The sequence below is a fragment of the Lysobacter sp. Hz25 genome (genome assembly GCF_046097045.1).
GTDB classification, from domain to species: Bacteria; Pseudomonadota; Gammaproteobacteria; order Xanthomonadales; family Xanthomonadaceae; genus Lysobacter; species Lysobacter antibioticus_B.
The window spans coordinates 931,342-986,980 of sequence record NZ_CP175666.1; the positions used below are offsets into that span (position 1 = coordinate 931,342).

Consider the following 55,639-nt stretch of genomic DNA (forward strand, 5'->3'; position numbering starts at 1 on the left):
GGGGCCGGAGGAGGCTGGGATGATGCCATGAAATCGGTTACAGACACGAGACCGCGGACACGCCGAGATAGGTTCGATTCACCCGTCGGCGAACCCCCCCCACGACCATGAAAGCCCCGCCCGGCGGGGCGTCGCGAAGAATCGCGGCGGACCTCGGCGGCGAGCGGTCGCGCGTCGATCCGCGGGTCAGGGCGCGCGCGATGCAGGGCCCGGCGATGGCTCGGCTCGATCCCGGCGAACGCACTCAGCGGGCGCACTCAGTAATACAGCGTCACCAGATGCCGGGCCTCGGCGAAGAACAGCCAGCGCTCGACCAAGGTGCCGAGCAGCAGCGACAAGGCCGCGAGCGGCATCGCGATCGCGGCGACCGCCGGCAGCGCCAGCGCGATCATGCTCAGCACGACCGGCGCGACGGCGAACAAGGCCAGCGCGATCCGGCGCAGCTTGCGCGCGTGTTTGCGCGCCAGCACGTAGCCCATCTCGCGGGTCAGGTAGTTGTCTTCGGTGTGCGGTCGCTCGAACACGTCGAGTTCGCGTTGCGGCAGGCCGACGGCGTCGCCGCGCGTGACCGTAAGCGGGGTGCGGTCGATGTCGCGCCAATACCGGAGCTTGATCGCGGCGGTCACGAACGCGAGCGGAATCAGCGCGAAGCTCGCGAGGCGGGCGATGCCGGAAGCGCCCGGCAAGGCCGCCAGCAGGGCGGCGCCGGCGAGCAGGGCGAACGCGAGATAGGCCGGCACCACCAGCCGATGGCGCCAGGCCGGAATAGGTTTCAGCGAGGCGTAGATCATCGCCGTGCAGACCACGGTGAGCGCAGCGCCGACGAGCAGGGCGATGGCGGCGCCAGCAGGCCAGATCGCGCCGACTCCGGCGTGTGCACTCGGCGCGAACGCCCATGCCAACAAGGCCAGCGCCGGCACATAGGTCGCCACCGCCATGACGCCTTCGCGCGACAGCCACGAGCTGCGCCATTGCGAAAACGCACGCCAGGCGCGCATCGGCTTGCCCAGATGCAGGGTCGAGCTGAGCAGGCCGACGCTGACCAGGATCAGCGCCAGCGCCAGGGCGACGGCGAGCATGCGCGGCGACATCGCGCCCATTGCGGCGCCGCCGCCGAACTGGAGCAGCACGACCGCGCCCAGCCAGGCCATCAGGCCGTAGCCGGCGCCCGACAAGGTGGTGAAGAAGATGACGGAGAACGCGGGATGCATCAGGTACGGCTCCGGAACCGCAGGACGGGCTTCATCGCGACAGCATCCGGTCCAGCCAGCGCAGCGCCGACGGCAATTGCTTGGTGTCCAAGGCTTCCTCGCGCGGCGCGGCTTCGGCCGGTCCGGCGCGGCGCGGACGCGGTGGCAGGTATTTGTTAGTCGGCTGATAGCCCAGTTGCGCCATCAGGTCGACGCCGCCGCGTTCGGCGACGAGCTTGGAGACTTTCGACTCGGGATCGCCGAGGTCGCCGAAATGACGCGCCCGGGTCGGGCAGGCCTGCACGCAGGCCGGCTGGCGTTCGGACTCGTCGAGGTTCTCGTTGTAGATGCGGTCGATGCACAGGGTGCATTTCTTCATCACGCCTTCGACCGGGCTGTACTCGCGCGCGCCGTAGGGGCAGGCCCAGGAACACAGCTTGCAGCCGATGCATTTGTCCTCGTCCACCAGCACGATGCCGTCTTCGGCGCGCTTGTAGCTGGCGCCGGTCGGGCACACGGTTACGCAGGCCGGTTGTTCGCAATGCAGGCACGAACGCGGGAAGTGCAAGGTCATCGCTGGTTGCGGCGCCGCGACTTCGCCGCAGCCGCGGACCGGGTCGGCCAGCGGCATCGCTTCGGCGCGCGCGGGTGCGGCCTCGCTCGCGGCGACCTCGTAACTGTGCACGCGGTTGAACCAGATGCCGGACGGGTCCTTGCCGTAGGGGTGCTCGTCGGTGAGCGGCGCGGCGAAACCGCCGGCATTCCATTCCTTGCAGCTCACCGCGCAGGCATGGCAGCCGACGCAGGTGTCCAGGTCGATGACCAGGCCGAGCTTTTTCTTCGACGGCGGCGGCAGGTCGGTCATCGTTTTTTCTTTCCGGTAGCGAGCAACCACAGGCCCAGCGCGAACACGGTCAAACCGATCGCCACGCTCGGCATCAGCGCGATCAATACCGGCGTGGCCGAAGTCGCGTGCGCGGCGGCGTCCCGGGTCGGGTCCAGCACGCCGAGCCCAAGCAGGACGATCAGGCCGAAGCCGAGCGCGATGCACAGCCAACCGGCGAACAGGCGTGCGGTCCTCATCGGCGATGCTCCCTGCCGGTTTCGACGACGTTCGCGCGGCGAGGCATCGCCGATTCAATCCTGCTCATGCTTGCCTCCCGCGCGGCGAGCGCGAAATTCCGCGCCGTAGCGCAAGGGGCCGGGTTCGGCCTGGGCGAACGCGAGCGGGGCGAGCTGCGGTTCGGATTCGCCGCGCGCGTTCTGCGCCGCATCGGCCTTGCGGATCGACACGCGCAGATCGAACCACGCCGCCTGCCCGGTGACCGGGTCGGCATTGGCGTAGTCGCCCTTCGGGGTGATGTCGGAGATCAGATGATTCATCAGGAAGCCCTTGCGGCTTTCCGGGGCGTCCTTGTCGAGCCGCCAGGCGCCGCGGCGCTTGCCGATCGCGTTCCAGGTCCAGACCGTGTCGGCCTGGACGTTGGCGGCGAAGCGCGCCTGCACGGTGATGCGGCCGTGGTGCGATTCCATGGTGATCCAGTCGGCGTCGGCGATGCCGTGGCGCGCGCCGGTGTCCGGATGCAGATACAGGTAATTGCGCGCGGCGATCTGGCGCAGCCAGGCGTTCTGCGAACCCCAGGCGTGGTACATGAACATCGGCCGCTGGGTCACCGCGCTGAGCGGGAATTTCGCGTCGACCTGATCGACCTGGGCGCCCTCGAAAGGTTCGTACCAGATCGGTAGCGGGTCGAAATAGGTCGCCACGCGTTCGCGGTGCTCCGGCGGCGGTTGCTGCGCGCCATGGCCCTGCGCGGCGAGGCGGAACTTCTGGATCGTCTCCGAATACAGCTGCAGCACGATCGGGTCGGCGTGGCCGATGAAGCCCATCTTCTGCGCCCAGTCCAGATAACCGCGATTGGCCATCTTGTAGTAGCGCGCCGACTCCGGCACATGGCTGCGCCAGAAGCCGCCGTTGTCGATGTAGCGCTGCAACTGCTGCGGGTTCGGCGGGCCCTTGGCTTCGAGTTCGCCGTGTTCGCCGCGCCAGCCGGCGAGCAGGCCGACGCCAGGGGCGCGCTCGTGGCGCACGATGTAGTCGGCGTAGTCGCGGTAACGCGGGCTGCCGTCGTCGTGGACCATGCCGGGCAGGCCGAGGCGCGCGCCGAGTTCCAGCAGCACCGACTGGAAGCCGCGCACGTCGCGGCCTTCGCGCTGTTGCGCGGCGTCGACCACCGGATGGCGGATCGCGTCGCTGGCCGAGTCGGCATCGGAGATCGGCCGGTCGAGCAGGCTGATCGCGTCGAAGCGTTCCAGATAGGTGGTGTCGGGCAGGACCAGATCGGCGTAGGCGGTCATCTCCGAGGCGTAGGCATCGGCATAGATGATGCGCGGGATGCGGTACTCGCCGTCTTCGCCGCGATCGGTCAGCCAGCCGATGGTCTCGCCGGTGTTCATCGCCGAGTTCCAGCTCATGTTGGCCATGAACATCATCAGCGTGTCGATCTTGTACGGGTCGCCGGCCCAGGCGTTGCGGATCACGGTGTGCATCATGCCGTGCGCCGACAACGGATAGGCCCAGGAGAAAGCGTGGTCGATGCGGCGCGGCTGGCCGTTCGCGTCGACCACCAGGTCCTCGGGGCTGTGGACGAAGCCGAGCGGCGCGGCGTCGAGCGCGCCGTTGGGCTGGCGCGTCTTGCCGGGCCGGTTCGGCGGCGGGATCGGTTTCGGGAACGGCGGCTGATAGCGGAACGAGCCCGGCGTATCGACCGCGCCGAGCAACAACTGCAACACGTGCAGCGCGCGGCAGGTATGGAAGCCGTTGCTGTGCGCGCTGATGCCGCGCATGGCGTGCATGCTGACCGGGCGGCCGGTCATTTCGCTGTGCTGGCGGCCGTAGGCATCGGTCCAGGCGATCGGCAGGGTAATGGCGTGTTCGAACGCGGCTTCGGCGAGTTCGCGGGCGATGCGGCGGATGGTCTCGGCGGGGATGCCGCAGCGTTCGCTGACCGCATCGGGCGCGTACTGCGGGTCGAGGTAGCGTTCGGCGACCAGATGGAACACCGGCACCGCGCGACGGCCGTCCGGCAGGCTGTATTCGCCGACCACGGCCGCCGCGATGTCGATCGCGTCGGCGGGGTGGGCGCGGCCTTGGCTCGTGCCGTCAGGCAGACCACGCGCCCAACACAGCGCACGCCCCTCGCCGTCGCGCGCGAACAAGCCGTCGTCGGCGCCGCCGGGATTGCGGATCACCAGCCAGTGCGCGTTGGTGTAACGCACCAGATAGTCCAGGTCGATGCGGTCGGCCTTGAGCAATTCGTGGATCAGGGCGAACGCGAACAGGCCGTCGGTGCCGGGGCGTATGCCGATCCATTCGTCGGCGATCGCGCCGTAGCCGCTGCGCACCGGATTGACCGCGACGATCTTGGCGCCGCTGGCCTTGAGTCTGCCGAGCCCGAGCTTGATCGGGTTGGAGTCGTGGTCTTCGGCCACGCCCCACAACATCAGATAACGCGAATGCTCCCAGTCGGGCTCGCCGAACTCCCAGAACGAACCGCCCAGGGTATAGAGGCCGCCGGCGGCCATGTTGACCGAGCAGAAACCGCCGTGCGCGGCATAGTTGACCGTGCCGAACTGCTGCGCCCACCAACCGGTCAGCGCCTGCGACTGGTCGCGGCCGGTGAAGAAGGCCAGCTCGTCGGGGTTGCGTTCGCGGATCGGTGCGAGCCAGTCGGCGGCGATGCGCAGCGCCTCGTCCCATTCGATCTCGCGGAATTCGCCCTTGCCGCGCTCGCCCACGCGCAACAGCGGCTTGTCGAGCCGCGCCGGCGAGTAGTGCTGCATGATGCCGGCCGACCCCTTGGCGCACAGCACGCCCTGGTTGACCGGGTGATCGGGGTTGCCCTGGATGTAACGGATCCGGCCGTCGCTAAGCCAGACCTTGATGCCGCAACGGCATGCGCACATGTAACAGGTCGTGGTCTTGACCTCGTCGCCGGGCGAGGGCGACAAGTCGATGGCTGGCTCTTGGGGAGCGTGCTTTCGCATGGCGGCATTGTGCCTACCTGGGCGTGTCGCCGCGAGCTTGCGCGAAATCCGGGCTTGTGCGTCGTATCGCCATCGCACTGCAACATTGTGCAGGTCTTGTGATCGGGCTTGGCGCCGCGGCCGTCGGCGGGTCCGCGCTGTCGCAACCGTTGCGACCGCATGGGTGTCTAATGTCACTACTGCGCCGGCGCTCCGATCCAGATACTGCTTCCGACAACGGCTCTCGATGCCGGCGTCGTCGTAACCTCATCCGGTCGAGGGGAGTCGCTGCCGGTGCTGCCGGCCGTCGCCCGCTCGAGCTGTCGACGGCTCGTCCTCGCGCGCAACTGCGCGCAGGCGTTCGCGTCGGCGCGACGAGGCTCGGCGAAGCCGGCCGCGGCCCCGGGCGGTCCGCTGCGGCGACGCTGCGGCCTGCCGGGCGCCGCGGTCAGCCCGGTAAACGCGGCGCCGGGGGCGGCGTTGCGGATATTGCGGGCTCGATCACGTACGATCCCCAAGTTCGATGGTGGCGGCCGGACAGCGGCCGGTGCCATGCTAGTTGCGACCCCACCGAATCCACTAGACATCGCCGACATGGAACGTATCGAACGCATCCACGCACTGCACCGGATTCTCACCGCAGCCCGGTATCCGGTCACAGTCCAGCGCCTCCAAGAGGATCTGGAGTGTTCGCGCGCGACTGTCTACCGCGACCTGGCCTACCTGCGCGACTACCTGATGGCGCCGGTGGTCGGCAACGGCGAGGCCGGTTTCCGCTACGACACCAGCGAAGGCGATCGCTTCGAGCTGCCCGGCCTGTGGCTGAGTTCGGAAGAGCTGCACTCGCTGTTGGCCGCGCAGCAGTTGCTGATGCGCAGCGGTGGCGGCGTGTTGTCGAACGCGCTCGCGCCCTTGCAGCAGCGCATCGAAAAGCTGCTCGACGAACATGCCGGCGGCCGACGCCTGCCGGTCGAGCGCGTGCGGGTGATTCCGCACCGCACCCGGCGCCTCGACGAGACGGCGTTCCGCGCCGTCGCCACCGCGGTGCTCGATCGCAAGCAGCTGACGTTCGAATACCGGGCGCGCTCGACCGACCAGCGCACCCGCCGCAGCGTGTCGCCGCAGCGCCTCACCCATTACCGCGAAAACTGGTACCTCGACGCCTGGGATCACGAGCGCGATGCCTTGCGCAGTTTCTCGGTCGACCGCATCAGCGCGGCCAAGATCGGCGAAGACACCGCGCGCGACGTCGCCGACGACGAGCTCGACCAGCACCTGGCTTCGAGCTACGGCATTTTCTCCGGCGCGCCGAAGGGCTGGGCGACCATCGTCTTCAGCGCCAAGGCCGCGCGCTGGGTCGCCGACGAGCACTGGCATTCGCAGCAGCAGGGCCGTTTCCTGCCCGACGGCCGCTACGAGCTGAAGGTGCCGTACAGCGCCGGACGCGAGCTGCTCATGGACGTGATGCATTACGGCAGCGATGCCGAGATCGTCGAACCGGTGGTGCTGCGCGAACAGGCCAAGTCGATGCTGGAATTGGCGCTGAGCAACTACGGACGCTGATGCCCGGCGCCGACGCACCGCATATTTCCCGCGACGAACCGGTCGCCCTGGTGCTCGGTGCGGGCGGTGCCCGCGGGCTGGCGCAGATCGGCGTGATCGAGGCCTTGCAGGCGCGGTCGATGCGCATCGTCGCGGTCGCCGGCTCGTCCAGCGGCGCCCTGGTCGGCGGCCTGTTCGCCGCCGGCAAGCTCGAGGTCTACCGCGACTGGCTGTACGGCATGAGCCGCACCGCGATGCTGCGCCTGCTCGACCCCGGCCTGGGGCAACCGGGCCTGTTCCGCGGCGAGCGCCTGATGCACGCGCTGCGCGAACTGACCGGCGAGCCGCGCATCGAAGACCTGGAGATCGAGTTCACCGCGGTCGCGGTCGATCTGATCCGCCAGCGCGAAGTCTGGCTGCGCGAAGGCGACCTGTGGGACGCGGTGCGCGCGTCCATCGCCATCCCGGGCGTGTTTCCGCCTTATGAATTGCACGGTCGCGAACTGGTCGACGGCGGCCTGTTGGCGCCCTTGCCGATCGCGGCCACGCGTTTGTCCGATGCGCACCGTTTGATCGCCGTCGACATGCACGGCTGGCCGGAGCGGCCGCCGGGCGCGCTCGCCCAGCAGAACGGCGCCAAGGCGCCGGGCAGCGAGGTCGCGGAGTCGAAGCCGTCGATGCTGATGCGCTGGTTCCGGCGCGGCGCCGACGAGGCCCAGAACGGCGAACAGCCGCCGCACGAACTGGGTTTCAGCGAACTGATGGCGCGTTCGCTCGACATGATGCAGGCCCAGATCGCCCGCGTGCAGCTGGCCCTGGACCCGCCGGAGCTGGTCATCCGGATTCCGCGCGACGCCTGCCAGTTCTACGAATTCTGGCGGGCCAAGGAGCTGATCGCGCTGGGCCGCGAAGAAGCCGAGAAGGCGCTCGACAAGGCCGGTTACTGAGCTTCGGCTCGGGGGTAGGCCGCGCGCCGATGAGCGGCACGGAAGATCGCAGCCTCTGAGACGGGCCGGCGAGATGGTGGGGTCACCGACACTTACGCCCGCTTTCCGGAGCCTGGACATGACCGTCAGCACGCCTTCCGACCGTTCCGCCGATGCCGTCCACGCGGACCTCGACACCGCCCTGCGTTACGCCCTCGCCATCGGCAGCCTGCTGGTGCTGATGCTGCCGGCCGCGCGCGGCAGCCATGGCGCGATCGGCTGGCTGCCGCTGTGGCTGGTGGCGATGCCGGCCGTGGCCTGGTGGGCGCTGCATCGGTTCCGGCTGCCGGCCTGGGGCCAGGCCGAGGACGCCGAGGCGGCCGCGACCCCGCGCCGGCGCCGTCGCGGCGCGGTCCAGGCCCGCCGCCGTGGCCGTCCGGCCGTGATCGCGCGCCCGCTGCCGCGCGCCGCCTGAACCGCCGGCCGGCTCGGCAGCCCGGGCCGCCCCGAACAGCCGCAGGTCCGGTCCACAGGCCCGCCGGCGGCCCTTCAACGCGCCAAACCCGGCAACTCCCTACATGACCTTGGGCAGGGCGGCGGCCACGCGGCCCTGTGCTAGCGTGGCGGCCTTCCTTTGCACCGGATGAGCCATGTCCTCGATGTCGCAGACCTGTCAATCCCTGCTGTTCGCAGCAGGTATCGCCGCCGCCTCGGCCTCTGGTGCCGCACCCGCCAAGGAGGCCGCCATGAACGATTCCTACGCCTGGCTCGAAGAGGTCGAGGGCAAGCGCTCGCTCGAATGGGTCCAGGCGCGCAACGCCAAGACCGAGGCCGAACTCGCCGCGACGCCGCAGTTCAAGCAGCTCGAGTCCGACATCCGCGCGATCCTCGATTCCAACGCCAAGATCCCCGGCGTCGAGAAGATCGGCGCCTATTACTACAACTTCTGGAAGGACGCGCAGCACCAGCGCGGCCTGTGGCGCCGCACCACGCTCGAGGAGTACCGCAAGGACCAGCCGAAGTGGGAGACCGTCATCGACCTCGACGCGCTCAACCGCGAAGAGAACGAGCAGTGGGTCTGGCACGGCGCCGACTGCCTGCGTCCGGACTATCAGCGCTGCCTGGTCGCGCTGTCGCGCGGCGGCTCCGATGCCGACGTCACCCGCGAGTTCGACCTGACCACCAAGGCCTGGGTCAAGGACGGCTTCGTCCGCCCCGAGGCCAAGGGCAGCCTGAACTGGATCGACCGCGACCACGTCTACGTCGCCACCGATTTCGGCCCCGGCTCGATGACCACCTCGGGCTATGCGCGCATGGTCAAGCTGTGGAAGCGCGGCACGCCGATGGCCTCGGCCAGCCTGGTCTACGAGGGCAAGCCGACCGACATGATGATCGGCGCCATGCACGACCACACCCCGGGCTTCGAGCGCGACTTCGTCCAGCGCACGCTCGCGTTCTATAACGACGAGCTGTACCTGCGCGGCGCCGACGGCAAGCTGAGCAAGATCGACCTGCCGAACTCGGCCAACAAGTACGTCCACCGCGAATGGCTGATCGCCGAGCTGCGCGATCCCTATGAAGCCGGCGGCAAGAAGTACCCCTCCGGCAGCCTGATCGCGATCAAGTTCGACGACTTCCAGGCCGGCAAGCGCGACTTCACCACCTTGTTCGCGCCGACCGAGACCACTTCGTTGGCGAACGCGGTGTGGACCCGCAATCACCTGATCCTCAACGTGCTCGACGACGTCAAGTACAAGCTCAGCGTGCTGACCCCGGGCGAGGGCGAGTGGAAGCGCGAGGCCTTCGCCGGCGCGCCGACCTTCGGCACGGTCATGGTCGGCGCGGTCGACTCCGACGAAAGCGACGCGGTCTGGCTCAGCGCCAGCGACTACCTGACCCCCAGCACTCTGGCGATGGGCGAAGTCGGCAAGAACGCCAAGGCACCGGACGTGCTGAAGACCATGCCGACCTTCTTCGACGCGTCCAAGAACACGATCGAGCAGCACTTCGCCAAGAGCAAGGACGGCACCCGCGTGCCGTACTTCCTGGTGCGGCCGAAGGACCTCAAGCTCGACGGCAGCGCGCCGACCCTGCTGTACGGCTACGGCGGCTTCGAAATCTCGCTGACCCCGAGCTATTCCGGCGGCATCGGCAAGGGCTGGCTGGAGAAGGGCGGCGTGTATGCGGTCGCCAACATCCGCGGCGGCGGCGAGTACGGCCCGCGCTGGCACCAGGCCGCGCTCAAGGCCAACCGCCACAAGGCCTATGAGGATTTCGCCGCGGTCGGCCAGGACCTGATCGCGCGCAAGATCACCAGCACCCCGCACCTGGGCGTGCAGGGCGGCAGCAACGGCGGCCTGCTCACCGGCAACATGCTGACCCAATACCCGGACCTGTTCGGTGCGGTGGTGGTGCAGGTGCCGCTGCTCGACATGAAGCGCTACAGCCACCTGCTGGCCGGCGCCTCGTGGATGGCCGAGTACGGCGATCCGGACACCGCCGACTGGTCGTTCATCCAGGGCTTCTCGCCGTACCACCTGTTCGACGCCAAGCGCGAGTACCCGCCGGTGATCTTCATGACCTCGACCAAGGACGACCGAGTCCATCCGGGCCATGCGCGCAAGATGGCGGCGAAGATGCTCGATGCCGGCAAGAACGTGCGCTACTACGAGAACATCGAAGGCGGCCACGGCGGCGCGGCCAACAACGCCCAGCAGGCGCACATGAACGCGCTGGCCTTCACCTTCCTGTGGGAACAGCTGGCCAAGTGACGGGCCGGCCGGCCGACGCGTGAACCGACGGGCGCCCAGGCGCCCGTCGTCGTCTGCGCCCCGGCTCTGCCCGAATGGCTGGCTGAATCCTCACCGCCCGCGGTTGCGCATCCCGATATCGGACCCAATATGAAACCGACCTTTCTCACGCTTGCGGCGACGCTCCTGATGACCACGACCCTTTCCGCCACCGCAGCCGGCCTGCCCACGCCGCCCGACGCCGCCAAGAAGCCGCACGAGGTCAAGGCCCCGCACGGCGCCCAGCGCAGCGACGAGTACTACTGGCTGCGCGACGACAAGCGCAAGAACCCCGAGATGCTGGCCTATCTCAAGGCCGAGAACGCCTACGTCGATGCGGCCATGGCGCCGCTCAAGCCGCTCGAGGACACGCTGTACAACGAGATCGTCGGCCGCATCAAGCAGGACGACAGCTCGGTGCCGTACCGCGAGCGCGGCTACTGGTACTACACCCGCTTCGAGACCGGCCAGGACTATCCGATCCAGGCCCGCCGCAAGGGCAGTATGGACGGCGCCGAGGAAATCCTGCTCGACGTCAACGCGATGGCCAAGGACAAGCAGTACTTCAACGTCGGCGACTTCGAGGTCAGCCAGGACAACCGGATCCTGGCCTGGGCCGACGACGCCGTCGGCCGCCGCCAGTACAAGATCCGCTTCAAGAACCTGGAGACCGGCGAGATCTATCCCGACGTCATCGACGACGTTTCGCCGAATCTGGTCTGGGCCGACGACAACAAGACCCTGTTCTATGTCGAGAACGACCCCGAGACCTTGCTGACCGTGCGGGTCAAGAAGCATGTGCTCGGCACGCCGGCCTCGGCCGATGTCCTGGTCTACGAAGAAAAAGACGACAGCTTCTACATGGGCATCGGCCGCAGTCGCGACGACGCCTACATCTGCATCAGCCTGCACAGCACCGTGTCGAGCGAGGCGCGCTGCGCGCCGGCCGCCGATCCGAAGGAATTCGTGGTGCTGGCGCCGCGCGAGCGCGACGTCGAATACGACGCCGACCACCTCGACGGCCGCTGGGTGATCCGCACCAACGCGCCCGACGCCGACGGCAAGCCGGCGCCGAACTTCCGCCTGGTGACGGCCGCCGACGATGCCCGCTCGCGCAAGCAATGGCAGGACTGGGTCGCGCACCGCGACGACGTCTTCGTCGAAGGTTTCGAGCTGTTCGACGGCTTCACCGCGGTCGCCGAGCGTTCCAATGCGCTCGAACGCCTGCGCCTGATCGGCAAGGACGGCAAGGAGGAGTTCGTCAAGGCCGACGAGCCCGCGTTCTCGATGGGCCTGGCGACCAATTCCGAACACGACACGGAGTGGCTGCGCTACACCTACACCTCGATGACCACGCCGGCGACGACCTATGAGCTCAACACCCGGACCGGCGAGCGCAAGCTGCTCAAGCAGCAGCCGGTGATCGGCTACGACCCCGACAAGTACGTGACCGAGCGTTTCTGGGCGACCGCGCGCGACGGCGTCAAGGTGCCGGTGTCGCTGGTCTACAAGAAGGGCTTCGAGAAGAACGGCAAGGCGGCGATGTTGCAGTACGCCTACGGCAGCTACGGTTCCTCGACCGACCCGGGCTTCAACAGCACCGTGGTGAGCCTGCTCGACCGCGGCATGGTCTATGCGATCGCCCACATCCGCGGCGGCCAGGAACTGGGCCGCAAGTGGTACGACGACGGCAAACTGTTCAACAAGAAGAACACTTTCACCGACTTCATCGACGTCAGCGCCGAACTGGTCAAGGCCGGCTACGCCGCGCCCGACCGCGTCGCGGCCTACGGCGGCAGCGCCGGCGGCCTGTTGATGGGGGCGATCGCCAACATGGCGCCGCAGCAGTACCGGGTGATCCTGTCGCAGGTGCCGTTCGTCGACGTGGTCACCACCATGCTCGATCCGAGCATCCCGCTGACCACCAACGAGTACGACGAGTGGGGTAATCCGGAGAAGAAGGATTACTACGACTACATGCTCAGCTACTCGCCCTACGACAACCTCAAGGCCCAGGCCTATCCGGCGATGTTCGTCGGCACCGGCCTGTGGGATTCGCAGGTGCAGTACTGGGAGCCGGCCAAGTACGTCGCCCGTCTGCGCGATATCCAGCGGTCCGACAAGAGCGACCGCAAGCAGCCGTTGCTGTTCCGCACCAACATGGAGGCCGGTCACGGCGGCAAGTCGGGCCGTTTCCGCCGCTTCCGCGAACAGTCGGAGATGTACGCGTTCATGCTCGACCAGCTTCAGGTGGGCAGCCGGCAGGCCGACAGCGGGCCCGCGCTGAAGTAAGCGCCCGCGGCTCCCTTTCGACGGCACCGGCGGCGCCCGCCCCGGTGCCGTCGTCGTTTGCATCGGCGGTGCGGATTGAAAGCCAGGGCCCCACCCGCATTTCGACCACAGCCCCAACGACCGCCGCATACTTCCGCCATGCCGTTTCCGCCACCGCCTGCCGACCCCGAGCCGCCGACCGCGCCCGCCGCGGATGCGGATGCGATCGAGGGCAGGGTCCCATCGTCGAAGGCCCGCAAGGTGCGGTTCCGCTGGGCCTGGAAGCTGCTCGCCTACGCCAGCCTGGCTTTGGGCGTGATCGGCATCGTCGTGCCGGGCCTGCCGACCGTGCCGTTCGTGCTGTTGTCGGCATTCGCCGCGGGGCGGGGCTCCGAACGCCTGCATGCCTGGCTGCTCGGCCACCGCCAGTTCGGGCCGATCATCCGCGACTGGGAAAAGCACGGCGCGGTCAGTCGGCGCTCCAAGTGGCTGGCGGTGTCGATGATGTCGGTCTGTGCGGCGATCATGTTCCTGACTTCGCCGAAGCTGTGGATGGCGATGACCGGCACCGCAATCATGACCGTCGTCGCGATCTGGTTGTGGCGGCGGCCCGAACCGCCGCGGGCCTGAGCGCAGCGGCGCCGGCCCCGGCCCGCCTGAACCCGCGCCGCGCCCTGCGGTCCCGGACGGGTTCGTCTCGACGCCGACTGCGGGCTACACTTCGCCCATGAATGCACGCATCGCAACGCCTCTCGTTTTGACCGCGCTGACCCTCGCCCTGACCGCTTGCGGCAACAAGGGCCCGCTGGTCCTGCCGACCGAGCCCGCGCCGCAGGAAGCGCCCGTGGCCAAGCCGGGCGAAGTGCCGGTGACCATTTCCACCGCCAATAATCCGCCGGTCGCGACCGACCCGAACGCCAAGACGTCGCTGCCGACCCTGCCGCCGCTGGACGGCTCGCAGCCGGCCGCCGAAGGCGCGAAGGATGAGGACACGCAAGACAAGGACGGCGACGGCAAGGACGACGCCAAGCCTGCCGAGCCGGTGCCGCAAGGCGATGGCTGAGCCCGCGACCGCCGTGGCCGGGCAGGCCGCGCCGCTGCGCTTCAGCAAGATGCACGGCGCCGGCAACGACTTCGTCGTGCTCGATCTGCGCGGCGGCGCGCCCGAACCCGACGCTGAACTGTGCCGCGCCTTGGCCGACCGCCACTTCGGCGTCGGTTGCGACCAGATCCTGACGGTCGAAGACCCGCTCAGCGAGGGCGCGGTCGCGTCCTACCGGATCTGGAACGCCGACGGTTCGGGCTCGCAGCAATGCGGCAACGGCGCGCGCTGCATCGCCGCCTGGCTGGTCCGCGACGGCGCCGCCGCCCGCGCCCGCGCCGAGGACGGCAGTTTCGCCGTCGACAGCCCGGCCGGCCGCCATGCGGTGTGGGCGCTCGGCGACGGCGGTTACCGCATCGACATGGGGCGCCCCGATTTCGAGCCCGCGCGCATCCCGATGCGCGGCTACACGGCCTACCAGGACCAATACGTGGTCGACATCCACGACACCGTGATCGGTTTCGGCGCGGTGTCGATGGGCAATCCGCATGCGGTGATCGAGGTCGACGACGTCGAGGCCGCGCCGCTCGACAGCATCGCCCCGCTGTTGCAGTCGAGCAATGCGTTTCCGGAATCGGCCAACGTCGGTTTCGCCCAGGTGATCGCCCGCGATCGCATCCGCCTGCGCGTGTACGAGCGCGGCGTCGGCGAGACCCTGGCCTGCGGCAGCGGCGCCTGCGCCGCGGTAGCGGTGTTGATCCGGCGCGGCCTGGTCGACCGCGACGTCGCCGTGCGGCTGCCCGGCGGCGAATTGCGCATCGCCTGGCCCGACGACGCGGCGACGCTGTCGATGGCGGGCCCGGCGGCTTTCGTGTTCGAAGGAGAGTGGAACCGATGACCGACAAGTTCAGCGAGCAAACGAGCGACAAGTTCAGCGCCCACGAAGTCGCCAACTGGCTGCGTCGTCACCCGCGGTTCCTGCAGCAGTTTCCCGACCTGTCGATGAGCCTGGTGGTGCCGCGCGAGGAAGGCTCGGCGGCGTCGCTGGCGAGCTACCAGCTGGAAGTGCTGCGCGACAAGAACCGCGAACTGTCGCGGCGCCTGCAGGAACTGTTCGGCAACGCCCAGGAGAACGAACGCCTAGCGGTGCGCACCCATCAGTTGACCTTGGCGCTGCTGCGCCAGGGCAGCGCCGCCGACACCTTGCGCGCGATGGCGGCGAGTCTGGCCGAGGATTTCAACGGCGACCTGGTGCGCCTGGTCGTGTTCAAACCGGTCGAAGGCCTCGGCGACAGCGACTGGCTGCAGATCATCGCCGAAGGCGATGCGCGTCTGCAGCCGTTCCGCGACGCCCTGAGCGACGGCGAACCGCTGTGCGGCCGCCTGCAGCCCGAGAAACACGTCGTGCTGTACGGCGAGCGCGCCGAGGAAGTGCAGTCGACCGCCTTGTTGCCGCTGCCGGGCACCGGCCTGATCGCGGTCGGCAGCCGCGACGCGAACCGCTTCTTCCCCGGCATGGGCACCTTGTTCCTGCGCATGATGGGCGAGTCGCTGGCGGTCGCGCTCAGGCGTTTCGACTGAGCCGAGCGCGCGGCGCGATCCGCGCCGACACGCCGCAGCGGTTTCGTCATGAGCACGACCAACGCCTTCCTCGATCATCTGCGCGTCGAGCGCCGCATGTCGGCGCACACCCTCGACGCCTATCGACGCGATCTCGACGCCTTGACGCAATGGTGCGAACACCACGGCCGCGGCGATCCGCTGCGGCTGAATGCGGAAGACCTGCGCGCGTTCATCGCCGCCGAGCATCGGCGCGGCCTGACCCCCAAGAGCCTGCAACGCCGTTTGTCGGCATGCCGTAGCTTCTACGCTTGGCAGGTCAAGCAAGGCGTGCTCATGGCCAGTCCGGCGGCGGCGATCCGCGCGCCGAAGTCGCCGCGCAAACTGCCGCAGGTGCTCGACCCGGACGAAGCCAAGGCCTTGGTCGAAGTGCCGACCGATGTGCCGCTGGGTCTGCGCGATCGCGCCGTGCTCGAGTTGTTCTATTCCTCCGGCCTGCGCTTGAGCGAGTTGTGCGCCTTGCGTTGGCGCGATCTCGATCTCGACGACGGCCTGGTGACCGTGCTCGGCAAGGGCAGCAAGCAACGCAGCGTGCCGCTGGGCTCGCACGCGCGCGCGGCCTTGCAGGAATGGCGCGCATCGACCGGCGCGGCGAACGAAGCACAAGTATTTCCCGGGCGCGGCGGCGGCCCGATCACCCCGCGCGCGATCCAGTTGCGCATCCGTCAACTGGCGCAACGCCAGGGCTTGTTCAAACGCGTGCATCCGCATCTGCTGCGGCATTCCTTCGCCAGCCACATCCTCGAATCCTCGGGCGACCTGCGCGGCGTGCAGGAGCTGCTCGGCCACGCCGACATCGCCACCACCCAGATCTATACCCACCTGGATTTCCAGCACCTGGCCAAGGTCTACGACGCCGCGCATCCGCGGGCCAAGCGTAAGCCCGATCGCGAGAAGTGAGTGGGAAGAGTGAGATGAGAGTGAAGAGCGAGCGGATGAAGCCGCCGCTTCGTCGGCGCATCCCGATTGGCTCGCCTTACTGGCCAGGAAGAACCAGCGAGAATTCGTAATGAGCCGACCCGAAGAGTCCCCCCTTTGGAAAAGGGGGCAGGGGGGATTGGCTCTTGGCTTCGCGCTGGCCGAGCCTTGCACCACATCTCGCAGCATGTGTACAAGCGTGACCGATTCGCCATAACGCCGCGCCGGAAGGCTTCTGCCATGGCACTACTATCGCGCTCCTCTAGAACCAACCAAGGAACGGTGTATGCAGACAGTACTGGCAGTTTTTCTGGCGATGGGCGCCGCGGCGAGCGCGCCGGCGGCGAAGCAGGCGCCCGCCCGCGAAAGTTACGGCTTGGCCGGCGGCCAGGAAAAGGTCGGTTGCGTCATGACCCATCGCAAGATCACCCGTTTTCCGATGCCGGTGACCATCGTCAGTCCGGGGCCTGCCTACGATGAGTCGCCGCCGTTGCGCGGGCAGGTGGTCTCGGCTTTATCCAAACCGTGCGAGTGGCTGAAGGCCGCTTCGGTTACCCCTGGCGAACCGGCGGCGAAGGCCTACGCCGTGCGCCTGGACAAGGCATCGTGGCAGGAGGGCGCATGGAGCGGCATGGTCGCGTTCGATGCCGTAGCCCCCGGCTCCCTGCGCGCCTGCACCAGCATGGAAGGCATTCACCTCACTGCTTGGAAGGGCAAACCGCTGCGCAGCGCGCGTCTGTGGCACGGCTATTTCTGGTTCGACTATGAACTTGAGCCGGGCGGCGCTGAAGCATGCAAAGAGCGGGACTTCGCTGAGTGAATGCAACCGGGAGCGGCGCCGCCGCTCCCGGTCTGGGGCTTGAACCGGCCGGCCGCAGCCCCACTTCGTGAGGGTTACCCCGGAGGCCAGCATGGACCCCAGTCAGAACCCCACTGTTTTTCACGCCACCACCATCGTTTCGGTACGCCGCGACGGTCGTGTCGCCGTGGCCGGCGACGGTCAGGTGACGCTCGGTCACACCGTCATGAAATCCAACGCGCGCAAGGTGCGCCGCCTCGGCCGCGATGGCCAGGTATTGGCCGGCTTCGCCGGCGCCGCCGCCGATGCGTTCACCTTGTTCGAACTGTTCGAAGCCAAGCTCGAAAAGCACGGGCAACTGACCCGTGCCGCGGTCGAATTGGCCAAGGATTGGCGCACCGAGCGCCGCCTCGGCAAGCTCGAAGCGCTGCTCGCGGTGGCCGATAAAGAAACCTCGCTGATCATCAGCGGCACCGGCGACGTCATCGAGCCCGAAGACGGGATCATCGCGATCGGCTCCGGCGGCATGTACGCACTGTCGGCCGCGCGCGCCCTGATCGCGCACACCCAACTCGACGCCCGCACCATCGCCACCGAGGCGATCAACATCGCCGGCGACGTGTGCATCTACACCAATCGCAATGTGGTGGTCGAGGAACTGTAAGCCGGGAATCGGGAGTCGGGAATAGAGAATCGCCGAGGCGGTTCGTCCCGCCCCGCAGCCTGCACCAGCGCTCCTGACGACTCCCGATTCTCCATTCTCTATTGCCGAACTCATATGAAACCCGACAACAGTCACGCCACCATGACGCCGCGCGAAATCGTGCAGGAGCTCGACCGTCACATCATCGGTCAGCACGCAGCCAAGCGCGCGGTCGCGATCGCGTTGCGCAATCGTTGGCGCCGCATGCAGCTCAACGACGACCTGCGCAATGAGGTCATGCCCAAGAACATCCTCATGATCGGCCCCACCGGCGTCGGCAAGACCGAGATCGCGCGCCGTCTGGCGACGCTCGCGAACGCGCCGTTCGTCAAGGTCGAGGCCACCCGCTTCACCGAGGTCGGCTATGTCGGCAAGGACGTCGAGCAGATCGTCCGCGACCTCGCCGACACCGCGGTCAAGCTGTACCGCGAACAAGCCAAGGTGCGCGTGCGCACCCAGGCCGAGGACCGCGCCGAAGACCGCATCCTCGATGCGCTGCTGCCCAAGCGCGTGCCGGGCGGTTTCGGCTTCGGTTCGGAAACGCCGGCGCAGGACACCAGCTCGCCCGACAGCGACACCCGCGCCAAGCTGCGCAAGCAACTGCGTGCCGGCGACCTCGACGAACGCGAGATCGAGATCGAAACCGCGGTCAACGTGGGAGTCGACATCATGGCGCCGCCCGGCATGGAGGAGATGGGCCAGCAACTGCGGCAGATGTTCTCGCAGGTGTCCGGCGGCAAGACCCATAAGAAGCACCTGCCGATCAAGGCCGCGCGTCCGCAGTTGATCGAAGAGGAAGCGGCCAAGCTGGTCAACGAAGACGATGTGCGCGCGGCCGCGATCGAAGCCTGCGAGCAGCACGGCATCGTCTTCATCGACGAGATCGACAAGGTCGCCAAGCGCAGCGAAGCCGGCATGAGCGGCGGCGACGTCAGCCGCGAAGGCGTGCAGCGCGACCTGCTGCCGCTGGTCGAGGGTTCGACGGTGAGCACCAAGTACGGCTCGGTCAAGACCGACCACATCCTGTTCATCGCCTCGGGCGCGTTCCACCTGGCCAAGCCGAGCGACCTGATCCCGGAACTGCAGGGTCGTTTCCCGATCCGGGTGGAACTCGGCGCGTTGAGCAAGGACGATTTCGTCCGCATCCTCACCGAGCCCAAGGCCTCGCTGACCACGCAGTACATCGAATTGCTCAAGACCGAAGGCGTGGAGCTGCAGTTCACCGCCGATGCGGTGGATCGCCTGGCCGAGATCGCCGCGCAGGTCAACGAACGCCAGGAAAACATCGGCGCGCGTCGTCTGCATACCGTGCTCGAACGCTTGCTCGATACCCTGAGCTTCGAGGCGCCGGACCGCGACGGCCAGGCGGTGAGCATCGACCGCGCTTATGTCGATCAGCACTTGGGCGAGTTGGTGCAGGATCCGGATCTGAGCCGTTACATTCTCTGAAGCTCGGCCTCTCTCAGTTCTGCACTTCCTGCGGTCGCCATAAGCGGGAGTTCTGGGGGAGTGGAAGGTGCTGATCGCCGGTAGTCGGCATGACCGGATCAGGAGCGCCCTCACCCTAACCCTCTCCCGCAAGCGGGAGAGGGAATCAAGGGCGACGCCAGTATCAAAAACCCGGGCTTTAGCCCCTCTCCCGTTTACGGGAGAGGGGTTGGGGTGAGGGCCGCCGCGCACGTCGCGCTCCAGCCCCATCGGCAGCCGCGCACGCTCTGTTAACGTGTCGCCCCATGGACGACATCGCACCCGCATCAGGGACCGAAGCATCGCGCGCCGTTGCGCCAGGCATCGCCCTGGTGCTCGGCGCCAACGGATTTCTCGCCGGCTACATCATCGCGGCGCTGCGCCAGCGCGGGTGGCGCGTATTGCGCGGCGTGCGCGCGAACGCGGCCCCCTTGCGCGCCGACGAGCGCGAGGCCGACTTGGCCCGGATGACCACGCCCGAAGCCTGGCGCGACACTTTGCGCGGGGTCGATGCGGTGATCAACGTCGCCGGCATCTTGCGCGAGACCGGCGCCCAGACCTTCCAGGCCATCCACATCGACGGGCCGCTCGCGCTCGCCCAGGCCTGCGTGTCCGCCGGTGTCGCCCGCTTCGTACAGATCTCCGCCCTTGGCGAGCCCGAGGACGGTGGCTTCATCGCTTCCAAGCACCGCTTCGATGAGGCCTTGCTCGCCCTGCCGCTGTGTGCGGTGGTGCTGCGGCCGTCGATCGTCTACGCCGCGTCCGGCTCCTACGGTGGCACTTCGTTGCTGCGCGCGCTGGCGGCGTTTCCAGGCTGGCATCTGTTGCCCGGCGACGGACGCTGGGCGATCCAACCGGTGTCGGCCGAAGACCTCGGTACCATCGCCGCGCTCGCCACCGCAGGCGAGCAGCGCGGCATCTTCGAAATCGGCGCGCCGCAACCGATGACGCTGCGCGAGTACCAGGCGACCTGGCGGCGCTGGCTGCGCATCGACGGCGAGGCCGCGATCGCGGTGCCGGAAGCGCTGGTGACGCTGCAGGTCGGGATCGGCGAGCGGCTCGGCCGCGGCCCGGTCGGCGAAACCATGTGGCGCATGCTCCGGCGTGGCAACGTCACCGGCCCCGACGCGCCCGCGCGCCTGCAGGCCGAGTTCGGCCACACGCCGCGCGATCTGCAGACGGCGCTTGCGGCGACGCCGAGCCAGGTCCAGGACCGTTGGCAGGCGCAGCTGTATTTCCTCGCGCCGACCCTGCGCATCGCCATCGTCGCCTTGTGGCTGATTTCGGCCGTGGCCGGATGGTTGACCCCGGCGGCGACGATCGAAGCGCTGGCCGCGGGTTCGCCGATGCAGAACTGGCAGCCGGTGCTGTTGGCACGCGCGACCGCCTCGCTGGATGCGGTGCTCGCCTTGCTGTTGCTGATCAATTGGCGCCCGCGTCCGGTGCTCGGGCTGATGGGGCTCAGCGTGCTCGCCTACACGCTCGCGTTCGGCCTGCTGCTGCCGGCGCAATGGCTGGACCCGCTCGGCGGGCTGGCGAAGAATCTGCTCGTGCTGCCGGCGCTCGCGGTGGCCTGGGTGCTGGCGGATCGGAGATAAGCATGGATTATCTGTGGGTGAAGTGGATTCACATCCTGTCGTCGACCCTGTTGTTCGGCACCGGCCTGGGCATCGCGTTTTTCTTCTGGATCGCGCATCGGCGCGGCGACCCCAAGGTGATCGCCGAGACCGCGCGCACGGTGGTGATCGCCGATGCCTGCTTCACCGCGCCGGCGGTGATCGTGCAGTTCGTCAGCGGCATGTGGCTGACCTGGCGGCTCGGCATTCCGTTCTCGGTGTTCTGGCTCAAGACCGCGTTGCTGTTGTTCTTCGTGGTCGGCGCCTGCTGGTTGCCGGTGCTATGGCTGCAGGCCCGGGCACGGCGTCTGGCGGCCGAAGCCGCGGCGCTCGGCGCGCCCCTGTCGGCGGCCTATCGGCGCACCATGCGCTGGTGGTTCTGGCTCGGCTGGCCGGCCTTCCTCAGCGTGATGGCGATCTTCTGGCTGATGGTGATCAAACCGGCCTGATCAGCGGCGCAATTCGAGCAGCACGCCCACGGTAGGGAACTGTTCGCTGCCGGCGAGCCAGCCGGGGCGGCGTTCGATCTCGACGAAACCTTCCGAGCGGTACAGCCGCAGGGCCGGTTCGTTGCCGGCCAGCGCCAGCGTAGTCACCACCGGCCCGGCATCGGCCAGCGCGTGCCGCAACAGGCGGCGGCCGACGCCGCGGCCATAGCAGTCCGGGTGCACGTACAGCCAGTTAAGGGAATTGCGTTTGTAGGCGACGAAGCCCTGCACGACGGTGTCGATCGAAGCCACATCGAGACGGCCATCGAACAGGCCCTCGCTGTGCGCGGTGCGCGCCAGGCTACGGAACGCGGCAACGTCGGCGCTGAGCCGCAGCTCGTCCAGGCGCGCGCGGTCGTGGATTGCGCACAGGCGCGGCCAATCGCTCAGCAGGTAAGGGCGGATGCTCGGGTCGGTCGGCGGACGCATTACGAAGGATTCTGCACCCGCCGCCGCGGGCTTGCACGAGGCCGCGTGCGGCAACGCGAGCGGCCGCACACGCTGCGCGCGACTCAGTCCTCGCCGATGTCTTCGTTCCACACGTCCGGGTTTGCGGCGATGTAGCCGCCGAGCATCTCGATGCATTCCGGGTCGGCCAGGTCGATCACGTTGACGCCGTTCTCGCGCAGCCAATCGACGCCGCCGCTGAAGTTCACCGACTCGCCGACCACGACGGTGCCGATGTTGAACTGGCGCACCAGGCCGCTGCAGTACCAGCACGGCGCCAGGGTGGTGACCATGATGGTGTCGCGGTAACGGCGTTGGCGGCCGGCCTTGCGAAAGGCGTCGGTCTCGCCGTGCACGGAAGGGTCGTTTTCCTGGATGCGACGGTTGTGGCCGCAGCCGAGCAGGCGGCCGTCGTTGTGGTACAGCGCCGCGCCGATCGGGATGCCGCCTTCGGCCAGGCCCTGGCGGGCTTCGGCGACGGCGGTCTTGAGCAGGGCGCGGTAGTCGGGCGTGGCGATCATGAAAGGCTCCGGTTCGATGGCGCCCAGTCTGGCGCGGCGGCGCGGCGCGGTCGAGCCCGCTGCCGTCGATTCGCCCTGCGCGCAGAGCGCTCAGCCCCGCCCGCGCCGCAGCAGATCGATGTGCGGGATGCCGTCTTCGACATAGGGCTCGGACGAGGGCTCGAATCCGTAGCGGCCGTAATAGCCCTGCAGATGAGCCTGCGCACCGATCTGTACGTCGGCGCCGGGCCAGCGCCGCTGGATTTCGATCAGCGCGGCCTCGATCATCGGCCCGCCATGGCCCTGGCCGCGGTGCGCGGGTGCGGTGAGAACGCGGCCGAAGCTGACCTGCGGATAGCTCAGCCCGGCCGGCAGAATGCGCAGATAGGCGGCGAGCGTGCCGTCGGCCGAGCGGCCGAGCAGGTGGATTGCGTCCGGGTCCCGATCCTTGCCGTCGGGATCGAGATAGACGCAGTTCTGCTCGACCACGAATACCTCCGAGCGCAGGCGCAGCAGCTCGTAGAGCTCGTCGGCGCTCAGTTCACGGAAGGGTTTGGCCTGCCAGCTCAGGGTGTTCATGGCCGGATTCTGGCAGAGCGTGGCGCGGCGCGGGATGGCCGGGCCCTGCGGCGCCCGGTCGTGAGGACCGGGGCGGAACCCAGCCCCGGACGGCATGCGATAATCCCGGCATGAGCGAACAGACCCCCAAGCCCGACACCACTCACTTCGGTTTCCGCGACGTCCCCAAGGGCGAGAAGCGCAAGCTGGTCGGCGAGGTGTTTTCCTCGGTCGCCGGCAGCTACGACCTGATGAACGACCTGATGAGCCTGGGCATCCATCGGGTCTGGAAGCGCTATTTCACCGCGACCGCGCAGGTCCGCCGCGGCGACCGCGTGCTCGACCTGGCCGGCGGCACCGGCGACATCGCCGCGTTGCTGCGCGACCGCGTCGGCGACAGCGGCACCATCGTGCTCGGCGACATCAACCGCGAGATGCTGCGGGTCGGCCGCGACCGCATGACCGACCAGGGCCGCATCTCCGGTTTCGAGTACGTGCAGTGCAATGCCGAGTCGCTGCCGTTCCCGGATGCGAGCTTCGACCTGGTCACCATCGCCTTCGGCCTGCGCAACGTGACCGACAAGGACGCCGCATTGCGCGAGATGCTGCGCGTGCTCAAGGTCGGCGGCCAGGCGCGCGTGCTCGAGTTTTCGGAAGTGAAGGCCGACTGGTTCAAGCCGATCTACGACTTCCATTCGTTCAACGTGCTGCCGAAACTCGGCAAGCTGTTCGCCAACGACAGCGAGAGCTACCGCTATCTGGCCGAGAGCATCCGCAAGCACCCGCCGCAGGACGAGCTCAAGCAGATGATGGTCGAGGCCGGCTTCGCCCGCGTCGACTACAAGAACCTCAGCGCCGGCATCTGCGCCATCCATACCGGTTACAAGGTTTGAGGCGAGCGCTCGGCGCAGCGTGAGTAACGAAAAACGCCGGGACGAAACTCCCGGCGTTTTTATTGGCGCTTCCGCTTTCGCGGTTTTGTTGTCGGATGGCGCTGAGGTCTCTGGATCCCGGCCTACGCGGGGATGACGGCCGACACAGCGCAACCCACTTGCCGTCGTCCCCGCGCAGGCGGGGACCGAGGGCTCTATCGAGGCGTCACTCTGAAGTCTCTGGATCCCCGCCAGGGCGGGGATGACGGCTCGTAGAGTGGTCGTGTTTCCAACCTGCCGTCGTTCCCGCGAAGGCGGGAACCCAGGGCTTTATCGAGGCATCACTCTGAAGTCTCTGGATCCCCGCCTTCGCGGAGATGACATCTCTTAACACTGTCGATGCGATGAGCCGATGGACGGAAATCTCCACCCATCTCGGCCTATCGCACCAACCTCAAGCCGAAAACCCGCCATCCACCGAAATCGCCGTGCCGGTGATGAAGTTGCCGCCCGGGCCGGCCAGGTGGGCGACGGTCGCGGCGACGTCTTCGGGGCGGCCGTATTCGCCGAGCGGCAGGCCGGCGCGCTGCGCGTCGGCGCCTTCGCCGTCGGCCGGGTTCATGTCGGTGTCGACCGGGCCCGGCTGGACCACGTTGACGGTGATGCCGCGCGCGCCGAGGTCCTGCGCCAGGCCCTTGCTCAAGCCGATCACCGCGGCCTTGCTCATCGAGTACAGGGTCATGTTCGGCGCGCCGACCCGTTCGCCCAGGCAACTGCCGATGGTGATGATGCGGCCGCCGCGCGGCAGGTGTTTGGAGGCGGCCTGCGCGGCCACGAACGGCGCACGCACGTGGATCGCCATGACCCGCTCGTAGGATTCGGCGCTCTCGTCCTCGAACGGGCCGTAGGCGAACACGCCGGCGTTGTTGACGACGATGTCGAGACGGCCGAACTCGGCGACCGTGCGCTCGACCGCGGCGGTCACCGCCTGCGGGTCGGCGCTGTCGGCGGCGATGGCCAGGGCGCGGCGGCCGCCGGCCTGGATCTCGGCGACGACCGTCTGGGCCTGCTCGGCGGCGCGCGCATAGGTCAGCACCACGTCGGCGCCGTCGGCGGCCAGGCGGCGCGCGATCGCTGCGCCGATGCCGCGGCTGCCGCCGGTGACCAGGGCTACTTTGCCTGCGAGAAGCGTCATGTCGGTGTTCCTTGAAGAAGGGGAGGGAATGGCGCCGATCGTGGCAGGCGGCCCCGCGCGCGCCTACGGCGGCGATGGGAAGCATCGTTGCGTGCGCCCGGTCGCGGAAAGCAGCGTTGCGCCGCTGCGGCCGGTCGCGGCACCGCCAACCGCCAAGCGCGGCGACGCGCTGCACCATGCCGGGCCGCGGGCGAGGCGCTAAACTCGGGCGCTCGACCCGTCGTCCGTGGACCTTTCATGCGTTCTTCGATCCTGACCGTTTGCCTTGCCGCGGCCCTGACCGCCGCCGCCGGCTGCTCGCGCGATGCCGCGAGTCCCGCCGCCGACTCCACCCCGCCCGCGGCGACGCCGGAGGCCAAAGTGAACGACACCGCTGCCGCGGCCGACCGCGACGAGCATTCCTACGCCCAGCCCGACCTGGTCCGCATCGACGATCTGGCCTTGCAGCTCGCGGTCGACTTCGCCAGCAGAACCCTCACCGGCAGTGCCACCTACACCCTCGACTGGACCGATCCCAAGGCCAACCAGCTCGTCCTCGACAGCCGCGACCTGAAGATCGAAAAGGTCGTCGGCGAGCGCGCCGACGGCAAGTGGGTCGACCTCCAGTTCGCCCTGGCCGATGCCGACAAGACCCTCGGCAGCAAGCTCACCATCGAGGTGCCGGAGCGCAGCAAGCGCGTGCGCGTCAGCTACGTCACCTCGCCGAACGCCTCGGGCCTGCAGTGGCTGGAGCCGTCGATGACCGAGGGCAAGAAGACGCCCTTCATGTTCAGCCAGTCGCAGCAGATCCACGCACGTTCGTGGGTGCCGCTGCAGGACACGCCGAGCGTGCGCTTCACCTACACCGCCCACGTCACCGGGCCGAAGGACGCGATGGTGCTGATGAGCGCCGACAACGATCCCAAGGCGGCGCGCGACGGCGACTACAGCTTCAAGATGCCGCAGAAGATTCCGTCGTACCTGCTCGCGATCGCGGCCGGCGACCTGGTGTTCCAGCCGATCTCCAACCGCGCCGGCGTGTGGGCCGAGCCTTCGATGGTGAAGAAGGCCGCGACCGAATTCGCCGACACCGAAAAGATGATGGAGACCACCGAGCAGTTGTACGGCCCCTACCGTTGGGAGCGCTACGACATCCTGGTGCTGCCGCCGTCCTTCCCGTACGGCGGCATGGAAAATCCGCGCCTGACCTTCGCCACCCCGACCGTGATCGTCGGCGACAAGTCGCTGGTGTCGCTGGTCGCGCACGAGCTCGCGCACAGCTGGTCCGGCAACCTGGTGACCTTCTCCAGCAGCAAGGACGGCTGGCTCAACGAAGGCTTCACCAGCTACGTCGAAAACCGCATCGTCGAGGCGCTGTACGGCAAGGAGCGTTCCGACATGGAGAACGTGATCGGCCGCAACGAACTCGCCGCCGAGTTCAAGACCATCGATCCCAAGCTGCAGGCGCTGGCGCTGAAGCCGGGCACGCTGAAGGACCCGGACGAGGCCAGCAGCGCCACCGTCTACACCAAGGGCGCCTGGTTCCTGCAGTTCCTCGAACAGCGTTACGGCCGCGAGGTGTTCGATCCCTTCCTGCGCAGCTACTTCGACCACTTCGCGTTCCAGAGCATCCCGACCACCAAGTTCGTCGAATACGCCAAGGCCAACCTGCTCGCCAAGCATCCGGGCAAGGTCAGCGAGGCCGAGCTGGAGGAATGGATCTACGGCCCGGGCATCCCGAAGTCGGCGCCGGCCACGCAGTCGCCGCGCTTCGACGCGGTCGATGCCGCGCGCAAGGCCTGGACCGAAGCCGGCACGCTGCCGGACAAGGCCCTGACCGCGAAGTGGAGCACGCAGGAATGGGTGCACTTCATCGAGGGCATGCCGGAAACGCTCAAGGTTGAGCAGCTCAGCGCGCTCGATGCCGCCTATCACTTCACCGGCACGCCGAACGGCGAAATCGCCCAGCGCTGGTATCCGTTGACGGTGCGCAGCGGCTATCGCCAGGCCGACCAAGCCATCGCCGCGTTCCTGCAGAAGATCGGCCGTCGCAAGCTGATCATGCCGACCTACGGCGAACTGGTGAAAACGCCGGAAGGCCTGAAGCTGGCCGAGGACACTTTCGCCAAGGCCAAGCCCGGCTATCACCCGATCACGACCGCTTCGGTCGAGGCGGTGATCGCCAAGGCCAAGTCCGCGCCGCAGGCCGCGGCCAAGTAAGCGCGAGCGCATGACCCTGCGTCGCCTGCTCAAGACGGTCGCCCTGGTGGCGGCCGTCTTGTCGTGCGGGCTGCTGCTGTGGTTGTGGCGCGAGCCCTACCGCGTAGTGCTCGGCGATTACGCGCGCCAGCGCCTCGTCGCCGGGCTGGGCCGCAATGCCGCGCAGGTCGACGATCACCGCTGGGTCTACGCCTACAACGACGAAGCGCCGGCGAACGCGCCGACCGTGGTCATGGTGCACGGCTTCACCGGCGGCAAGGAAAACTGGTACCTGCTGGCGCAGCGGCTGCGCGGCCGTTATCGCGTGTTCGTCCCGGATCTGCCGGGCTGGGGCGAGAGCGAGCGCAAGCGCGGCGCCGATTACGGTTTCGTCGCCCAGAACGACCGCGTCGCCCGCTTCATCGAGCAGGTCGCGCGCAAGCCCGGCAGCCCGGTCGTGCTGCTCGGCCATTCGATGGGCGGCGGCATTGCCGCATTGACCGCCGCGCGCCACCCCCGCGACGTCGATCGCGTGGCCCTGTTCAACTCGGCCGGCGTGCGCTTCAAGGACAACGTGTTCGGCCGCGAAGTACTCGAGGGCAAGAACCCGTTCGCGGTCAGCGATGCCGCCAGCCTCAAGCACTACCTCGACATCCTGTTCTACGACGAACGCGCCAAGCCGGTCATTCCGTGGCCGGCCGACGGCATCTACATCGAGCGGCGCAAGCGCGAGGCGGGGTTCGAGCAATCCGTGCTCGACAAGATAGGCCGTGGCGACGAGCGCTTTCTGCCCGGCGACGAGGCCGAGCGCATCGGCCAGCCCGCGCTGCTGCTATGGTGCCGCCAGGACGCGGTCATCGATGCCAGCGCCCTGGAGCTGTTCGCGGTGCGTCTGCCGCAAGCGCAGCGGGTACTGCTGGACGGTTGCGGCCACATGTCGGTGATGGAGCAGCCCGACGCCGTCGCCGAGGCCGTGGATCAACTGATAGCCAAGGGAACGCCGCGATGACACTGCGCAACGCCACCATCCTGCTCGCCGCCGCGATCGCGCTGGCCGCCTGCAAACAGCCCGACCCGAAGATCGCCGAAGCCGCCAAGGCCGCGCAGCAGGAACAGGCCGCCGCCACCGCCGCCAAGGAATTCGACAGCGCCTACGGACAGAAGAACTGGGAAATGGCCGCGGCCCACGGCGAGATCGTGACCTCGAAATACCCGGGCACGCCGACCGCCGACCGCGTGCGTCCCCTGTACGAAGAAGCGCAGGCCAAGGCCAAGGAAGTGCGCGAGCAGCGCCGCGTCGAATCGCTGTGGTCGTACATGAGTACGCCGGTGAAGACCGCGAAGGGCAAGGCCGGTACGCAATTGTCGGCCTCGATCTACGCCCGCGCCAATGTCGAGACCGACGGCAAGACGCCGCGCCCGGTGCAGCTGATCTTCCGCGACCACCCCGACTGGGGCCGCAGCAGCTACCTCGTCCTGCAGGTCGGCGACTTCAACTGCTATGGCGGCTGCAAGCTCAAGATCGGCTTCGACGGCAAGACCAAGGTCATGGCCGGCAGCCGGCCCAAGACCGACGAAGCCATCGCCATGTTCGTCGAAGACGAGCGCGCCCTCTGGCGCGGCGTCGGTCAGGCGAAGGAGCTGACCATCGAATTCCCGGTCAAGGCTGGCGGCACCCGCACGGCGAGCTTCGACGTGGGCGGATTGAAGCAGGACAAGTTGCCGGGCTGGAAGTAATCGGTGGTCCCATCGCAATCGCCCGCATGACGCGTCTGAAGAAACTGCTCGGCTGGGTGTTGGCTCTGGCATTGATCGCCGCTGCCACAGCCGCGCTGGCATGGTGGGGCTTCCTGCATTGGCAGCCCGATCGCGAGCGTTATCCCCTGCGCGGCATCGATGTATCGCATCATCAGGGCGCGATCGATTGGGCGGCGGTGGCGCGCGACGATGTCGCTTTCGCCTATCTCAAGGCCAGCGAAGGCGGCGACCATCGCGACCGCTTGTTCGCCGAGAATTGGCGTGGCGCGCGGGCGGCGGGCATCGCGACCGGTGCCTATCATTTCTTCACCTTCTGCCGCAGCGGCGCCGAGCAGGCGCGCAACTTCATCGCGGCGGTGCCGGTCGAGGCGGACGCCCTGCCGCCCGCGGTCGATCTGGAATTCGGCGGCAACTGTGGCGCGCGGCCGGATGGCGCGGCGATGCGGGTCGAGCTCGACGCCTTCCTCGCTGCGGTCGAAAGCGCCTATGCGAAACCGGCGCTGCTGTACGTCACCCCGGAATTCTTCGATGCCTATCGCGAATCGCTGCCGGCTCGCGCGCTGTGGCGGCGTTCGATCGTGCGTACGCCGGATACGCGCGCGGCCTGGGCGCTGTGGCAGTACCACAACCGCGCCCGTGTCGACGGCATCGTCGGGCCGGTGGATCTGAACGTGTACGCCGGCGGTGCGGCCGCGTTCGAGCGTTGGCGCGGCGAGCCCATCGCGCCGTCGCCTTGAGGGTAGGAGCGACGCAAGTCGCGACCGCGACATCGCAATGGCGTCGTTGCTGCGGTAGCGTGTCGCGGCTTGCGCCGCTCCTGTCCTGGTGGGGTGTGCGGCGATCTTGGGTCGCGACTTACGTCGCTCCTACAAGAGCGTGGGAGGGCATGGCCATGTCTGAGTCTGCGTCGCTATCCCCTGTAGGAGCGACGTAAGTCGCGACTGCGACATCGCGGTGGCGTCGTTGGCGTGCTTTCGCGGTCGCGGCTTGCGCCGCTCCTACCCTTTGGGGTGTGCGGCGATCTTGGGTCGCGACTTACGTCGCTCCTACAAGAGCGTGGGAGGGCATGGCCATGTCTGAGTCTGCGTCGCTATCCCCTGTAGGAGCGACGTAAGTCGCGACTGCGACATCGCGGTGGCGTCGTTGGCGTGCTTTCGCGGTCGCGGCTTGCGCCGCTCCTACTCCTGAAGGTGTATGGCGATCGGATGGTCGCGACTTACGTCGCTCCTACACAAGCGAGGGAGTGGGCGTAAACGAAAAATCCCGGCCGAGGCCGGGATTTTTCGTTTGTCGCATGCGGCAGGGGCTGGTGCGGTTTCGGCTGGCGGTTTCGAATAATTTCGATTCCCGATTCCCGATTCCCGATTCCCGATTCCCGATTCCCAATTCCCGATTCCCGGCCTTACAGCGCGTAACCGAACTGCTGGCGGAACTGTTCGGCGAATTCTTCGTAGTCGAAGCGCTGGTTCTGGGTGCCGGGGTGCTCGACCTTCAGCGCGCCCATCAGGTTGCTCATGCGGCCGATGGTCAGCCAGTCGTAGCCCTTCTCGATGCCGAAGATCAGGCCGGCGCGGAACGCGTCGCCGCAGCCGGTCGGATCGGTCACGCGGCGCTCGTGCGCCGGCGGGACGTCGTAGCTCTTCTCCGGCGTGTGGATCTGCGAGCCGTGCGGGCCGCGCGTGGTGATGTAGGCCTTGACCCGCGAAACGATGTCTTTTTCGCTCCAGCCGGTGCGTTCCTGCAACAGGTTGGACTCGTAGTCGTTGACGGTGACGTAGTCGGCCTGCTCGATGAAGTGACGCAGCTCTTCGCCGTTGAACAACGGCATCGCCTGGCCGGGATCGAAGATGAAGGGGATGTTGGCTTCGGCGAACTCGGTCGCGTTCTGCAACATGCCTTCGCGGCCGTCGGGGCTGACGATGCCGAAGCTCACATCCTTCACGTCGCGCACGTGGTTCTCGTAGGAACGCATCATCGCGCCGGGGTGGAAGGCGGTGATCTGGTTGTTGTCGTGATCGGTGGTGATGAACGCCTGCGGCGTGAACAGCTCCGGGATTTCCTTGACGTGGTCGAGGCGGATCTTCTGATCGACGAACCATTCGCGATACGGACCGAAGTCCTGGCCCACCGTGGCCATCGGAATCGGATCGCCGCCGAGCAGCTTGAGGTTGTAGGCGATGTTGCCGGCGCAACCGCCGAACTCGCGGCGCATGCGCGGCACCAGGAACGACACATTCAAGATGTGCACCTTGTCCGGCAGGATGTGGTTCTTGAACTGGTCCGGAAACACCATGATGGTGTCGTAAGCCAGTGAGCCGCAGATCAGCGCAGACATGTTCACCCCAAATAAGAAATAGAAAAGCGCGGCGGTCCATCACCGGCCGGCGGCGTAGGGTAGCGGCTGAGGCCTCGCGCGGCCAGTTCCTAATGTGCTTTGCGGGGCTTGCGACCCACCCAATCGGTGACCCGGGTCCGGGGTCGGGCGGGGCACGGATCGGGCCTCGACCGGGTCGGTCCGGGGTGGCCGGCAGGGTCCGCCGGCACCCCGACCCAGGGTTATCCCCAGGGTATCCACCGCCGCTCCTGAACGGCCCAGTTCGCTCGAAACCGTTGATTTTCCTTGCTCGCAGGGGGGGCGGTTGCTAGGCTAACGCCCCCACTCCGCCCCTACTTTTGACGGCCCAATCCCCCGATGTTCAAGAAGTTTCGCGGCATGTTCTCCAATGACCTGTCCATCGACCTGGGCACGGCCAACACACTTATTTATGTGCGCGGGCAAGGGATTGTCCTGAACGAGCCGTCCGTGGTCGCAGTGCGCCAGGACCGGCTGATCGGCGGAAACCGGACGGTGGCGGCGGTCGGCGGCGAGGCCAAGCAGATGCTCGGCCGCACCCCGGGGCACATCACCACGATCCGGCCGATGAAGGACGGCGTCATCGCCGACTTCACCTACACCGAGGAAATGCTCAAGCATTTCATCCGCAAGGTGCACAAATCGCGCTTCCTGCGCCCGAGCCCGCGCGTGCTGGTCTGCGTGCCCTGCGGCTCGACCCAGGTCGAGCGCCGCGCGATCAAGGAATCGGCCGAAGAGGCCGGCGCCCGCGAGGTCTACCTGATCGAGGAACCGATGGCCGCGGCGATCGGCGCCGGCATGCCGGTAACCGAGGCGCGCGGCTCGATGGTGGTCGACGTGGGCGGCGGCACCACCGAAGTGGCGGTGATCGCGCTCAACGGCATCGTCTACTCGGCTTCGGTCCGGATCGGCGGCGACCGTTTCGACGAGGCGATCATCAACTACGTGCGCCGCACCTACGGCACCCTGATCGGCGAAGCCACCGCCGAGCGCATCAAGCTCGAGATCGGCTGCGCCTACCCGCAGGAACGCGCCACCACCATCGAAGTCTCCGGCCGCAACCTCGCCGAAGGCGTGCCGAAGATGATCAAGATCAACTCCAACGAAGTGCTGGAAGCGCTGCGCGAGCCGCTGGCCGGCATCGTTTCGGCGATCCGCCTGGCGCTGGAGCAGACCCCGCCGGAACTGTGCGCCGACGTCGCCGAGCGCGGCATCGTCCTGACCGGCGGCGGCGCGCTGCTGCGCGACCTGGACCGCCTGATCAGCGAGGAAACCGGCCTGCACGTGCAGGTCGCCGACGATCCGCTGACCTGCGTCGCCCGTGGCGGCGGCCGCGCCCTGGAGCTGGTCGACATGCACGGCAACGAGTTCTTCGCGCCTGAGTAAGACGGGAGTCGGCAATGGGGATTCGGGAATCGTCGAAAGCCGTTTCGTCGTCGTCCCGGTTTCCCTCTCGCCCACGCGGTCCGCAAACTGAAGTAAGGTTTCGTGCGCGGCGCCCGACGGTCGCCGCGTCGCGCTTTTCCGATCCCCCACTCTCCATTGCCCATTTCCGGCTCTAATGCCCCCTTACGCCGGTCCACCCACCGCAGCCCGTAGCGGCGAAGTCGCCGACACGCTGCGCCTGTTGGCGTACCTGGCTCTGGCGGTCGTGCTGATCGTGCTCGATCACCGCGGCGGTTGGCTCAACCAGGCCCGCAAGCAGACCGCGCTGTTCGTCGCGCCGCTGTGGGCGGTCGCCGGATGGCCCGGGCGCCTGGTCGAGCGCGTCAGCGACGACGCCGGCACCATGAGCCAGCTCACCGACGAAAACCGCCGCCTGCGCAACGAAGCCCTGGTCAACCAGGCGCGCATGGCACGGTTGCAATCGGTCGCCGCCGACAACCAGCGCTTGCGCGGCCTGCTCGAAGCGGCCGAGCGCGGCAACCTGGACGTGGTCCTGGCGCCGATTCTCGATATCGACCTCGATCCCACCCGGCAGCGGCTGGTGCTCGACGCCGGCAGCCGCGAGCGGGTCCGGGTCGGCCAGAGCGTGATCGACGCCGGCGGCCTGCTCGGTCAGATCACCGGCATTACCCCGTTGCACGCCAGCGTGCTGCTGATCACCGACGCCTCGCATGCGGTGCCGGTCGCGGTGGCGCGCAACGGCGTGCGTCTGGTCGTTTACGGCGAAGGCCGCAGCGACAGCCTGACCCTGCGCAGCGTGCCGCTGTCGAGCGACGTCCGGGTCGGCGACGTGCTGGTGACTTCGGGCCTGGGCGGGCGTTTCCCGTCGGGCTTCCCGGTCGGCACCATCACTGCGCTGCGTCCGGACGACAGCCGCGCCTTCCTGGTCGGCGAGGTGCGCCCGGCCGCCCAGCTCGATCGCGGCCGCGAAGTGCTGGTGCTGCTGTCGTTGCCGCCGCCGCCGGCCGATACCACGCAATTCGACACGCAACCGGCGTTAGCGCCGGGTCCTGCCGCCGCTACCGCGCCTGCGACCGCCAGCGGCGCTGCGGCGAGGCCGAACACGGCGGCCGCGCCGGCCGCCGCAAACGCCCGCGCTGGCGGCAATGGCGCCGGCCACACCGCCAGCCCGACGACGCCTGCCGCCTCGGCTGCCCGAGCGCCGGCCCAGGCGCCCGTCGCACGCGATCGCATCCCGGCCGCGCCCACGTCCACCGCCCCGTCCGCGCCTGCCGTCGGAGACGATCGATGACCCGCGCCCGCCACCATTGGGTGTTGCCGGTCAGCCTGATCGCGGCGCTGACCTTGAGCCTGCTGCCGTTGCCGCAGTTCCTGCTGCCGTTGCGGCCGTACTGGCTCGGCCTGGTCCTGGCTTATTGGGTGATCGAAGACCCAGACCGGGTCGGCCTGGGCTTCGCCTTCCTGGTCGGCCTGGCCGGCGACCTGGTCTCGGACGGCCTGCTCGGCGAACAGGCCCTGCGCCTGGTGGTCATGGCCTTCATCCTGCAGCGCTTCCGCGCCCGTCTGCGGTTCTTCCCGCTATCGCAGCAAGCGCTCGCGGTCGGCGGCCTGATGCTCAACGACCGCATCGTCACCTCGGCGATCCATGTGGTCCTGCGCGAGCCGGCGTTGCCGTCGACGTTCTGGCTGTCGCCGCTGGCCGGCATGCTGCTGTGGCCGCTGATTTTCCTGTTGCTCGACGCGCTGCGTCTGGGCAGCTGGCGGAGGCGCTGAGATGGGCCCGCGCCGCAGCCCGATCAAGAAACGCGTCCTCAAGAACGCCGCGGCCGAGGCGGAGCAGTTCCGCGCCCGCGCCGCGATCGCTTTCGCCTTCGTCCTGCTCGGGGTGATCGGCCTGGGGTTCTGGTACTTCCGCCTGCAGGTCTGGCAGCACGACGACTACGCCATGCGTTCGGAGGCCAACCGGGTCAAGTTGCGGCCGGTGGTGCCGGGGCGCGGGCTGATCTACGACCGCCAAGGCCGCATCCTCGCCGACAACGTGCCGGCGTTCCGCATCGAGGTCACCCCCAGCGAAGCCGGCGACAGCAAGGACTGGCTGCCGCAACTGGCCCAGGTCGTTGCGCTGACCCCCGAAGAGATCGCCCGCTTCGAGAGCGAGCGCAAGGCCACCCGCGGCTTCAAGCCTATCGTGCTGAAGATGCGGGTCAGCGACGAAGAGGTCGCCGCGTTCGCGGTCGACCGCTGGCGCTTCCCCGGCGTCGAGCTGGTGTCCTACCTCAACCGCCGTTATCCCTACGGTTCGCTGTTCGCGCACGTGATCGGTTACGTCGGGCGCATCGACACCAAGGACGAGGAGGCGATGGGCCAGAACGCCGGCGTGCTGACCCACACCGGCAAGACCGGCCTGGAGCGTTTCTACGACGAGCAGTTGCGCGGCCAGATCGGCTACGAGCAGATCGAGACCAACGTCGACGGCCGGCCGATCCGCCAGGTCGGCTACGTCCCGGCCAAGCCCGGCGCCGACCTGCGCCTGAGCATCGACATGGACCTGCAGCAGGCCATGATCACCGCGTTCGGCGACATGGACGGTTCGGCGGTCGCGGTCGATCCGCGCACCGGCGAGGTGCTGGCGATGGTCAGCCTGCCGAGTTACGACACCAATCTGTTCGTCAACGGCATTTCCTCGGCCGACTATAAGGCGTTGTCGGGCAACCCGTCGCGGCCGCAGTTCAACCGCAACGTGCTCGGCGGCGGCCCGCCGGGTTCGACCATGAAGCCCTTCGTCGCCCTGGCCGGCCTCGACAGCGGCCTGCGCCGCGCCGAAGACCGCACTCTGTCGACCGGCGAGTTCCACATCCCCGGGCAGAAGCGCGGCTATCGCGATTCGCACGGCGGCGGCCACGGCTGGGTCGATCTGCGCGAGTCCATCGCCCAGTCGGTCAACACCTACTACTACAAGCTCGCGCTGGAGATGGGCATCGCCCGTTTCGATCAGTACATGACTCGTTACGGCTTCGGCCAGAAGACCGGCATCGACCTGGCCGGCGAGAACATCGGCATCCTGCCGTCGCCGCAATGGAAGGCCAAGCGCAGCAAGGAAGGCTGGTACCCGGGCGAAACCGTCATCGCCGGCATCGGCCAGGGCTATTGGGTGGTGACGGCGCTGCAACTCGCGCGCGGCACCGCCGCGATCGCCAACGGCGGCCACCTGCAGCAACTGCACCTGGTGCGCGAAAGCCGCACAGGCTACGAAGCGCCGTGGCTGCCCAAGCAAGTCGCCGCGCCGACCTTGATCACCGACAACCCCGAGCACCTGCGTGCGGTGCAGGAGGGCATGGTCTCGACCATCCACGGCGGGCGCGGCACGGCGAAGGTGATGGCGCGCGGCGCGCCCTACCGCATGGCCGGCAAGACCGGTACCGCGCAGAAGATCAGCCGCAAGGGCAACGTCAGCATGAATCCGCATTCGCTGCCGCTGCACCTGCGCCATCAGGCCCTGTTCGTCGGCTATGCGCCGGCCGAGAACCCGACCATCGCGGTCGCGGTGGTGGTCGAGCACGGCGGTTACGGCGGCAGCACCGCGGCGCCGATCGCGCGCAAGATCTTCGACGCGTGGTTGCTCGGCAAGATGCCTGAGCCCCTGCCGGGCAAGAACGAGGCGCCGGCGGTGCCGAAGCTGGCCGCGGCCGATGCCGACAAGGCCGACGAGGCTGCGCCCGCGCAGAGCGAACCCAGGATCGTGCCGGTCGCCGTCAACGGCGCCTGGGCCGAAAGCGTGGCCGCGGCGAACGCCGTGGTCGCCGCACAACCGGGCCGCGCGCCGCAGGCGCTCGAGCGCCGGCCGCTGCTGCGCCCGCAATTGCCGGGCGCCGAAGCGCCGGCCGATGCCGTGCCGAGCGATGCCGCCGACGACGCCTCCGGCGAACCCGAGGACGAGCCCGTCGCACCAGAGGCCGCGCCGGCGGCGGAGCCGCGCCGATGAAAGTGATCCTGCGCTACCTGTGGGATCTGCTGCAGCGCTTCACCCGCACCCTCGACCTGATGATGTTGGCCGCCTTGCTGGCGCTGATGGCGATCGGCCTGGCGGTGTTGTACAGCGCCGGCGAACACTCCATGCGCATGGTGATCGCGCAGGGTTCGCGCTTCGGCGTCGGCCTGTTGGCGATGTGGGGGCTGTCGCGCATGCCCCCGTCGCAGCTGCGCAACTGGACCCCGTTGGTCTACGCGCTGTCGATGATTCCCTTGCTGCTGGTGCTCATCGTCGGCACCGGCAAACACGGCCGGCACTGGATCGACCTGAAGGTGTTTTATTTCCAGCCGGCCGAGCTGCTCAAGTTGAGCCTGCCGATGATGGTCGCGTGGTACCTCAATCGCGAGGCCTTGCCGCCTAAGCTCAAGACCGTGCTGATCGCCGCGGTGTTGATCGGCGCACCGACCGCCTTGATCCTGCTTCAGCCCGACTTCGGTACCGCGATGCTGGTCGGCATCAGCGGCGCCTTCGCCCTGTACCTGGCCGGCCTGCCGTGGTGGTGGTTCGGCGCCGCGTTCGGCGCCGTCGCCGCGACCGCGCCGGTGGCCTGGTTCTGGCTGCTGCGTCCGTACCAGAAAGACCGCATCCTGACCTTCCTCAACCCCGAAACCGACCCGCTCGGCACCGGCTGGAACATCATCCAGTCGAAGATCGCGATCGGCGCCGGCGGCATGACCGGCAAGGGCTGGCTGCAAGGCTCGCAGTCGCACCTCAACTACCTGCCCGAACACACCACCGACTTCATTTTCGCCGTGCTCAGCGAAGAGTTCGGCTGGGCCGGCGTGATCGTGGTGTTGGCCTTGTACCTGTTCGTGGTCGGCCGCTGCCTGTGGATCGCCGCCGACGCCCGCGACGGCTACTCGCGATTGATCGCAGGCGCCTTGGGCCTGGCCTTCTTCGTCTACGTCATCGTCAACGGCGGCATGATCTCCGGCTTGCTGCCGGTGGTCGGCGTGCCGATGCCGCTGCTCAGTTACGGCGGCACCTCGGCTGTGTCGTTACTGGCGGGTCTCGGCGTGGTGATGGCGGTGCGGGCGCACCGGCCGGTGCACGGCGGGCGTTGATTTCGACGGGGCGCGCCGGCGTCTGATTGCGCACGTAGCGGAACGGTTCTGAGCTGGGCTGAGCATTTCTTTCTCGCAGGAGGCGGCATGAAAGGATTCGCGATCATTCCTTCCGTACCCTTGGTACTTCTATTGCTCGCCATTGCGGCCTTGCCGCAGGCGCTCGCCGACGAAAGCGGAAGGCGCGCCGCGGCGCGTAGCTACCTGAAACTGCCGGGGGGCGGAAAGTCGGCGACGCGACCCTACGTGTGGGAGCGCAGGGTCGGCGCCAAGCACCTCGTAGTGCTTGGTACCAGGCACCTCAGTAATCCGCATTCGCCAATGTACGGCGACATCGAAGCCGTGTTCGAGCGTGTCCGCCCGCAGCTGGTGCTGCACGAAAGCCAAATCCCGGACGACCTCAAGACCATGTCGAAGGATGCGGCGATAGCGCGTGGCGCCGATCTCGGCTTCATCGCCTATCTGGCGCACCGGCGCGGTGTCCCGATCCGCAGCGGCGATGCGTCGGTAAGGGAAGAGATCGCGGCGTTGCTGGCCCACCACAGTGCCGAAGAAATTCTCGTATTCATGGTGGCGCAGCGCCTGATGGGAAACCGGCGCAATCCGGACCTCCAGTCGGTCGAGGCCCAATACACGGCCTTCTATACCGATTATCTGGTTGCAAACGGTCTGCCGAAGCGCGAGGGCGCGGACCGATGGTCAAGCTTCCTGCGCGAATATCGACGCCTGGTCGGCCAGCCTTTGACGAGCAAGGGCTGGAACCCGAACCTGGCCAGCCCGATTCATGACAACGGTCGGCTCAGCGAATTGGCGCGCAGTACCAATGCCGTGAGGGATCGTCGCCTGGTCGCTTCCATCGAACGGGCGATGCGCGAGCACGACCGCGTCTTGGTGGTGTTCGGGGCTTGGCATGTGCTCGCGGTGGAACCGATTCTGGATTCGGAGTTCGGGCGATAAGCCCAGACCGCCGAGCGGACCAGCGTTCTCGCCGGCAACGCTGCCGCCGCTGCAGTCGTGTCCCCGGAAGAACGATCAGACGTCGCCCCGTTCCTTGTGGAATTTGTCGATCTTCTCGACTTTGAACCAAAGCGCCTCGCCGTGGTCGACGGCGGTCGAGGTGGTGACGACGATCTCGTTATCGGCCCGGAAGGTGTTCATGACGTAGCCGTCGTCTTCCTCGTCGACGATCGGCGTGCCCAGGGCGGCCGCGGTCCGGACCCGGTTGAATTCGAAGCTCAACTCGTACGGCAGCACGCCGGCGAACTTGTCGTTCTGGCCGTTCTGGTGGCGGTTGTAGAAATGGATGCCGCTGAGGATCCAGTGGCCGTCGTCGCGCGGCTCTCCGATCTCTTCCCGGTAGACGCTCGCCACGGTGAAGATCAGCGCGAGGCCGAGGTCGTCGAAGTCGAGGTACTGGACGAGGTCCGGGCCTTGCGGCCGCTCGATCATGCCGGCATCGGTGAGGTACCGGGCCAGGCTGGCCTGGGCCGAGGAGTGTCCGAGAAGATCGACGAGGCGGTTGCCATCAATCATGCGCTTGCTTCCTCGGTGGGTAGCGGCAGGTCTTGGCTCGAACACGCGGCAGCTGAACGACGTCGCTGTCGATTCAAAGTCTAGGCCAGTTTCGGTCGCTGAAATAGCTGGCCCGCCAATCTCGATGAGATCGCGTCCTGCGCTGTCCGGATCTTCAACGAAGATCCGTGGAGCGATGGCGGATGCGGGGGGCAGGGCGCCAGCGCAGCGGGCGTTTGGCGATTGGCAGGGGCGATGGCTGCCATCCCGCTTGGACGAACTTCGGTAGCGAAGCCGCTAAACTGCCGGGCTCGTTGGGGCGGCAAGTTCGATGATCATCAGGACTGACAAAGCGGCATTTCGTAGCAAGGCGGAGCGGACTGCCTGGTATCACGTTGCGCTGAGCGCCGCGGTATCGCTGGCCGCGCTGTGGGGCTGGCGAGCATCGCTGGAGCCGATGCCGACTCATTTCGAGTATCTGACGGGCGTGATCTCCAGTACGGAGGTGCATCGCAACAGCATCGAGTTCTTCGTCGCCGGGCGCGAATTCGACTACACGAGCATCCTGCCGAAGGCGGCGCTTGCGCGCAGCCTGCTCAAACCAGGCAATACGGCAACGGTCGGTTTTTCGCCGGCCGATCCCTCCGGGGTCTGGGCCCTCACCGTCAATGAGCAAGCGATCGTGCTGCCGAAAGCGGCCCATCAAGCGCGCGTGAGCAACGGAAAGCTAGCGTTCTGGCTTTTCGTCGTATCCTCGATTTGCACGGGCACTCTTGGCAGGCGTTTCGTCAGGCAGTCCAGGTGATCTGCCTGATCGGGCGGAGTCCGGCTTCGCTGCTTCCCAGTCCGACCCGTTAGCGATCGAAGCGAACCGCAGACATGCCGAGCGATGCATCCGATGGATAGAGAAGAAGAGGCCCACCGCAGCGTTTTCCGCGGAACCGTGAGCCGCGGCGATCTGTTCTGGGTGCCGCCGGACCCGTCGAGAGGTTCGGTGCCCGGCGTCGCGCATCCGCACGTGGTGGTGCAGGACGATCTGTTCAACCACTCGCGCATCAGCACCGTGGTCGTGTGCGCGCTCAGCTCCAACATCGGGCGTATCAGCGAGCCCGGCAACGTATTGCTCGAACCCGGCGAGGGCGGCCTGCTCAAGCAGAGCGTGGTGATCGTTTCGCAGGTGTCGTCGATCTACAAGACGCGATTGGGCGAGCGGATCGGGGCGTTGTCCGAGGAGCGCGTGGCCCAGGTGCTGGCGGGGATGCGCTTCCTGCAGGCGTCGTTCTTCAATCGGGGTTGATGCCGGCGGCGATCGTGTCCGCTGTGGGTACGAGCCTGAGCGATCTGCCGCGTACTGCACTCAAGCGCCGGCGGTCGTCGCGGCCGTGGGTTCCGCCAGCAACGCGCGTACGCTCGGCGTTCTGGCCCGGGTCGCGCACGGCTTCGATCGCATCGGACGTTTTGAGTGCGCGCATCACCGTGCGCAGATCCGGGTATCGTTTTTGATGCCCGTTTTCGCAGACCATCGCATGTCGTCCATCTGGCTTCCCTCCACCGGCACCCTGCGCTACAGCCCGCCGTTGGGGCGCGGCGGCCACATCCGCCGCGACGGCGGCAGCACCTTGTGGTGGCTGATCGTCGACGGCGACCCCGAGCTCGGCCGCTACCTGCGTCAGCAGTTCTGGATCGGCCATCGCCGCACGCGCAGTCTGCAGGCGCCGTTGTGGGGGACGCATGTCTCGGTGATCCGCGGCGAGACGCCGCCGCAGCCGGCGGCCTGGAAGCGCCTGGACGGAGCGACGGTAGCGTTCGACTACGACCCCGATGCACACGAGACCCAGGGCTATGTCTGGTGCGAGGTGCGCTGTCCCGCGCTACTCGACCTGCGCGAGGAACTCGGCCTGCCGCGCGAGCCGCAACCGGCCTTGCACCTCACCATCGGCAACGCCCTGCTCGGATGAGCCGCGCCGAGACGACAGTCTCGACGAGCGCTATTCATGTTGAGCACGACGATGCGGACGGCGCCGTCGCCTCGCGCGGCCCGCTTCCGATTCGACAACCTGACATGAATAAAATCGGTTAAGTCCCGCAAACCCAAGGTTTTTTGCCCCGCTTTCGCGTGCTAACCTCGCCGCGATGACCCGACGCCAAACTGCCCGTCGCGCCTTGTTTTGCGCACTCATGATCGCCCTGGCTGCCTGCGCCACGCAGACGCCGCCGATCCCGTCTTCTGCCCTCGCGGCCGCCCCGGCCCCGAAACCGCCGGCCCCGGTCGCCGCGCCGACGCCCGTCGTCGGCACGCCGGCGCTGCCCGACCCGGTCAAGCCGATGCCGCTGGCGCAGGCGCGCGCTGAGTTCGTGCGCGATACCGCCAGCCGCTACGGCGTCGATCCGGTCTACATCGAATCGGTGTTGGCCAAGGCGCAGATCCGCGAGGGCATCGTCGCGGCGATGTCGCGCCCGGCCGAGGCCAAGCCGTGGCGGGACTACCGCCCGATCTTCATCACCCAGGCCCGCATCGACGGCGGCCAGGCCTTCCTGGCCGAGCACCGCGCCCAGCTGGCGCGGGTCGAGGCCGCGACCGGCGTGCCGGCCGAGATCATCGTCTCGATCATCGGCGTGGAAACCAGCTTCGGCAAAAACACCGGCAAGTACTCGGTGGTCGATGCGCTCTACACCCTAGCGTTCGCCTATCCGCGCAGCGGCGACCCGGCCAAGGCCGACCGCGAGAACCGCCGCGAGGCCTTCTTCCGCGGCGAGCTGGCGCAGTTGTTCGCGCTCGGCAAGGAAGAGCAGATCGACATCACCACCCTGATCGGCAGCTACGCCGGGGCGATGGGCTGGGGCCAGTTCATGCCGTCGAGCTACCGCGAGTTCGCGGTCGACGGCAACGCCGACGGCAAGCGCAATCTGTTCACCGACCTGGACGACGTGTTCTTCTCGGTCGCCAACTACTTCGTCAAGAAGGGCGGCTGGGTGCGCGGCGGGCCGGTGACGGTGCGCGCCAACCGCGATGCCACCGCGCAGGACTTCGTACCCGACAGCATGGACCCGGTGTATTCGCTCAGCGACCTGGCCGCGCGCGGCTATCGTCCGCTGGGCACGGTGGCGCCGACCGAGACCGCGACGCTGCTGAACCTCGACGGCGTCAACGGTCCCGAATATTGGCTCGGTTTCCGCAACTTCTACGCGATCACCCGCTACAACATCTCCAAGCACTACGCGATGGCGGTGTACCAGCTGGCCGAGGCGATCGCCGGACGGGAGAATCCCTTGGCCACCGATATCGCCACTCCGCCCGCCGCGCTGGCCCAGCCCGCCGCTCCGGCAGGCAACGCCGCTGCCGGCAAGGCCCCCGCAGCCAACGCCCCCGCAGCCAAGGCGGTGCATGCATGGACAGGCGGGGCATGAGCGGGTCGGGCACGAAGCGGCCGCCGATCGCGATGATCGGGCGGCTGGCCGCCGCCGTCCTGCCGCTGGCCCTGGCCGCTTGTGCCAGCGCACCGAAGAAAGGATCCTCCGAGGCCCTGGCCCTGCCGGAGCGCGATCGCGTCCACGCCAGCGGCCTGCCGTCGGCGCAGTCGCACGGCGGGCGCAAGAAGTCGCCGTACGCGCCGGCCCAGGAAGACCTGAGCAAGCGCGGCAACTACAAGGCCGGCGGCCTGTACGCGCCGGGCGTGTCCGACACCACGCCGACCTATATCCCCGACGTCGACGCGATTCCCGAACCCGAAGTCGTGGCCGAGGCGCGCTCGCAGTTCGGCAACCGTTCGCCGTACAAGGTGCTCGGCAAGAGCTACAAGGTGCTCGATTCGCACGAGGATTATCTCGAGCGCGGCACCGCGTCCTACTACGGCCAGAAATTCCACGGCCGGCGCACCTCCAACCTGGAGGTGTACGACATGTACGCCTTCACCGCCGCGCACAAGTCGCTGCCGCTGCCGAGCTTCGCCCGCGTCACCAACCTCGACAACGGCAAGTCGGTGACCGTGCGCGTCAACGACCGCGGCCCATTCCACGACGGCCGCGTGATCGACCTCAGCTACGCCGCCGCGGTCAAGCTCGGCATCACCCAGCGCGGCACCGGCCGGGTCGAGGTGCGCGCGCTGCACCCGGGCGATGCCGCCCCGCCGGTCTACGCCAGCGCCGCCAACAACCCGCCGCCGGCCGTGGCCAAGCCGAGCTCGCCGTCGGCGATCGACCGGCTGGTTTCGGCGATGCCGATCGCCAGCGCCAATGCCGGCGAACTGCCGCCGGGCGTGCGCATCGCCACCGGCAAGCCGGCCACGCTCGCCAGCGCGCCCGCCAGCGCCGCGGTCAAGACCACGGTCGCGACCGGCAAGCCCGCTGCATCGGCTGTCGCAGCCAAGCCGGCGACCACGGTCGCCGCGGCCAAGCCGTCCACCGCTTCAGGCGGCAAGCTGCTGCCGGGCAACGACTACCGCTTCGACATGATGCAGAACGGCAAGTCGATGACGGCCGACGAGTTCGACACCTGGATGAAGTCGCGCCAGGTCCGTGTCGCCACCGGCAAGGGCGCCGAGATCGCCCCGCCGAAGCCGCTGACCCGGGCCGAGCAACGGGCCATGGCCAAGCAGCAGAAAGAGCAGGCCCGTGCCCTGGCCGCCGCGCAGAAGGCGGCCAAGAAGGCCGGCAAGCTGCCGCCCGCGACCGCCGTCGCCGCCGCGTCCGCGGCCACTTTGCCGGCGCCCGCCGCCGCGCCGCCGCCGCCGAGCCCGTCCAAGGCCGCGGCCGTGGTCGCCGCCGCGGTCGAAGGCAACGCCGCCCCCAGCGGCAGCGACGTGACCCTGCAAGTCGCCAGTTTCTCGGCCCGCAGCAATGCCGACCGCGCCCTGTCGATGCTGCGCGGGGCCGGCATCGGCGCCGCCCGCCTGCTCGACGGCAACGCCTCCAACGGCCAGAAAGTCTGGCGTTTGCGGGTCGGCCCGCTGCAGGCCTCGGCCGCGCCGGAACTTGCGGCGCGTATCGTCGGTCTGGGGTTCGGACAGCCGCAGCGAGTGCGCGATTGATCGATTCATGCCGCCCCCGGCGCCGCCGGCGGCTGCAGCGACCGCGCATCTGAGGCAGGATGCACGGTTTCGCGGAACCGGAAGGATCGCCCGGTTCCGTCCATTTCAGCGGCGGGCGCCAGGACGGCCGCGCCGGATACCACCCAACACCTTGGCCGGCGCAGCGCCGGCTCCCGGAGTAGTTCAACGATGAAAGTCCGCTTCACCCCGCGCGCTGCCGCCTTCGCCGCGCTGACTTCGGCCTTCCTGGTCACCACCGCCGTCGGCGCCGCCTCGGCCTGGGCGCAGACGCCCGCCGCCGCGACCGCCGCGCCGGCTGCCGCGCGACCGGCCAGCGACGCCTTGCCGGTGCCGCCGCCGCCGGCGATCCAGGGCACCGCCTGGGTGCTGATGGATGCCGCCAGCGGCAACATCCTGGCCAGCAAGGACGCCGACGTGCGGGTCGAGCCGGCCAGCATCACCAAGGTCATGACCAGTTATGTGATCGCCGCCGAAATGGCCGGCGGCAAGGTCAAGGACACCGACCAGGTGATGATGACCGAGAACGCCTGGCGCAAGGGCGGCGCGGCCACCGACGGCAGCTACTCCGGCTTCGAGGTCAACAAGACCGCGGCGCTGGTCGACATGGAAAAGGGCATGGTGGTGCAGTCCGGCAACGACGCCGCGATCGCCCTGGCCGAACACGTCGCCGGCAGCGAAGACGCCTTCGCCGCGCTGATGAACCAGTACGCCGCGCGCATCGGCCTGAAGGGCTCGCATTTCGTCAATCCGCACGGCCTGTCGGACCCGAACCATTACTCGACCGCGCACGACCTGGCCTTGCTCGGCCGCGCCCTGATCCACGATTTCCCGGTCGAGTATTCGTACAACAAGATCAAGGAACTCAAGGTCGGGCCGATCACCCAGCCCAACCGCAACCTGCTGCTGTGGCGCGATTCCACGGTCGACGGCATCAAGACCGGTCACCACTCCAAGGCCGGTTACTGCCTGATGGCCTCGGCCCAGCGCGGCGACCAGCGCCTGATCTCGGTGGTGATGGGCTCGACCTCCGAAGCCCAGCGCGCGACCGACAGCCAGGCGCTGCTCAACTGGGGCTTCCGTTTCTACGAAACCCACAAGCTTTACGACACCGGCAAGGTGATCGCCAAGCAGAAGGTCTGGAAGGGCCAGGCCGACGAGGTGCAGTTCGGCGTCGCCGAGCCGATGCTGGTCAGCGTGCCGCGCGGCAAGTACGCCCAACTCAAGCCGAGCATCGACGTGCCCAAGACTCTGGTCGCGCCGATCAAGAAGGGCCAGGCCCTCGGCACGGTCAAGGTCATGCTCGACGGCAAGGTCGTCGCCCAGCGCCCGCTGGTCGCCATCGCCGCGGTCGAGGAAGGCGGTTTCTTCAAGCGCCTGTGGGACGAATTCTGGATGTGGTGGGAGTCGGAGTGACCGATCGCGTCCAGCGATCCCGCACGAGCTGAAACGACGAGCCGGCATTGCCGGCTCGTCGCGTTTTGGGCCTGATACTGCGACGTGCGCTTGCGCCGATCATGGGATCCTGTTCATCGACATCGCCACGTCGGTGGCGCGCGAATACTCGGCGTAATCGACGTAGAGCTGATTGATCACCCGGCCGCTGGCGTTCTCGCGGGGCAGGGCGGCCATCGCCGCGCCCAGGTTGCGGTTGGCGTCCTTCGACAGCAGCCACACGCCGGTCGGCGGCGTCAGCGTCCACGACAACAGGAACTGATCGCAGGGCAGTTCGGGCCGGTCGACGCAGGTGCCGTCGTAGGCCTGGAACTTGGCGATCTGGTCGGTGCTCATGGTGTCGTAGCTCGTCGTGTTCGAGTACTTGTCGTACACGCGCAGATCGCCGAGCTCGGCCGTGGGCGAGTCGGAATCGCGATAGACCCAGATACCGGCGGCGGGGATGTCGACGGGATAATCCTCGTCGCAGACGACCAGGACCACGCCGGAATGGCGCAGGTACTCGCCCAGCGGGATATCCGACAGGCGTGCGCCCTGCGGGAGGTTCTGGAACAGCCAGCGGCCGAGTTTGTCCTGCAGCATCTCGACGAGCTGCTCGTAGATCCCGTCGGTGAACTTGGCGTAGTGCGAGAACTTCAGGATGACCAGCTCGCGGTTGCCTTCGTTCATGAAGCGCCTGACGTCGTCGACGATTTCCGCCAAGGCCGGCCCGGTGATCGGTCCGTGGCTGACGTAGAGCGCGCTGCCGTCCCACTTGGGCCGCAGGTCGAAGTAGCGGATGCCGTTGCTGAGCTGTTGGTACAGATCGAGGTTCTGGGTCTTGCCGAGCGACATCAGCAGGCCGTGCTGGTACATGCCGGCGTCGTGCGAGGCGCCGGTGGTCAGCCACGGCAGGGTCAGATCGCCGAGCACGCGCAGATTGTCCTGCATCCAGCGCGAGCGGTCGGCGACGCGCGAGGTCGACGCCCACAACGCATTGAAGTTTTCCGATTGGTGCGCCTGGATCGCCATGCCGCCGTTGCAGGCGACGCTGGGCCGGGCGCCGTCGTCGAAGTACACCGCTTCGCCGGCCCAGTCGATGCTCTTGCCGCGGATCCTGCCGAACCGCTGCAGCACGGTCTTCTGGTCGGTATTTTCGTAGACGACGATGACCTCGCCTTCCGGGGTCAGGGCGACCGAGGCGTGGCTGCCGGCGCCATAGAGAGTCGGTGGCCCCCAATTGATTCCGTTGAGGCCGAGCTTGCCGACGCGGTAGTGCAGATCGGAATCCGACGTGTTGCCGCGCACCATCACCACGTCGTTCTGGGCGTTGATCGCGATGCCGGGCTGGATGCCGGCATCCAGGTAGGTATTGCCCAGCCAGACGATCGAGTCGGTGTCCTCGTCCAGCCGGCCCAGGTTGCACCAGATCTTGGCGTTCCAGGGCGATTCGTGAACCTCGACGATGGCCTGCCGGTTCATCGCCACGCAGGGGGCTTCGCCGCTGGCGTATTTGACGCTCTCGCCGAAGACGATGCCGTCCTCGTCCCATACGCCGATGCGGCAATACAGGTCCGAGCCGCCGGCCGCGCGATGCACCTCGACCATGACCCGGCCCTCGATGGCGATGCCCGGCTCGGCGCCTTCGCCGAACGCCACGCTGTCGTCCCATTCGATCGCCATCTGCCTGAGCCGGCCGCTGCAATAGTTCAGGCCGCTGGCGTCGGCCGATTCGTGGACTTCGATGATGCGTCCGTCGCGGCCCAAGGCGACACGGGCGTGGATGCCTTTTTCGTACTCGAGACCGAGGCCAAAGAACACGTTCTTCATGAGCAATCTTCCTGCGAACATAGCGGGTGACGGCGAGGCGAGTCGTCCGGCCCTCGCCACACGGGATCGCGTGCACCGGCCCATGCCGGTGCGGCACCGTGTTAAGCGTTTCGCAGGGGGATTTGTGAAGACGGGCGGGGCCGCGAGGTCGCGGCCCGCGTCGGCTCGAGCGTCAGGCGTCGGCGCGCGCTGGGGCGCGCACGGAGGCGGCGCCGCAGGATCGAAGGCTATCGCTTGGCGAGCGGCAGCTTGGCGATGATCGCGGCGCGGAACTTCGTCGCCAATGCATGGAAGCCGGCTTCGCTGGGATGCATTTCGTCGAACCACTGGCTTTCCGCGGACAGTGTGCCGCGCAGGTCGACGTAATCGAAGCGCCCGGCGAAGCGTGCATCGTGCTTGAGCTCGCGCAGCACGTGCTTCTCGAAGCCGTCGATCAGCATGCGTCCGAAGCGCCGGCGCTCGTCCGGGGTCTTGGCCGGGTCGGCATGGACGATGGCGTTGATGTGCGGCCCGATCCACGGCCCGACGCTTTTCTTGAGCAGCGCGGCGACGCCGATATTGCCCGGCGTCAGCGCACCGGGCCGCCCGATCAGCTGCGGATAGTCGTAGCTATGGGCGAGGATCGGCGCATTCGGCCGGGCCGCCAGCGCCGCCTGCACGAACAGCGCATAGGCCTGGCGGACCCGCTCGTATTTTCCGGTGTCCAGCACGCGCTGGAACGCGGCCTCGGCGGAGAGATTCTGTTGGCCGGCGAAGGTGCGCTTGAGAAACTGGTCGACGAAATCGTTGCCGCCGGCGCTGAGCAGGATCAGGTCGAAATCGAACTTGCCGTACCAGCCGATGATGTCCTCGATGTTCTCGGGCACGAACATCGAGCGCTCGGGATGGTCCTCGTTGCGCGAGGCGTGGTCGCCGCTGTGCTCGGCGCGGAAGAACAGGCCGCCCTGGCCGAGCAGCGGAATGCCGCGTTCCTCGTCCTCGGGGGCCGGCGAGACGATCCAGTCGAGCAGGTTCATCGCCAGCGGCGTGGAGAACCACGAATCGCCTTCACAGAAGATCACCGGCGTGCGTTCCAACAGACGAGCGCGCTTGAGCGAGGTGTAAAGACTGCGGAACTGGCCCCGCAAGGGCAGGGCGACGGATTGGCTGGCGGGCATGGCGAGTCCTTCCTGATTCTTTCAATTGCCACTGCTTTGATAACCCACTCGACACTCATCGGGTGAGAACGACGGCGCGCGCGATTCGCGGTCATTGTCCCCGGTTCGGCCAGGCGCGGAATTCCCTGTTCAGTTCATCTTCGCCGACGCGCGGCTGCGTTGCGGCTAGGGCGTCGCCAGCGACAGCCGCTCGCGCCAACGCCGTTTCTCGATCGTGCGCACGTTCGGCTCGTGCGCCAGGCGATCCAGGTAAGCCATCAGCCGCAGCAACTCGTCATCGGTCTCGTCCTCGCCCAGGTACTCGCGCACGCAGACCAGGTTGCCGTAGTTGCAGGCATGCTTGCTCGCGGTGTCGTCGATGGCCAGCATGCGTTCGAGACGATAGCCGTGGCGCTTGAGCTTCTTCAGCCGCTTGCGGTTGAGGTATTCGCCGGTGGTCCAGTCGCGGCTGATCGAGCAGCGTTCGCTCGACCAGACGAAACGCAGCGATTGCGGCGGGAACAAGGCCGCGACGACCGCTGCGGCGTAAAAGCGCCCGGACGACGTCCACACCCCGACGTCGAAGTTCGCCAGGGCATACGCGATGAAGCGCTCGGCGTGCGGACGACGATAGACGTGGTAGCTCAGTGCGCGAAAATCCGCGGCGCGATCGAGTTCGACCTCGCTGGCATGGACCAGGGTTTCGTCGAGATCGAGGACCAGAAGCAGGCGATCGGTCGAGGCTTCCTGCGTGGCGTGAGGTGCTGACATGTCGTGTCGTGAATCCGTTCGGGGGCGGGTCGCATCGCGGGGGCGAGGGGAGCGACCGGCGATGCTTCGTTGGCTGCCACAAGGCCGGTAGGCGGCAGCTGCGGTGCGGTAGCGGGCCGTGCGCTGTCGTCGCAGCGGCCTTGCTGAATTTGGCAGTCCGAATGGCGCCGCGGCAAGGTGGACGCATGGGTTTCCATGCGGGCCACCTCGCATCGCCAGGCCTGGTTCAGGCCGCGCCAGCCGTTCCACCCCCGGCACGCCGCCGTCCCATCCCTGCGCTTGGGTTGCCCCGCCAGCGGACCCATAATGGCGCCCATGGACATTCATTCCGACAACCCCGACCACGGCTTCCAGTTCCCCGGCTCGTTCGAGCTCAGCGCGATGGGAGCGGCCGACGCCGGCCTGGAGCGCGAACTGCCGCAGCTGCTGTTCCAGGCCGGGATCAGCGTGGAAACCGAAACCATCCAGTGGAAGCATTCCTCGACCGGCAAATACGTGTCGGTACGGTTGAGTTTCCGCGCCGAGAACCGCGAGCAGTACGACCTGGCCCACCAGGTCCTGCGCGAGCATCCGGAAGTGAAGTGGACGCTGTAATCGACGCCGTCGCCGCCGTGCTCGGCGGCGTCAGCGCGCCGCCGCGCGCGCAGTTGCGCGACCTCGGCCGCCAGCCCTACGAACCGGTCTGGCGCGCGATGCAGGCCTTCACCGACGCCCGCGACGCCGACACCCCCGACGAGCTGTGGCTGGTCGAGCACGACCCGGTGTTCACCCTCGGCCAGGCCGGCAAGGACGAGCACGTGTTGATGCCGGGCGATATCCCGGTGATCCACGTCGATCGCGGCGGCCAGGTGACCTATCACGGCCCCGGCCAGATCGTGCTGTACCCGCTGTTGGACCTGCGCCGGCTCAAAGTGGGCGTGCGCGAGTACGTCGACCGCATCGAGCAGGCGGTGATCGACACCCTGGCCGAGTGGAACATCGAGGGCGCCCGCCGCGACGGCGCCCCCGGCGTCTACGTGGCCGGGGCCAAGGTCATGGCCCTGGGCATCCGGGTCCGCCGCGGCTGCACCTTCCACGGCCTGGCCTTCAATATCGCCATGGACCTGGAGCCGTATCGGCGCATCAATCCCTGTGGTTACCAGGGGTTGCAGGTGACCTCGGTGGTAGACTTGGGCGGCCCCTCGGGCCTGGATCAGGTCAAGCCGGTGCTGGTGGCGCAGCTTGCGCGCCAGTTCGGACTGACCGTCGAGGATGCGGCGCCGTTGAGCTTTTGATTTCCGCAGGGCGGATGAGGGCGCGCCTATCCGCCAGCCGCCGCGACTCGCGGTAGCCATGCCCTCGCCCCAGCCTTCTCCCGCTCGCGGGCGGGGGATTCAACCGCCAAGAGTCGAAGCAACGTCATGACCAACCCCGTCTCCAAGTCCATCCCGCTCACCGTCGTCAGCGGCGGCGCGCCCGAGGCGCTCGTGCCGGCGGTGCTGGAGTCGACCACCATGACGCCCGGCGCCAAGCAGATCGGCAGCGACAAGATCAGCCGCTCGCCGGTGCAGTTCGCCGACGTGCCGGCGCTGCGCAAGCCTTCGTGGATCCGGGTGCGCATCCCCTCGGGCAATTCGGTCGCCCAGCTCAAGGCGAAGCTGCGCGAGAACCGCCTGGTCACCGTCTGCGAAGAAGCCAGCTGCCCGAACATCCACGAGTGCTTCAGCCACGGCACCGCGACCTTCATGATCCTCGGCGAGGTCTGCACGCGCCGCTGCTCGTTCTGCGACGTCGCCCACGGCCGGCCCAAGCCGCCGGATGCGAGCGAGCCGGCCAACCTGGCGCGCACCGTCGCCGACATGGGCCTGAAGTACGTGGTCATCACCAGCGTCGACCGCGACGACCTGCGCGACGGCGGCGCCCAGCATTTCGTCGACTGCATCGCCGCGGTCCGCAGCGAGAGCCCGCGCACCAAGATCGAGATCCTCACGCCCGACTTCCGCGGCAAGGGCCGCATGGAGCGCGCGCTGGACATCCTCAACACCAATCCGCCGGACGTGTTCAACCACAACGTCGAGACGGTGCCGGACCTGTACACCAACGTCCGCCCCGGCGCCGACTACCAGTGGTCGCTGACCCTGCTGCAGAAGTTCAAGGCCCAGCATCCGCAGGTCGCGACCAAGTCCGGGATCATGCTCGGCCTCGGCGAGACCATGGAGCAGGTCCAGGCGACCCTGCGCGACTTGCGCGCGCACGACGTCGACATGATCACCATCGGCCAGTACCTGCAGCCGACCGCGCACCACCACCCGGTGCTGCGTTACTGGACCCCGGAAGAGTTCAAGGAACTCGAGGTCTACGGTCTGTCGCTGGGCTTCACCCACGTCGCTTCGGGCCCGCTGGTGCGTTCCTCGTACCATGCCGACCGCCAGGCGATCGAAGCCGGCTTCGCCGAGACCTCGAACGACTGGACCGACCGCGCCGCGGTCTGAGCCTTCGCGGCTCGCCCGAACCGCACGGCGGCCGCAGGGCCGCCTCGAACGCCGGCCCGCAAAGCCGGCCGACGGACCTCGCCGGCGGCTGGTATCCGGTCGCAGCGACCGGCGCCGTTGCTTCGCGCAACGCTGCTCCACTGGCACAGTCTCGTCCCGCCGCGACGGCCGGGACGGCCCGACATGAACGCCGAAACAGGCGTTTGCCGGCCGCGATAACGACTCGCTAACGCCGATCACGCTCAAACTGAACCGCTTTCACGCCGGTAACGCCTAATCGCGCGTTGCGGACGTGACAGGGCCGGCAACTTTCGGCACTGTGGTCTTGTCCAAAGCCGCTACATCCTAGACATCGGCCCTCTTGGCCGAGAAGACTTCGCGATGACCCTCAAGAACAAGCGTGCCGTTACCCTGCTAGCAGGCTTCCTGCTGACCGCTCCGCTGGCGCTGTTGGCGCGGCCCGACGCAGTCAGCGCTCCCAAGGCGTCCACGGCATTGCCGAGCGCGCCGACCGCGGACCAGACCACGGCGGCGAAACTCGTCTACGGTTTGTTGTCCGACAGCCGCTACGCCTACCGGCCGCGCGCGCTCGACGACGCGCTGTCGGCCGACATGTACAAGCGCTATCTCGAATCGCTGGACGGCGGCAAGCAGTTCTTCAGCGCCGTCGACATCGCCCGCTTCGACGCCAGCAAGAACAAGCTCGACGACGCGATCAAGAGCGGCGACCTGTCGCCGGCCTACGCGATCTTCGCCACCTACAAGCAACGCGTCGACGAACGCGTCGCCTACGCCCGCGGCCTGCTCAAGCAGCCCGCCGGTTTCGAGTTCACCGGCAACGACCGCTACGACTACGACCGCAAGGACGCGCCCTGGGTCGCCGACACCGCCGCGCTCGACGCGCTGTGGAAGCAGTCGGTGCGCAACGACTGGCTGCGCCTGAAGCTGGCCGGCAAGAAGCCCGAAGACATCGCCAAGACCCTCGACAAGCGCTACGCCAACATGGCCAAGGGCATCGCCGAGCTCAAGGGCGAAGACGTCTTCCAGACCTTCGTCAACAGCTACGCCAACGCGATCGATCCGCATACCGATTACCTGACGCCGAAGTCGGCCGACAACTTCAACATGACCATGTCGTTGTCGCTGGACGGCATCGGCGCGCAACTGCAGAAGCAGGACGACGTGGTCGCGATCCGCGAAGTGATCCCGGGCGGCCCGGCCGCGCGCAGCAACCTGCTCAAGGCCGGCGACCGCATCGTCGGCGTGGGCCAGGGCGACAGCGGCGCGATGGAAGACGTGATCGGCTGGCGCATCGACGATGTGGTCGCCAAGATCCGCGGCGCCAAGGGCACCAAGGTCCGTCTGGACGTGGTGCCGGCCGAATCGGGCCTGGACAGCAAGCCCAACCGCATCGTGCTGGTGCGCGACAAGGTGCGCCTGGAAGACCAGGCCGCCAAGTCCGAGGTCATCGACATCCCCGCCGCCGGCGACGCGCCGGCCAAGCGCATCGGCGTGATCAAGCTGCCGGGCTTCTACCAGGACTTCGAAGGCCGCCGCAAGAACGCCAACGACTACGCCTCGGCCACCCGCGACGTCGCCAAGCTGCTGACCAAGCTGCGCGGCGACAAGGTCGACGGCGTGGTCCTCGACCTGCGCAACAACGGCGGCGGTTCGCTCAACGAAGCGATCGAGCTCACCGGTCTGTTCATCGACCGCGGCCCGGTGGTGCAGGTGCGCGAGTCCGGCGGCCGCGTCAGCGTCGAAGGCGACAGCGACACCGGCATCGCCTGGGAAGGCCCGCTTGCGGTGTTGATCAACCGCGGCTCGGCTTCGGCCTCGGAGATCTTCGCCGGCGCGATCCAGGACTACGGCCGTGGCCTGGTCATCGGCGAGACCACCTTCGGCAAGGGCACGGTGCAGAACCTGGTCGATCTCGACCGCTGGCCGGCCAACGAAGGTCCGCGCTTCGGCCAGGTCAAGCTGACCATCGCCCAGTTCTTCCGCGTCAGCGGCGGTTCGACCCAGAACAAGGGCGTGGTGCCCGACCTCGCGTTCCCGGTGTCGGTCGACGCCACCGAGTACGGCGAGAGCACCTACGACAACGCCCTGCCGTGGACCAAGATCGCCGCCGTGCCGCACACCAGCTACGGCAACTTCGCACCGCTGCTGCCCAAGCTGGAGACGCTGCACAGCAGCCGCATCGCCGGCGACAAGGAGTTCCAGTGGTGGTCGCAGGACGTCGCTCAGTTCCGCGAAGAGCGCGCCAAGAAGTGGATCTCGCTCAACGAGGCCGAGCGCCGCGCCGAGCGCGACCGCGACGACGCCAAGCGTAAGCAGCGCCAGGCCGAACGCAAGCAACTGGGCCTGGAGCTCGATCCGCTGGCCGACGACGCCAACGACGACGGCCTGGCCGCCGCCGAGCGCGACATCGCCAAGGATGCGGCGCGCGAGAAGCTGGCCGAGAAGCGTCCGGACCCGCTGTTGCGCGAGTCGGCTTCGATCCTCGCCGACGCGGTGCGCCTGCTCAACAACGACCGTCAGCTGTCGGCGCAGGTGTTGCCGACCGCGACCATGCCGGGGCACTGGGCCGACTGAGCCGGGTTCCGCATCGCGAAACGAAAAGCGCGCCCGTGTGGCGCGCTTTTTTTTGTGTCGCGGGTAAAGCGATAGCCCCCGAAGCTGAAGGGCAGGGGCGGCGTCTCAGCGGGATGTCCTTCGCTCACGAGCCGCGACCGCGTAGCGACCGTCTCGCCGCGCCGGGCCCGATCGTCGGCTGCTTCTTCCGCCCCGATGAACCACGGCCGAAAATCCGACCCGGCGCCGCGCAAGATCCGGATAGCGAGGCCGCGGCAGCGGGCCTAGTCTGTCGGCTATGAACAGCAAACCCCACAACGACAAGCTCGAACAGGCCCGCGTGCTGCTCGATGGCGGCGAGCCTTCCCTGACCGAACTGGCCGAGACCGTCGGCCTCAGCCCCTCGCACCTGCAGCGGCGTTTCAGCGCGCGCTTCGGCCTGAGCCCGGCCGAGTACCTGGCCCAACGCAAGCTCGGCAGCCTGCGTTCGGCGTTGCGCGAAGGCCACGACGTCAGCGCCGCCTTGTACGACGCCGGCTACGGCTCGCCGTCGCGGGTCTACGAAAGCGGCGCGGCCAAGCTCGGCATGACCCCGGGGCGTTACCGCGCCGGCGGCGCCGGCGAGCAGATCCGCTGGAGCCTGGCGCCGACCGCGATCGGCACCGCCCTGGTCGCCACCACCGCGCGCGGCATCTGCATGGTCGAGCTCGGCGACGACCCGCAGGCGCTGGAAGCGAAGTTGCGCAGCGAGTTCCCGCAGGCGCTGCTGGAGCGCGTCGATGCCGGCCGCGACGAATTCCTCGCCCCGCGTTTGCGCGCGGTCGCCGATACCCTGGGCGGACAAGGCCATGCCGTGCCGCTGGACCTGATCGGCACCGCCTTCCAGAAGAAGGTCTGGGACGCGCTGATGAAGATTCCGGCCGGGCAGACCCGCAGCTATGCGCAGATCGCCGAACAGGTCGGTGCGCCGCGTGGCGCGCGCGCGGTGGCGCAGGCTTGCGCCAACAACCGGGTCGCCGTGGTCGTGCCCTGCCATCGCGTAGTGCGCGGCGACGGTTCGCTCGGCGGCTACCGCTGGGGCCTGCCGCTCAAGGAGCGCCTGCTGCA

General features: G+C 67.9%; 51 protein-coding genes and 2 pseudogenes (1 of these 53 cut by a window edge). 39 read left to right on the plus strand and 14 right to left on the minus strand.

The window, feature by feature from the left end; all coding sequences use genetic code 11:
* Nucleotides 1-257 precede the first annotated feature (257 nt).
* From ACKN61_RS03815 to ACKN61_RS03830, 4 genes are read right to left on the minus strand one after another with little or no spacing between them, the layout of a single operon-like run.
* Nucleotides 258-1,211 (minus strand): dimethyl sulfoxide reductase anchor subunit family protein, encoded by a 954-nt coding sequence (locus tag ACKN61_RS03815; protein WP_408952389.1) that lies wholly within the window; start codon nt 1,209-1,211, stop codon nt 258-260.
* Between the two features lie 31 nt (nt 1,212-1,242).
* On the minus strand, nt 1,243-2,055 hold the full coding sequence (locus ACKN61_RS03820; protein WP_408952390.1) for a 4Fe-4S dicluster domain-containing protein: 813 nt from the start codon (nt 2,053-2,055) through the stop codon (nt 1,243-1,245).
* The gene (locus tag ACKN61_RS03825; protein WP_031372848.1) at nt 2,052-2,273 is read right to left on the minus strand and encodes a hypothetical protein; all 222 of its coding nucleotides are present in this window, start codon (nt 2,271-2,273) and stop codon (nt 2,052-2,054) included. Before ACKN61_RS03825 ends, ACKN61_RS03820 begins: the two co-directional genes overlap by 4 nt.
* A gap of 54 nt (nt 2,274-2,327) precedes the next feature.
* Complete coding sequence (locus ACKN61_RS03830) at nt 2,328-5,237, minus strand: molybdopterin oxidoreductase family protein (RefSeq protein ID WP_408952391.1); 2,910 nt, start codon at nt 5,235-5,237, stop codon at nt 2,328-2,330.
* 573 nt (nt 5,238-5,810) lie between these two features.
* On the opposite strand from ACKN61_RS03830, the gene ACKN61_RS03835 reads away from it, so the two are divergent.
* From ACKN61_RS03835 to ACKN61_RS03905, 15 genes are all read left to right on the plus strand, one after another.
* Nucleotides 5,811-6,779, plus strand: coding sequence for a YafY family protein (locus ACKN61_RS03835; RefSeq protein WP_057916671.1), 969 nt, complete (start codon nt 5,811-5,813; stop codon nt 6,777-6,779).
* Nucleotides 6,779-7,705 carry a patatin-like phospholipase family protein gene (locus ACKN61_RS03840; protein ID WP_223620698.1) on the plus strand — a complete coding sequence of 309 codons (927 nt, stop codon included), beginning with the start codon at nt 6,779-6,781 and terminating at the stop codon, nt 7,703-7,705. The genes ACKN61_RS03835 and ACKN61_RS03840 overlap by 1 nt, the downstream gene beginning before the upstream one ends.
* Nucleotides 7,706-7,823: 118 nt before the next feature.
* Nucleotides 7,824-8,159, plus strand: a complete 336-nt coding sequence (locus ACKN61_RS03845; protein WP_408952392.1) for a hypothetical protein — start codon at nt 7,824-7,826, stop codon at nt 8,157-8,159.
* Between the two features lie 175 nt (nt 8,160-8,334).
* Nucleotides 8,335-10,455 (plus strand): prolyl oligopeptidase family serine peptidase, encoded by a 2,121-nt coding sequence (locus tag ACKN61_RS03850; protein WP_408952393.1) that lies wholly within the window; start codon nt 8,335-8,337, stop codon nt 10,453-10,455.
* A 129-nt stretch (nt 10,456-10,584) separates the two neighbouring features.
* Nucleotides 10,585-12,765 (plus strand): S9 family peptidase, encoded by a 2,181-nt coding sequence (locus tag ACKN61_RS03855; RefSeq protein ID WP_408952394.1) that lies wholly within the window; start codon nt 10,585-10,587, stop codon nt 12,763-12,765.
* A gap of 138 nt (nt 12,766-12,903) precedes the next feature.
* Nucleotides 12,904-13,374: a YbaN family protein gene (locus ACKN61_RS03860; RefSeq protein ID WP_408952395.1), complete on the plus strand. Its 471-nt coding sequence runs from the start codon at nt 12,904-12,906 to the stop codon at nt 13,372-13,374.
* 97 nt (nt 13,375-13,471) lie between these two features.
* Nucleotides 13,472-13,807, plus strand: coding sequence for an LPS translocon maturation chaperone LptM (lptM, locus tag ACKN61_RS03865; protein ID WP_408952396.1), 336 nt, complete (start codon nt 13,472-13,474; stop codon nt 13,805-13,807).
* Nucleotides 13,800-14,684, plus strand: a complete 885-nt coding sequence (dapF, locus tag ACKN61_RS03870) for a diaminopimelate epimerase (RefSeq protein ID WP_408952397.1) — start codon at nt 13,800-13,802, stop codon at nt 14,682-14,684. Before lptM ends, dapF begins: the two co-directional genes overlap by 8 nt.
* Nucleotides 14,681-15,367, plus strand: a complete 687-nt coding sequence (locus tag ACKN61_RS03875; RefSeq protein WP_031372838.1) for a DUF484 family protein — start codon at nt 14,681-14,683, stop codon at nt 15,365-15,367. Before dapF ends, ACKN61_RS03875 begins: the two co-directional genes overlap by 4 nt.
* 48 nt (nt 15,368-15,415) lie before the next feature.
* Nucleotides 15,416-16,306 (plus strand): tyrosine recombinase XerC, encoded by an 891-nt coding sequence (xerC, locus tag ACKN61_RS03880; RefSeq protein WP_408952398.1) that lies wholly within the window; start codon nt 15,416-15,418, stop codon nt 16,304-16,306.
* Between the two features lie 304 nt (nt 16,307-16,610).
* A complete protein-coding gene (locus ACKN61_RS03885) occupies nt 16,611-17,144 on the plus strand; it encodes a hypothetical protein (protein WP_408952399.1) in 534 nt (177 codons plus the stop codon).
* Between the two features lie 91 nt (nt 17,145-17,235).
* Nucleotides 17,236-17,787 (plus strand): ATP-dependent protease subunit HslV, encoded by a 552-nt coding sequence (gene hslV, locus ACKN61_RS03890; RefSeq protein WP_031372835.1) that lies wholly within the window; start codon nt 17,236-17,238, stop codon nt 17,785-17,787.
* Between the two features lie 141 nt (nt 17,788-17,928).
* Nucleotides 17,929-19,275: an ATP-dependent protease ATPase subunit HslU gene (gene hslU, locus ACKN61_RS03895; RefSeq protein WP_408953751.1), complete on the plus strand. Its 1,347-nt coding sequence runs from the start codon at nt 17,929-17,931 to the stop codon at nt 19,273-19,275.
* A 284-nt stretch (nt 19,276-19,559) separates the two neighbouring features.
* Nucleotides 19,560-20,891, plus strand: coding sequence for an NAD-dependent epimerase/dehydratase family protein (locus tag ACKN61_RS03900; protein ID WP_408952400.1), 1,332 nt, complete (start codon nt 19,560-19,562; stop codon nt 20,889-20,891).
* A gap of 2 nt (nt 20,892-20,893) precedes the next feature.
* Nucleotides 20,894-21,358, plus strand: coding sequence for a DUF2269 family protein (locus ACKN61_RS03905; RefSeq protein ID WP_408952401.1), 465 nt, complete (start codon nt 20,894-20,896; stop codon nt 21,356-21,358).
* On the opposite strand, the gene ACKN61_RS03910 is transcribed toward ACKN61_RS03905, so the two are convergent.
* The 3 genes from ACKN61_RS03910 to ACKN61_RS03920 form a co-directional block, all read right to left on the minus strand.
* Entirely contained in the window at nt 21,359-21,826 is a 468-nt protein-coding gene (locus tag ACKN61_RS03910; protein WP_408952402.1) for an N-acetyltransferase family protein, read from the minus strand. It abuts the gene before it with no gap.
* Nucleotides 21,827-21,909: 83 nt separating this feature from the next.
* Nucleotides 21,910-22,365 carry a nucleoside deaminase gene (locus ACKN61_RS03915; RefSeq protein ID WP_031372830.1) on the minus strand — a complete coding sequence of 152 codons (456 nt, stop codon included), beginning with the start codon at nt 22,363-22,365 and terminating at the stop codon, nt 21,910-21,912.
* A gap of 90 nt (nt 22,366-22,455) precedes the next feature.
* Nucleotides 22,456-22,923, minus strand: a complete 468-nt coding sequence (locus tag ACKN61_RS03920) for a GNAT family N-acetyltransferase (RefSeq protein WP_408952403.1) — start codon at nt 22,921-22,923, stop codon at nt 22,456-22,458.
* A 110-nt stretch (nt 22,924-23,033) separates the two neighbouring features.
* On the opposite strand from ACKN61_RS03920, the gene ubiE reads away from it, so the two are divergent.
* Nucleotides 23,034-23,795: a bifunctional demethylmenaquinone methyltransferase/2-methoxy-6-polyprenyl-1,4-benzoquinol methylase UbiE gene (ubiE, locus tag ACKN61_RS03925; RefSeq protein ID WP_057916687.1), complete on the plus strand. Its 762-nt coding sequence runs from the start codon at nt 23,034-23,036 to the stop codon at nt 23,793-23,795.
* Between the two features lie 433 nt (nt 23,796-24,228).
* On the opposite strand, the gene ACKN61_RS03930 is transcribed toward ubiE, so the two are convergent.
* The gene (locus tag ACKN61_RS03930; protein WP_408952404.1) at nt 24,229-24,969 is read right to left on the minus strand and encodes an SDR family NAD(P)-dependent oxidoreductase; all 741 of its coding nucleotides are present in this window, start codon (nt 24,967-24,969) and stop codon (nt 24,229-24,231) included.
* On the opposite strand from ACKN61_RS03930, the gene ACKN61_RS03935 reads away from it, so the two are divergent.
* From ACKN61_RS03935 to ACKN61_RS03955, 5 genes are read left to right on the plus strand one after another with little or no spacing between them, the layout of a single operon-like run.
* Nucleotides 24,968-25,171, plus strand: a complete 204-nt coding sequence (locus ACKN61_RS03935; RefSeq protein WP_152566291.1) for a hypothetical protein — start codon at nt 24,968-24,970, stop codon at nt 25,169-25,171. The two genes, ACKN61_RS03930 and ACKN61_RS03935, sit on opposite strands and share 2 nt — an antisense overlap.
* A 35-nt stretch (nt 25,172-25,206) precedes the next feature.
* Nucleotides 25,207-27,168: a M1 family metallopeptidase gene (locus tag ACKN61_RS03940; RefSeq protein ID WP_408952405.1), complete on the plus strand. Its 1,962-nt coding sequence runs from the start codon at nt 25,207-25,209 to the stop codon at nt 27,166-27,168.
* 10 nt (nt 27,169-27,178) lie between these two features.
* On the plus strand, nt 27,179-28,156 hold the full coding sequence (locus ACKN61_RS03945; protein WP_408952406.1) for an alpha/beta fold hydrolase: 978 nt from the start codon (nt 27,179-27,181) through the stop codon (nt 28,154-28,156).
* Entirely contained in the window at nt 28,153-28,884 is a 732-nt protein-coding gene (locus tag ACKN61_RS03950; RefSeq protein ID WP_223621716.1) for a hypothetical protein, read from the plus strand. Before ACKN61_RS03945 ends, ACKN61_RS03950 begins: the two co-directional genes overlap by 4 nt.
* 26 nt (nt 28,885-28,910) lie before the next feature.
* Nucleotides 28,911-29,642, plus strand: coding sequence for a GH25 family lysozyme (locus tag ACKN61_RS03955; RefSeq protein ID WP_408952407.1), 732 nt, complete (start codon nt 28,911-28,913; stop codon nt 29,640-29,642).
* 665 nt (nt 29,643-30,307) lie between these two features.
* On the opposite strand, the gene ACKN61_RS03960 is transcribed toward ACKN61_RS03955, so the two are convergent.
* Nucleotides 30,308-31,240 (minus strand): carbohydrate kinase family protein, encoded by a 933-nt coding sequence (locus ACKN61_RS03960; RefSeq protein WP_031372080.1) that lies wholly within the window; start codon nt 31,238-31,240, stop codon nt 30,308-30,310.
* 357 nt (nt 31,241-31,597) lie between these two features.
* On the opposite strand from ACKN61_RS03960, the gene ACKN61_RS03965 reads away from it, so the two are divergent.
* The 6 genes from ACKN61_RS03965 to ACKN61_RS03990 all read left to right on the plus strand — a co-directional run bounded on the left by ACKN61_RS03965 (nt 31,598) and on the right by ACKN61_RS03990 (nt 38,716).
* Nucleotides 31,598-32,644 carry a rod shape-determining protein gene (locus tag ACKN61_RS03965; protein WP_031372079.1) on the plus strand — a complete coding sequence of 349 codons (1,047 nt, stop codon included), beginning with the start codon at nt 31,598-31,600 and terminating at the stop codon, nt 32,642-32,644.
* A gap of 175 nt (nt 32,645-32,819) precedes the next feature.
* A complete protein-coding gene (mreC, locus tag ACKN61_RS03970) occupies nt 32,820-33,956 on the plus strand; it encodes a rod shape-determining protein MreC (protein WP_408952408.1) in 1,137 nt (378 codons plus the stop codon).
* Entirely contained in the window at nt 33,953-34,438 is a 486-nt protein-coding gene (gene mreD, locus ACKN61_RS03975) for a rod shape-determining protein MreD (protein ID WP_031372077.1), read from the plus strand. The genes mreC and mreD overlap by 4 nt, the downstream gene beginning before the upstream one ends.
* Nucleotide 34,439: 1 nt before the next feature.
* Nucleotides 34,440-36,647, plus strand: coding sequence for a penicillin-binding protein 2 (gene mrdA / locus ACKN61_RS03980; RefSeq protein WP_408952409.1), 2,208 nt, complete (start codon nt 34,440-34,442; stop codon nt 36,645-36,647).
* Nucleotides 36,644-37,759, plus strand: coding sequence for a rod shape-determining protein RodA (gene rodA / locus ACKN61_RS03985; protein ID WP_408952410.1), 1,116 nt, complete (start codon nt 36,644-36,646; stop codon nt 37,757-37,759). Before mrdA ends, rodA begins: the two co-directional genes overlap by 4 nt.
* An 87-nt stretch (nt 37,760-37,846) precedes the next feature.
* Nucleotides 37,847-38,716, plus strand: coding sequence for a hypothetical protein (locus ACKN61_RS03990; RefSeq protein ID WP_408952411.1), 870 nt, complete (start codon nt 37,847-37,849; stop codon nt 38,714-38,716).
* A gap of 75 nt (nt 38,717-38,791) precedes the next feature.
* Here the strand turns inward: ACKN61_RS03990 and ACKN61_RS03995 are convergent, their stop codons facing one another.
* Nucleotides 38,792-39,292 carry a hypothetical protein gene (locus ACKN61_RS03995; RefSeq protein WP_408952412.1) on the minus strand — a complete coding sequence of 167 codons (501 nt, stop codon included), beginning with the start codon at nt 39,290-39,292 and terminating at the stop codon, nt 38,792-38,794.
* A 310-nt stretch (nt 39,293-39,602) separates the two neighbouring features.
* Here ACKN61_RS03995 and ACKN61_RS04000 point away from each other — a divergent pair, with 310 nt between their 5' ends.
* Together ACKN61_RS04000 and ACKN61_RS04005 are read left to right on the plus strand one after the other, a co-directional pair.
* Nucleotides 39,603-40,076, plus strand: coding sequence for a hypothetical protein (locus ACKN61_RS04000; RefSeq protein ID WP_408952413.1), 474 nt, complete (start codon nt 39,603-39,605; stop codon nt 40,074-40,076).
* A gap of 93 nt (nt 40,077-40,169) precedes the next feature.
* Complete coding sequence (locus tag ACKN61_RS04005; protein ID WP_408952414.1) at nt 40,170-40,568, plus strand: type II toxin-antitoxin system PemK/MazF family toxin; 399 nt, start codon at nt 40,170-40,172, stop codon at nt 40,566-40,568.
* Here the strand turns inward: ACKN61_RS04005 and ACKN61_RS04010 are convergent.
* On the minus strand, nt 40,555-40,794 hold the full coding sequence (locus ACKN61_RS04010; protein WP_408952415.1) for a hypothetical protein: 240 nt from the start codon (nt 40,792-40,794) through the stop codon (nt 40,555-40,557). The genes ACKN61_RS04005 and ACKN61_RS04010 overlap by 14 nt on opposite strands.
* 3 nt (nt 40,795-40,797) lie before the next feature.
* Here ACKN61_RS04010 and ACKN61_RS04015 point away from each other — a divergent pair, with 3 nt between their 5' ends.
* The 5 genes and pseudogenes from ACKN61_RS04015 (at nt 40,798) to ACKN61_RS04035 (ending at nt 45,732) form a co-directional block, all read left to right on the plus strand.
* On the plus strand, nt 40,798-41,229 hold the full coding sequence (locus tag ACKN61_RS04015) for a hypothetical protein (protein ID WP_408952416.1): 432 nt from the start codon (nt 40,798-40,800) through the stop codon (nt 41,227-41,229).
* 175 nt (nt 41,230-41,404) lie between these two features.
* Nucleotides 41,405-42,547 (plus strand): annotated as a pseudogene (gene mltB / locus ACKN61_RS04020) (lytic murein transglycosylase B); the annotation flags it as partial.
* Nucleotides 42,548-42,711: 164 nt separating this feature from the next.
* Nucleotides 42,712-43,377 (plus strand): annotated as a pseudogene (locus tag ACKN61_RS04025) (septal ring lytic transglycosylase RlpA family protein); the annotation flags it as partial.
* A gap of 477 nt (nt 43,378-43,854) precedes the next feature.
* The gene (locus ACKN61_RS04030; protein WP_408953752.1) at nt 43,855-44,298 is read left to right on the plus strand and encodes an SPOR domain-containing protein; all 444 of its coding nucleotides are present in this window, start codon (nt 43,855-43,857) and stop codon (nt 44,296-44,298) included.
* Between the two features lie 189 nt (nt 44,299-44,487).
* A complete protein-coding gene (locus ACKN61_RS04035) occupies nt 44,488-45,732 on the plus strand; it encodes a D-alanyl-D-alanine carboxypeptidase family protein (RefSeq protein WP_408952417.1) in 1,245 nt (414 codons plus the stop codon).
* Nucleotides 45,733-45,831: 99 nt separating this feature from the next.
* On the opposite strand, the gene ACKN61_RS04040 is transcribed toward ACKN61_RS04035, so the two are convergent.
* From ACKN61_RS04040 to ACKN61_RS04050, 3 genes are all read right to left on the minus strand, one after another.
* Nucleotides 45,832-47,580, minus strand: a complete 1,749-nt coding sequence (locus ACKN61_RS04040) for a hypothetical protein (RefSeq protein ID WP_408952418.1) — start codon at nt 47,578-47,580, stop codon at nt 45,832-45,834.
* Nucleotides 47,581-47,807: 227 nt separating this feature from the next.
* Nucleotides 47,808-48,737, minus strand: coding sequence for a hypothetical protein (locus ACKN61_RS04045; RefSeq protein WP_408952419.1), 930 nt, complete (start codon nt 48,735-48,737; stop codon nt 47,808-47,810).
* A 165-nt stretch (nt 48,738-48,902) separates the two neighbouring features.
* The gene (locus ACKN61_RS04050) at nt 48,903-49,487 is read right to left on the minus strand and encodes an NIF family HAD-type phosphatase (protein WP_408952420.1); all 585 of its coding nucleotides are present in this window, start codon (nt 49,485-49,487) and stop codon (nt 48,903-48,905) included.
* Nucleotides 49,488-49,802: 315 nt separating this feature from the next.
* On the opposite strand from ACKN61_RS04050, the gene ACKN61_RS04055 reads away from it, so the two are divergent.
* The 5 genes from ACKN61_RS04055 to ACKN61_RS04075 all read left to right on the plus strand — a co-directional run.
* The gene (locus ACKN61_RS04055) at nt 49,803-50,081 is read left to right on the plus strand and encodes a DUF493 family protein (RefSeq protein ID WP_031372063.1); all 279 of its coding nucleotides are present in this window, start codon (nt 49,803-49,805) and stop codon (nt 50,079-50,081) included.
* Complete coding sequence (gene lipB, locus ACKN61_RS04060; protein WP_408953753.1) at nt 50,081-50,761, plus strand: lipoyl(octanoyl) transferase LipB; 681 nt, start codon at nt 50,081-50,083, stop codon at nt 50,759-50,761. The genes ACKN61_RS04055 and lipB overlap by 1 nt, the downstream gene beginning before the upstream one ends.
* A 126-nt stretch (nt 50,762-50,887) precedes the next feature.
* Nucleotides 50,888-51,958, plus strand: coding sequence for a lipoyl synthase (gene lipA / locus ACKN61_RS04065; protein WP_057916705.1), 1,071 nt, complete (start codon nt 50,888-50,890; stop codon nt 51,956-51,958).
* 381 nt (nt 51,959-52,339) lie between these two features.
* The gene (locus ACKN61_RS04070; RefSeq protein WP_036148601.1) at nt 52,340-54,553 is read left to right on the plus strand and encodes a carboxy terminal-processing peptidase; all 2,214 of its coding nucleotides are present in this window, start codon (nt 52,340-52,342) and stop codon (nt 54,551-54,553) included.
* 277 nt (nt 54,554-54,830) lie between these two features.
* A protein-coding gene (locus ACKN61_RS04075; protein WP_408952421.1) for a bifunctional transcriptional activator/DNA repair enzyme AdaA crosses the window boundary here: on the plus strand, nt 54,831-55,639 show its 5' portion. 19 nt of this gene lie beyond the right edge of the window; only the first 809 of its 828 coding nucleotides appear in the window; it begins with the start codon at nt 54,831-54,833; the stop codon falls past the right edge of the window.

Excerpts from the sequence above, each read along its gene's own strand:
- ACKN61_RS03965 (WP_031372079.1), top strand. The coding sequence starts at position 31,598 with ATGTTCAAGAAGTTTCGCGGCATGTTCTCCAATGACCTGTCCATCGAC.
- ACKN61_RS03835 (WP_057916671.1), top strand. The coding sequence starts at position 5,811 with ATGGAACGTATCGAACGCATCCACGCACTGCACCGGATTCTCACCGCA.
- ACKN61_RS03945 (WP_408952406.1), top strand. The coding sequence starts at position 27,179 with ATGACCCTGCGTCGCCTGCTCAAGACGGTCGCCCTGGTGGCGGCCGTC.
- ACKN61_RS03825 (WP_031372848.1), bottom strand. The coding sequence starts at position 2,273 with ATGAGGACCGCACGCCTGTTCGCCGGTTGGCTGTGCATCGCGCTCGGC.
- ACKN61_RS03940 (WP_408952405.1), top strand. The coding sequence starts at position 25,207 with ATGCGTTCTTCGATCCTGACCGTTTGCCTTGCCGCGGCCCTGACCGCC.
- ACKN61_RS03850 (WP_408952393.1), top strand. The coding sequence starts at position 8,335 with ATGTCCTCGATGTCGCAGACCTGTCAATCCCTGCTGTTCGCAGCAGGT.
- mreD (WP_031372077.1), top strand. The coding sequence starts at position 33,953 with ATGACCCGCGCCCGCCACCATTGGGTGTTGCCGGTCAGCCTGATCGCG.
- ACKN61_RS03830 (WP_408952391.1), bottom strand. The coding sequence starts at position 5,237 with ATGCGAAAGCACGCTCCCCAAGAGCCAGCCATCGACTTGTCGCCCTCG.
- ACKN61_RS04010 (WP_408952415.1), bottom strand. The coding sequence starts at position 40,794 with ATGGTCTGCGAAAACGGGCATCAAAAACGATACCCGGATCTGCGCACG.
- ACKN61_RS04045 (WP_408952419.1), bottom strand. The coding sequence starts at position 48,737 with ATGCCCGCCAGCCAATCCGTCGCCCTGCCCTTGCGGGGCCAGTTCCGC.
- ACKN61_RS04055 (WP_031372063.1), top strand. The coding sequence starts at position 49,803 with ATGGACATTCATTCCGACAACCCCGACCACGGCTTCCAGTTCCCCGGC.
- lptM (WP_408952396.1), top strand. The coding sequence starts at position 13,472 with ATGAATGCACGCATCGCAACGCCTCTCGTTTTGACCGCGCTGACCCTC.
- ACKN61_RS04070 (WP_036148601.1), top strand. The coding sequence starts at position 52,340 with ATGACCCTCAAGAACAAGCGTGCCGTTACCCTGCTAGCAGGCTTCCTG.
- ACKN61_RS04030 (WP_408953752.1), top strand. The coding sequence starts at position 43,855 with ATGGCCAAGCAGCAGAAAGAGCAGGCCCGTGCCCTGGCCGCCGCGCAG.
- ACKN61_RS04015 (WP_408952416.1), top strand. The coding sequence starts at position 40,798 with ATGTCGTCCATCTGGCTTCCCTCCACCGGCACCCTGCGCTACAGCCCG.
- ACKN61_RS04005 (WP_408952414.1), top strand. The coding sequence starts at position 40,170 with ATGGATAGAGAAGAAGAGGCCCACCGCAGCGTTTTCCGCGGAACCGTG.
- ACKN61_RS03990 (WP_408952411.1), top strand. The coding sequence starts at position 37,847 with ATGAAAGGATTCGCGATCATTCCTTCCGTACCCTTGGTACTTCTATTG.
- hslV (WP_031372835.1), top strand. The coding sequence starts at position 17,236 with ATGGACCCCAGTCAGAACCCCACTGTTTTTCACGCCACCACCATCGTT.
- ubiE (WP_057916687.1), top strand. The coding sequence starts at position 23,034 with ATGAGCGAACAGACCCCCAAGCCCGACACCACTCACTTCGGTTTCCGC.
- ACKN61_RS03875 (WP_031372838.1), top strand. The coding sequence starts at position 14,681 with ATGACCGACAAGTTCAGCGAGCAAACGAGCGACAAGTTCAGCGCCCAC.
- ACKN61_RS03960 (WP_031372080.1), bottom strand. The coding sequence starts at position 31,240 with ATGTCTGCGCTGATCTGCGGCTCACTGGCTTACGACACCATCATGGTG.
- lipA (WP_057916705.1), top strand. The coding sequence starts at position 50,888 with ATGACCAACCCCGTCTCCAAGTCCATCCCGCTCACCGTCGTCAGCGGC.
- ACKN61_RS04050 (WP_408952420.1), bottom strand. The coding sequence starts at position 49,487 with ATGTCAGCACCTCACGCCACGCAGGAAGCCTCGACCGATCGCCTGCTT.
- ACKN61_RS04000 (WP_408952413.1), top strand. The coding sequence starts at position 39,603 with ATGATCATCAGGACTGACAAAGCGGCATTTCGTAGCAAGGCGGAGCGG.
- ACKN61_RS03920 (WP_408952403.1), bottom strand. The coding sequence starts at position 22,923 with ATGAACACCCTGAGCTGGCAGGCCAAACCCTTCCGTGAACTGAGCGCC.
- dapF (WP_408952397.1), top strand. The coding sequence starts at position 13,800 with ATGGCTGAGCCCGCGACCGCCGTGGCCGGGCAGGCCGCGCCGCTGCGC.
- ACKN61_RS03815 (WP_408952389.1), bottom strand. The coding sequence starts at position 1,211 with ATGCATCCCGCGTTCTCCGTCATCTTCTTCACCACCTTGTCGGGCGCC.
- ACKN61_RS03910 (WP_408952402.1), bottom strand. The coding sequence starts at position 21,826 with ATGCGTCCGCCGACCGACCCGAGCATCCGCCCTTACCTGCTGAGCGAT.
- ACKN61_RS03900 (WP_408952400.1), top strand. The coding sequence starts at position 19,560 with ATGGACGACATCGCACCCGCATCAGGGACCGAAGCATCGCGCGCCGTT.
- mreC (WP_408952408.1), top strand. The coding sequence starts at position 32,820 with ATGCCCCCTTACGCCGGTCCACCCACCGCAGCCCGTAGCGGCGAAGTC.
- ACKN61_RS03855 (WP_408952394.1), top strand. The coding sequence starts at position 10,585 with ATGAAACCGACCTTTCTCACGCTTGCGGCGACGCTCCTGATGACCACG.
- mrdA (WP_408952409.1), top strand. The coding sequence starts at position 34,440 with ATGGGCCCGCGCCGCAGCCCGATCAAGAAACGCGTCCTCAAGAACGCC.
- ACKN61_RS03950 (WP_223621716.1), top strand. The coding sequence starts at position 28,153 with ATGACACTGCGCAACGCCACCATCCTGCTCGCCGCCGCGATCGCGCTG.
- ACKN61_RS03845 (WP_408952392.1), top strand. The coding sequence starts at position 7,824 with ATGACCGTCAGCACGCCTTCCGACCGTTCCGCCGATGCCGTCCACGCG.
- ACKN61_RS03860 (WP_408952395.1), top strand. The coding sequence starts at position 12,904 with ATGCCGTTTCCGCCACCGCCTGCCGACCCCGAGCCGCCGACCGCGCCC.
- ACKN61_RS03995 (WP_408952412.1), bottom strand. The coding sequence starts at position 39,292 with ATGATTGATGGCAACCGCCTCGTCGATCTTCTCGGACACTCCTCGGCC.
- rodA (WP_408952410.1), top strand. The coding sequence starts at position 36,644 with ATGAAAGTGATCCTGCGCTACCTGTGGGATCTGCTGCAGCGCTTCACC.
- ACKN61_RS03955 (WP_408952407.1), top strand. The coding sequence starts at position 28,911 with ATGACGCGTCTGAAGAAACTGCTCGGCTGGGTGTTGGCTCTGGCATTG.
- xerC (WP_408952398.1), top strand. The coding sequence starts at position 15,416 with ATGAGCACGACCAACGCCTTCCTCGATCATCTGCGCGTCGAGCGCCGC.
- ACKN61_RS03905 (WP_408952401.1), top strand. The coding sequence starts at position 20,894 with ATGGATTATCTGTGGGTGAAGTGGATTCACATCCTGTCGTCGACCCTG.
- ACKN61_RS04035 (WP_408952417.1), top strand. The coding sequence starts at position 44,488 with ATGAAAGTCCGCTTCACCCCGCGCGCTGCCGCCTTCGCCGCGCTGACT.
- hslU (WP_408953751.1), top strand. The coding sequence starts at position 17,929 with ATGACGCCGCGCGAAATCGTGCAGGAGCTCGACCGTCACATCATCGGT.
- ACKN61_RS03885 (WP_408952399.1), top strand. The coding sequence starts at position 16,611 with ATGCAGACAGTACTGGCAGTTTTTCTGGCGATGGGCGCCGCGGCGAGC.
- ACKN61_RS04040 (WP_408952418.1), bottom strand. The coding sequence starts at position 47,580 with ATGAAGAACGTGTTCTTTGGCCTCGGTCTCGAGTACGAAAAAGGCATC.
- ACKN61_RS03820 (WP_408952390.1), bottom strand. The coding sequence starts at position 2,055 with ATGACCGACCTGCCGCCGCCGTCGAAGAAAAAGCTCGGCCTGGTCATC.
- ACKN61_RS03840 (WP_223620698.1), top strand. The coding sequence starts at position 6,779 with ATGCCCGGCGCCGACGCACCGCATATTTCCCGCGACGAACCGGTCGCC.
- ACKN61_RS03930 (WP_408952404.1), bottom strand. The coding sequence starts at position 24,969 with ATGACGCTTCTCGCAGGCAAAGTAGCCCTGGTCACCGGCGGCAGCCGC.
- ACKN61_RS03915 (WP_031372830.1), bottom strand. The coding sequence starts at position 22,365 with ATGATCGCCACGCCCGACTACCGCGCCCTGCTCAAGACCGCCGTCGCC.
- ACKN61_RS03935 (WP_152566291.1), top strand. The coding sequence starts at position 24,968 with ATGTCGGTGTTCCTTGAAGAAGGGGAGGGAATGGCGCCGATCGTGGCA.